The following is a 54,282-nucleotide window of genomic DNA, read 5'->3' as shown; positions in this document are numbered from 1 at the left end:
AGCCTGCGGCATTGATTGCTGCCTGGGCCATCGCCGTCTCATCCCCGACACCGCCTGCACCGTAGTCCTTCGGGTTCCGGATATCTCCTAGCTTGTCGCGCACTGTCCTACCGACGGCACCAGGATCCGGTGACAGGAAGCCGACTAACGCGGCGCCTTTCGCCGGATCGATATGATTCGCAAGGTCAGCTGCATCTGGATCCGGCGTGATCCACACCGTCCCTGTGTATCGGCGGGTGGCATTCGCTACCGTGTTGAAATACCCATCTCCGGCTTGGCAAGCTCCCCCACTAGGTCGAGCCGCCGGGTCGGCAGACAAAGCCCCATAGAACCGGTCGTTGATCGCCTGCTCCGTCGCCGAGGCGTCTGCAGCCGACTGACCGGATAGTGCCGCGCTTTGCGCTGCCTCGGCGGCAATGCTTGTGACAACTGCGGTGATGGGTACCCGCGGGACGACAAATTCTGCGAGCGCGTCGACCGTGCCCGCCATGGTCTTTCCATTCCGTGTGACGGGGAACAGCTCGGTACCAAGGAACGACGCAATTCTGTCTCGTAGAGAAAGCGGTTTGGAAGCCATGTCAGGAAAAATCCAGGTAGTCGTTGTCTTCGTCGAGAAGGAAGCCGTCGCCCTCCTCATCGATGAGGAGGGATGGGTCGCCGGCGTATGCAAACTGGAGAACGGTATGGGCAGGCGCCAGAGCCTTTAAAGCGGCCTCGAGCAGCTCGTTCCCCCACTTCATCAGGGGCTCACCGACCGCGCTGCGACCGACTCTGAATGGAACCAGAGTCGTCTCTGGAGCGTTGATGCGCCACGCGAAAACCCAATCATCGCCATACAGAGGTTGGCCCACCGCGGAGCCGACCTTAAACGGCGAAAACTCGGCAATGTTGATGCTGAATCCCAGGTTTAACGCCAAGAAGATGAAGTACTCTCGCGAGAGACCTCCATCCTCATTGATGCGCTGGAGGAGCGCCGCTAAGCGCTCTTGAATGGTGCGCTGTCGAGCCGCATCCGCCAGCCCATAGATGCGTTCCCAATCGACCAGCAAGTCGGCGCGCCCGTATGGCGTGATGCCGTCGATAACGGCGACCCCATCGAGCATCGCCTTGTCGAGCGAATTGCCATCGGCCTTGATGGAAGCAGTGAGACGCCCGCCCTCAGGCGAGTATCGGTAGCTCACCGGCGGAAGCAGCAGCGAGAGGAGCTCGGCGTGTGTCATGGCAGCGTGTACAGTGAAATGGTGCCGAGGCGCAGCCACTCGACCACGGTCGCGTTCACGGTGGCTATCACGTTCCCGGCTGGAGACGCCGCAATGGAATCCCCAACGCCCCGACTGTTGGACACAATGGCATCTGCTTTGGATTTAACCATCGCGGCGCCAGGTACAAGGGTGTCAAAGTAGGCACCAAAGTCCCGATATAGAGAAGCGAGAAGCGTGTCTCCATCTGTTCCTGAGAGCTTCACACCGTAGGTGAAATCGACTGGCTTAAGCGTCGGCGTGAAAACCGTCACGCCGCGGCAGGCCGCGGGACGCTCGGTGTCGATATTGAGCTGGGCGGCCGCGATCTCGTCGTCGTTGGCTTGGGCATTGCCGCTAATTACTGCCACGTCGACGCGGCCCACGCCGCCGCGATGGGGAAACACGTAGGCGTCCGTGATGCCCGGGATCTCCATCGCCCACGAGCGATAGTCCTGCGTATTCCCACCAGCAGGCGGATGCTGCATGCGATCCAGCAGGCGCGAGAGCAGCTCGGCATCGGTCTCCGCGTCGCGGCCGCCGACCATGGACACGACGGTGACCTGGCTGGAGATGCCTGACGGCGCCGCGGACAGCTGACCTGGTGTGTTGTCCGCCAGGTTACCGGCCGAACCGGCCGCCAGTGCCACAGCGGTGACCAGCGCGGTCCCGCCTGCGCCAATAGTCGCTGGCGTCGAGGTCTGGTAGCGCTGATTGCCCACGACAATCTGGAGCCCGATATCGGCAGTCGAGGGGACGGTGCCAGTCAGCAGTACGGTGCCCCCAGCGGGAGCCGCGGGCTTCGGGAAAATCCGTCGCAATGCCGCATGCCGGCGCAAGTTCTCGCTGTCGGCGGTGTCGGGGAAGATCTGCCGCGTCTGCCAGGCCTGGAACTGATACAGGCCCTCGACGGCGCCAGCCACGCCCGTGGCCCTCACAAAGTTGTCGCTGTCGGAGGTGATGTCGACCGAGTCATCCAGGTTCGCCTGGTCTCGCAGGATGTCGCCGCGGATCTGCTCCATGGAGCGCAGAGGGTAGGACATCAAGCCACCTTAACGGGATGGTTAAACGCGCGCTTGCGGCCCTGTGCGTCAACGACGGTAATCAGGAGAAGGCAGCGCCCGTCGTGTGGTTGTTCGGTTTCCACCGTGATGGAGGTGGCGCGGCCATCGTCCAGGATGGGCCGCAGGGCCTCCTCCGCATACTGCTTGGCGAGAATCTGGATTCGGGGGACATCCTTCTCGCGCTGCAGTTCATGCAGGCGCGAGCCCAGGGTCGGGTCTGCCCACCAGCTGCCCAGAGGCGTCTGCAGGCGCAGGTAGACCGCGTTACCCAGGTCGTCAATTACCTGGCCGCTATAGTCGCCGGTGAGAGGATCAAGGCCCATGTCCATACCCGCAATTCTGCGGATTGAAGCGGTCTCGGATGAGTGCGAACGGGTTCGGTCAGGTCAGCTGATTCGGTTTGCTGGTTGTGCCGCCGTCGTGCTCCTGGTGGTCATGGTCGTCGTGGACCTGGCGCATCTCGGCCATGGTCTTTGTGCCACCTTGGTCAGCCACGTCATGGGTCGCGGTGATTGAGCCGCCGCTCCCCACGTCGCCATCCGAATGGTGGGTGCCCGTGTTTTCGACCGCTGGCGTCTCGAAGCGGACCTTGGTGGTCGCCTTAACCAGCAGCGTATCGCAGACGATCTCGGTCACGCGGTTCTCGCGCATGAGCACATGGTCCCCGAAGGCGTTGAACACTACCGCTTCGCCGGGCTTGAGCGGCTTGAAGCGTAGCTCACCATTCTCAGTGGCGATGATGACGCCCTGCGAAGTCTTGCCCCCTATCGGAAGGATCACGCCGAGCGTGCCCGAGGGCGGATTGGACGAGAAGCCGAACTGCTGGAACAGCTCGTTGTCCTGCAAATCGTCGCCCGCGGCCATGCCCTTGAGCTGGACGAGCTGCACGTCCGGCGCATTGTTGATGTGCGTGATGACACCCCGGAAGGGTAACCGGATGCGGCCCAGTGCGCGCTCGATCAACCGCTTAACGTCTTGCACTTGCATTAGCCGTCCACCTCATAGATCTGGCCCTCGCCGCCGGCGATGCCATTGCGGCCGCGGCGATGGCGCTTGTTGTGCGGATGCGGCTTAATCACCCACATCCCGTCTTCCTTGAGCGTCAGCCGCGTGAGCGTCGGGCGATCGCGCCCGCCACTTAACCGGCGGCCGATCATGAAAAAGGTGGCATTGATGTCATGCGGCTCGGACAGTACGTCGACGCGCTGCCCTGGCGTCCAGAGCAAGCCGTTGCCAGGCGCACCAGGTGCATGGATGGTGTGGCCAGCCACTTCCGCTTCGAGGGTGAATCCGTTGAGCCGGCTGTCCGCCTGCAGCTTCTGCGCCCGATCCGCTGCGGCTTGCTGGCTGTTCGCCTCATGGTCGATCACGATCCGCGGCCGATACCAGGGCACGGATGGATCTCGATAGGTCGCCTTAACCACGGTCTTTGCCGCTTCCAGCTCGGTGGTGTGCGACTGGGACAGTACGGTGATCTCTGAATAGCAGCGCGCGATCGAGTCGACACGCTCGATAGACTCGACGTTGTTGCCTTTGCCCGAGAATCGCTTGACCAGCGTGGCCACCGGCGCGCGGGTGTAATCTGGCCCGCCAATGACGAGCGTTCCATCCGGATCGAACCAGGGCCAAAGGCCGTTCGCCTCGGCGGCATGGGCGAGGACTTCCCAGGCCGAGTCCCCCGGCTCGACGTTGACCTTCTCGAAGACACTCGTCGCCGACTCGATGCGAACCTTGGTGATCCCCAGCGGGGTGACCACCTTGCTGACGACCTCGGGCAGCGTCGCCTTGCGGCTGACGAAGATGGGCGCCGAGCAGTCCGCGAGAACAGCGGCCGCATCTCGCCCCGCGATGGTCAGCGTGTGGCTATCCTTCGCCACCTTGTCCCGGATGGTGTCGATGCGGCCGGTGAGCACCAGCTTATCGTTCACGCGCACCTCGACGGGCGCACCACGGGTCACTACGGGTGGCAGCCGGCCCGACTCTAGCGCAAGCCTGAGTTGCCAGCCGTCGGCAGGGATCAGCAGATTGCTGTCAATCTCGTAGTAGGACCAGCCAGAGTGCTGCCGGCCGCCCACGGTCAGCGAGACCCGATCATTGAAGGCGCTCATGAGGCGTAGGCGTTGATCAACTGGCCAGCCTTGATGAAGTTCGGCAGCTTGATCTGAGGATTCAGGCGCGCGAGCTCGTAACAGCGCGTGTAGTCGCCGTACAGCGAGAAGGCGATCAGGGCCAGGTTACCCGTGATCGGCGCCTGGCGGACCAACACCGGCGGCCGCAGGACCAGAACTGCCCTGGCGGCATCCTGGACTGCCAGGGCGGTCGTCTTCAGCGGCTCGGTGATATACCTGGCGTGCTCGGCATCGAAGACGGTGCGCATATCATCGAGCGACGCCTGGAGGGCGGCCCTGGCATCGTTGGTGATCTGCTCCACTTCGTCCGGGTTGAGCGTCGGCGTGTCGTCGATCTCCGCGCTGAAGATGGCGGCGGCGAGCTCGACCAGGGCCAGCGTCGAGGCTAGGCGCACCTGGGCGTCGGCAAGTGCGTTGGCCTGCTTCAGCGTTCCCTCGGTCGCCAGGCGCAAGGTGGTGAAGGAAGCCGTGCTGGTGGCTCCAGCGGTCACTGCCTCGGATGCCGCCGCCGTGCCCGAGTTCCACGCAGACAGACGCGCGGGGACCGAGCCGACATTCAGCGACGGCGCAGTGTTGCCGCTGCTCGAGCTCGACACCAGGCGCGTTAGCGCACTGTTGCGGAACGGATCGGCGATGGTCTGGAACAAGCCACGAATGTCGCCCATCCAGGCCGTGGGATAGTTGAGTGCGCTCAGGCCGGAGCTGACGTACCCGCTAACGAGGTTGCGGATCTGCACGACCTTGCTGTCGATCGCGTCCGCCAGCGCGAGCGCCTCGGCGACGCCTGGCACCAGGGACTTGAGCGATGGAAGCGCGAAGCGGAAGCTGTTGACGGCCGCCAGCCAGGACGTGTCCGCGCCGTTCGCAGCGGCGTCCGGCTTGGATGCCGCCAGGGTTGCATTGAAGAACGACTGGCCGATGCGGCTTTCGGTGAACTCAAGGGACAGCGTGGCCGCATCCGGCATTTCCGCGGTGTGGCCGATGCGCGCGCCGGTGAGCTGCATCCGCCGGCTGCCGAACACCGGGTGGATCAGCTCGCCCTCGCCTGGCGTTTCGAGGGCGGTTATGAAGTCACGGAGCCGTGTCTCATAGTCGTTGCCCCAGAAGATGGCTTGCACCGTGAGCCGCCGGCCCTTGCCGCCCAGATCTTCGGTGTCGGTGCCCTCGAGGTAGGCATACTCGTGCTCGGCGACGGAGCGCCGCAGGGTGTCCTCGATGCTTAGCACTTCGAAGGCAACGCCACGGAAGCTGGCCGGAAGGAGATTATCTTTCCAGGCCATGGCGGAGACGAGTGAGGAAGTGGGAGCAGCGGCGCATACCCGGAAGGTATGCCGCCGTCTCGAAGCAGGCCAGCCAGAAGGGGTTCGGTCTACGCTGCTACCTAGTGCCTGGAAGCGTCTCTGCCGTCGATATCGCTGATCGCTTCCGCCAGGACGCGGCCGTCGACCACCAGTTGACTCTTGAGCACCATCGGCCGGTCGGCGAGCTGTGTGAGTGCCTGGACGGTCTGCTGCATGGTCTGCTGCTGGGCACGGATCCCGTCGACCAGGGCGGTGTCTGGCACGCGCGCTGCGACACTGGTCAGGGTGGCGGGCATGCCGCGGCGCCGGGCCAGCTCCGCGTCCTCGCCTTCGCCGAGATCGCCACTATGGAGCAGCAGGGACAGGCCTGCCGCAGGTTTAGCCAACCACGGTAGCGTGCGGGCCATCCATCCGGCACTGGCCCCAGCGCCTGCCGCGCCCGCGGCGCCGGCAGCTGCACCACCGGCTCCGGCCGCGGCGGCACCCCCAGCGGCACCGCCCAGGAGCGGAGCGCCGCGGGTCAGAACGCCGACCAGTGCGGCCGTGCCAGCTGCCGCCGCAAGCGCCGTTAGCCCGCCCCAGCGTGGCGCCCTCGATCGCTGCGCTGTAGCCAGGGTATTTCTGGTACAGCTCGGTCGCCTTGTCAGCGAGCGTGCCCAGGGCCGGCGTCAGCTTGTCGAGGGCGGCTTGCTGGGCGAACTGGCGCTCATTCTCGAACTGCTGCATCTTGAACCCGGCAGTGTCCTGGATCAGCGCCATGTTGTCCCGGATGGGCAGGTCCGTCATGTTCTCCCGGAACTGTTTAACCATGTTCCGGTAGCCTTCAGGGTCCATGATGGCGCCAATGCCACCGAGCAGTGCCTGCTGGTTGTGGAAGATCTTTCCCACGCCAGCGCCTAGCAGAATGTCATAGGCTGCCTGGTAGTTCTCGGTCGCCCCCGACTTGTCGCCCGAGGCCTTGGACGCCAGGTACTTCTTCTTGATGGCCTGGAACTTCGGGTTGCTCTCGGCGATGTTGCGCACAAGCGAGATCATGGTGTCGTCTGCCGAGATGCCCTTTTCGGCGTTTGCCGCGAGCGTGGCGCCCAGATCGATATGGTCGCCGCCGCGACTGTGGCCCGATTTTTCGAGGATCCGGCCGCTCTTCTTGTCGATCGAGAAGCGCTTGAGGTGGTTTGCCGTGTTCGTGGCGTTGAGCTCGTGCAGAAAGTCGCGGACGTTGTTGCCGGCTGCATCGGTCGACCCGGCGGCATCGATCGAGAGTTCGTTGAGCGCGAGCATCTTGGCCATGCCGGACTTGTTGGTCAGGCCGGCCTTCTTTGCCATGGCCATCTGCTCCGGCAGCCACTTTGCCATGTCCTTGAGCTCGAAGCCGCCTTGCTGGCCGGCGTAGAGTGCGCCGCCCAGGACGTCCGGGATCTCGCCAACCTTGATGCCACCGGTTTTAACGGCGGTCGAGACGATCTTGCCGATCTCGATAGGGTCAGCCTTGCCGGCCGTGGCCGCCATCATGATGGTCGGCATCAGCGCGGCGACATCCTTCGGGCTGCCGATCGCGTTGCGCGCGATCAGCGAGTCCATGGTCTCGGCGGCGCCTTCTCGCGTGCCACCGCCGACGCGTACCGATTTCTCGATCGCTTCGTTCAGGAAGCGCATACCCGCCTTCCGCTCCTCCAAGGGGCGGCCGGCATAGGCGGTGTTCGCCATGTGTGCGAGGGTCACGCCGTAGTTGGCGGCACGCTGGATAGGGTCGGCCAGCACCATCTGGCCGGCCTTGAACGCACCGCCGATCTGGAAGCCGCGTCCGAGCGTGGTGCCTATCGCGCGGATGGAGCGCTCCGCCAAGTTCGCTTCGCGGACCACCTGGCGGAAGTACTGCGTGAGGGTCTGGGGGATCGGACGGCTTCCCAGGATCCGGCCGGCCTCGGCCACACCCTGGATGCTCCGGGAGACGCCGTCGAATCCCTTCTCCAGGGTGTCGGCCTGGGTGGCCAGCTTGCGTGCGCTATCGGCGACCTGGTTGAGGTTCTTGCTCAGCTGGCCGCTGGCGCTGTCCTTGAGGGCCAGGACCAGCGCCAGGTCGAGTTGCTTACTAGACATGCTGGCCTCGGTGATTTAACGCTATTGCGGCTTCTGTTTCTTGCGCAACAACCGCTGATTGACGAACCTGGTACCGTTGCCCTTGCCCTTCTCGGGGAAGTAGAGCCTGGCGCGCATATCCAGCTCGGCCAGGCTCATGGTCCGCAGCTGCGCCTCGGTGACACCGGCGCGCTGCCAGAATGCGGCGGAGACGATCAGAAAGTCGCGCCGGCCTTCGGCAGCGCGCGCCGCTTTTTTCGGGCTTCCTCCGACTTCTGGTAGAGGACGTCGAAGTCGTCGGGGGAGAGCCAGTGCCGCAACCAGGCGTAGGAGATCTTCTCGCGCGGGATGGTGCCCAGCGAAACGATCTGGCGCACAACCATGGCCAGGCGGATGCGGGCTTCGTGCACGCCCTTATCCACGTCCTCGTCGGTCGAATCGGCCGCTACGTCCTCGAGCGCAAGGAGCTGGTCCTCGACGCTCGCCGGCCGGATCTCGAACTCGACGTGCACCAGGTCGTCATAGGCAACGCCGTCGAGCAGTTGCCCCTTAACCGTGATCGTGGTCTCCATTACTCGTTCACCCTCTTGATGGCCGCCATGGTGATGTCACGCTTGGCCTCGTTGTCGACCTGGTACTTCTCGCTGACTTTCAGCGTGAAGCAGCCCAGGAAGCTGATCCGTTTGCCCGTGGTGGTGCTCGGGTAATGGGTCAGCTTGGCGCCCACGATCGAGGCCCAGTCGACCTCCTCCGACGCGTCGACGGGGATAGGCGCGGTCAGGGAGAGGCTGTACTCGCCCACACCCTGGGTGAAGCCCGACGGCCGCCCGGTGCGGTTCATGGTCTTCACCAGCTTGCGGCCGGTGTCATCGTCGACCTGGTAGCTCTCGATCTCGATCTCGCGACCATCGACCTCGAGGACGATCGCGCCCAGGTACTCCTTCGGAATTGCCATGATGGCTCCTTATGGCGTTAAATCGTTAGAGGATCAGATCCAGGCGGCCGGCGAAGATGTGGAAACCGTTGACCACGTCGGTCGGGATCTTGGCGTTCAGGCGGCTCACGTCCTGGCTGTCCCGCTCGACCAGGAGATAGTCCTTCCATTGGTCGACGTTCTCGATGATCTCCAGCTCTTCGGCCTTGTACGAGACGTCGAGCAGCTCGCTGCGGACCTTCGGCGCGGTTCGGCCAGAGAGCTTCTCCCGCGGGAAGCGCAGGGCGATACGCTGGCGGTAGGCCTTGCGCATATAGAAGAGCGTGCGCGGCGTCGTCACGTCCAGCATGGAGGGATCCTGCACCCCTTGGGGGTCAACCAGATAGGTGGTGATGGCGCGCACGATCTGCACCTTCTGGCCCGGGCCGATCTCGATGGGCGTGACGCCGTTGTAGAGCAGGTTCTCCTGCTCGGTGCGGCCCAGCCACTGGGAGGCGTCGGGGACATCAATGCCGACCAGCTCGAGGGTGTTGAGCGGCCGCGCTGGATCTTCTTCCGACGCGATCACTGCGGCATAAGCCGCGGCCAGCTCGCACGGTAGGCTGCGGGTGGCACGCAGGAATGCCGTGGTGGTGAAGCCGTCGTTGATCAGGCCGGCCAGCGTCGAGGCGGCGCCGAGCGTGCCGGTGGTGGCATAGACGCCCAGCGCATCACGCTGTTCCATCGGGCTGCCAACCGACGCCAGGTGCGTGCGCAGTGCGGTCAGGCTGACCTGGTCGTTCAGGCCGGAGCAGACGATGTTGTGGCCGGCCGGGAAAATGGCAGTCAGTGCCGACGAGAGCACCGGGTCGGTGGCACCCGCCGACATGGCCGTTACGGTCGGCACGATGCCGGCGACGTTCTGGAGGATGGTGACCGGGATGAGGTTGCCCTGGGAGCCCTTGTTCTTGGCGGTCAAGGTCACGGTGCCGGCATTGACGGCAGCGGCGACGGGGAGGTCGACCAGGCTGGCCAGCGCGGTGTTGATGGCGGTGGCCACCACGGCGGCCGTGTCGCCCACGGAGACGGCCACAGCGATGGGATCCGCGTTGCCGATCTTGATCGCAAACGACCCACCGGCGGTGGCAGTGCCTGCCAGTGCCAAGCTGCCAGATGCCGCAACGGAGCCGGCGGCATCGTCCAGGGCGATGGCGGAGAGCTGCAGGTACGGGTTCGCCTTGATGGCAGCGCGAGCCATCAGGTGCAGCTGGGATCCGTGGCCGAAGTAGTCGCCAGCCTGCTGATCACTGAAGACGTTGACCAGGGTAGTTGCCGACACGGAGCCGGCGGCCAGCCGCTGGCCGATCAGCACGACGAGCTGCGGATTGCCCGGCAGGGTCCGCACCGCCAGCTTGGTGTTGAACTCGAAGTACTTGCCCGGTTTGCGGATCGAGGACGGGATCTTGTCGAAGCTGATGTTAGGGCTCGTCATGGCGTCGGCTCCTGATGGTTAAGCCGTGGTGTTGGTGGAAGCGGCCGCTTTGGAAGCTGCCGGCTTGGCGGCGTCCAGGTCGACCAGGTCGCCGTCCACGATCGCCTTCAGGTAGTAGGCGGTGGCAGGTACCTCGGTCTCGTCCTGCTCGATATAGTTGCGAGGCTTGTCCTCGCGGGGAAACCGGATGCCCGGTGCAGCTTTAACGCGCACGATTCGCTCCTAAGTGTTAAGTATCACGGTGTCGGTGGAAACTACCCTCGACGGGTCGGCCGCGTCCGTGTACGTCATGCCGACCACCTTGAGCAGCGGGAGATCGCCGGTAGGCTTCTGCTCGATCCAGCAGGTCTCGTACTCCTGGGCGAACACCGACAGCGCCATATCGTTGAGCCTGGTGTTGTAGAGCGTCTTAACGTCGCGCGGCTCCAGCGCCTGGATGGGCAGATCGAAGTCAGTACCCCACAACACGCCGCGAATGTCTTCCAGCATGCGATAGGTGCCAGGCTCGATCACCGCACCATTGGGCCCGGTGGTGCCCTGGCGCGTCGCTTCCTCGCCCCGCACGTTCCTGGCGCCGACCACCACGGCAAAACGCGCAGTCACGAGCTGCTTGTCCTTCGAAACGCCATGGGGCTTGTTCAGACTGCCACCAAAGGTCACCCACACGCCGGGGAAGTTGCGCACGACCAGCCCGATGTCGTCATCGAACTCGCCGCCGTAGCTGCCGACGAACTTGAGCGGATACGCCAACTCGGCCGCCTTGATGGCGGCAACGATCTTGGATTCGACGAGGCCGATCATTCGCGGAACCGGTAGTCGGCCAGGCTACCGTCGCTGAACACGCGGCGGCCTGGCACGGATTTAACGCTGCCCATGCCGGACTTGCCCGGGTCGCCCAGGGCGCGACCGGTGGCATCGACTAGGAGCACGTCGCCATCGGCGACGCGCTCCAGCCAGCGCACGGCATCCCGGTACCGGTCCCGCACAGGCTGAGTCTCGGTGGCTTCCGAGCCTGTCAAGCGGTACCTGGCGATCGCACAGGCAACGGTCTTGAGCATCGGATCTGCGGCATCGAGCGGCAGCACATAGCGGCGCGCCAGGTAGCCGTTGATTTCGGACTCGGCGCCGGCCAGCGCATCGGTGGCCACGGCGGCGTCAATGACACCCTGCGTGTCCCGGTCGGTCAGCGCAAGCATCTCGCGCTGACCGAAGATCCGGGTCATATCGTCGACGGTGGCGTATGGCACGAGGCGTCCTTAACCTTCCGACTTCTGGGCGCCGGTGCCGTCGCCTTGACCGCCATCGGCCGCGGTCGAGGTCTGGGCGGCAGCCGGTTCAGCTGCCGGGGTGGAGTCGCAAGGCGTTGAGCCATGCCGGGTCAAACTGCGTCGCAGTGGCAGCAGAATCCGTCGTGACCGGCACAGCGACGGGCTTCTCTTTCGAGATTGCGCCGGCGGCCAGCAGCTCGCGGGCTTCCTTGGGCTTGAGGTCCACCTCTTCACCCGGCTCCAGACGTCCCTCTGCGGTCAGGAGAGGGGTCAGCACCCAAAATTTCGGCATGACGCTCCCCTTATGCGACGGTCTGGAACAGGAAGCCCGAGGTGATGCCGGACAGCACCGGAGCGCGTTCCCAGTTCAGGCCATACACCCAGCTGCGGGACGGATTGTCACGATACGGCTGCTCGACGTTCGGGTGACCGCGCATCGTGTAGGTGTAGCCATAGGACGGCTGCTGAATGGTGGCGCCAACCTTGGTTGCCTCGGACAGGTTGCCGGCACGGATCGGCACGTAGGCCAGGACTGCGTCCGCTCCCCACACGTCGGTGAAATTGCCCTTGTCGTCGGCCTTGACTGCGCCACCCACCACGACCCTGTCAACATTGAAGTACTTCGCCAGCATGTCTTCGGTAATCGAAGCGGAGCTGGTGTACTTGAACTTTTCGAGGATCTTGGGATGGAAGCGCAGCGCCGTGAAGGCCATGGCCGACAGCAGCAGCGTGTTCGGATAGCGGCCGGTACTCGCACGGATCGCCTCGCGCCCCGCGTTGACGTTTGCCGCGGGATCGCTGGACGGATCGCTCCACTTGGCCGTACCCGCCAGGGCGAGCTTGTGGTTCGCGTCGTACTTGGTGGCATCGCGCGCCATCGTGGCCTGGGCCACTTCCACTCCCAGACCCAGCGAATCCTGGACGGTCTTGATGTACACCTTCGCCAGGTCGATACCAGGCACGCGCTGCGCGTCGCGGGAAATTTCGTCCGGGACCTGCGCGTCCAGGCCGTGGTTTTCCAGGGCATACGGGACACCCTGGTAGCCGGCGTTGATGCGCGCTGCGCGGCCGCCCGGGGCGCGCTGCGTGTCATAGAGCTGGAAGGCTTCCTTGCCGAACTGGATCACCTTGCCACCGGAAACTTCGACCGGGACCACGGGAAACAGGAAGTTCCCGACCAGCTCGCCGTTGGTATAGCCCTGGACGATGGTGGTCAGGATCGGATCGACAACCCGCGCCTGGCCGAGATTGAGCAATTGCGTCATAGACGACTCCTATGTGTTAAGCGTGGATCAGTTCGGGATCAGGATCACCTCGACCAGGTCGCCGAGCGCACCGGCCGACTGGGAGGACTTGAGGCGGCCGACGGTCTTGCCGGCGTTCTGGGTGATGGCGCGGCCGGCGCCGTCCACCTCGATGGCGGCGCCGGCGGCGATGGCCGCACCCGCGATCACGACCGCCGTACCCAGGGTGTCGACGGCCACCATGTCACCGGCGGCGGCATCGGTTTTGGCCACGCCCAGCGCATTGCCGCCAGCGGCCGGGACGCCGCCCGTGGGCGACACGAAGGTTTGGGCCGCAATGGCTGCGGCGGCCTTCACCGACAGGGTGAAGATGGCATTGGCTTGCTGGCTCACGGTCAGGCTCCTTGCTGGGAAACGATGGAAGCGGCCGTGGCGTAGTCGACGCCCTTGGATTCGGCGTAGGCGACGGCCTTGTTGTGCAGCTCGAGGCGGACGGGGTCGACGTTCGCACCAGGCGGCAGCGATACGCCGGCGGCCGGAGCCGGAGCGCCGGTGTTGTCAGCGCGGGCGGCTTCGCCGAAGGTGACGCGGGCGGGCATCTTTTCGAGCAGGCCCTTGAGCAGCGCGGCGGGGTCACCCTTAACCGCGCGGTCGCCCTCGCCGAAGCTGGCTTCGGTGCCGGCGGGCACGGCGGTCAGCACGGCGATCACGGTGTTCCGCTCGGCCGGGAGGATCCGGCCTTCCTTAACCTGCTGGTCAGCGAAGCTGGTGGCGTCAGCCAGGCGGCCCTCGGCGACACGTTTCTTTTCGGCTTCCGCGAAGGCGGCCAACTGGTCGTTGGCGTGCTTGAGCTTGGCCTCGGCGGCCTCGCGGGCGGATTTCTCGGCGGCCAGGATGGCGGCCTGATCGGGTTGCATCACGGATCTCTCCTGCTGGTGGTGTTCGGTGAACGAGGGCGGGATGCCGATGCCGGTATCCATGTCTTCGCGGCGGGCTGCCTCCTCGAGGGAGGCGATCTGGTAGTCGGGGATGACCTTGTCAGCTTCGTCCAGGCCGAAGCGGCCGATGAACCAGTCGCGCATCCGGCGCCACAGGCCGGCATTGACCACATCGTCCCAATCGGCAAAATCGACAGTCACTACGCCCTGCTCGCCGTCGGCGAACTGCGGGTTGCGCAGCCCCTTAACGGCGGGTGGCTGGGCACCCAGGAAGGCGACGTGGCGCAGATACCAGACGCCGGGCTTGGGATTGCTGGCCGAGTCTGGGGCGTAGAAGGAAGCCGAGATCTTCTTGAAGCGACCGGCCTCGCGCATCTCCGCGAACGCCGGATCGAGCTGCTGCTCTTCCGCGAACAGGCCGTCAGGCTTGGCGGCGATGCTTTTGATCCAGCCGTAGGCAGGCAGATCGTGCTTGGGGTGGCCCACGCAGATGGGGGCCTCGTGCACCGCGGGGTCGTAGGCCGCCGCGGTGGCCGCCAGGTCGCTCTCCGAAAACGAGAGCGCCGCACCCTCCATGGAGGTGTGCGTACCGGTCTTGAAGATATGGAGGGCTTTGGTCATGCCGCCAGTATCGAGACTGGCGGCGCAGCGGATCAGCTAGAACGGGTTCGGTCACAGGCCAGGTGGCCGCGACCGGAACTAGCTAAGCAAAGTCATTAGGTGCCGCTGAAGCGCAGCCTTGCATGCAGTGAAACCTCTGGCAATCCTGTCGAGTTCTGTGAGGCGGAAGCACTGCTTGGGCGTTGGAATAGCGACGTTGTCCTTGAGCAATAGAAGATCCCACGGCTCGTTGCTGATGTCGATGCCCAGGTAAAGGGGGCCAGTGTGAGCAACATAGTTCCTCGCGCCAGCGAGGCGCACAACCCATTTTGGGTCAATGCCGTCGGCTGCCATCCAGCCGTTGATGATCTCTTTGCGTTTGAGGTCGTCTATCGGCTGGCCGACATAATCGTGGACGGTTTCCATGAATTGCTTCATATGGTCCATGCAGGCGTCCAGCTCAGAGACAAACGCGTGCAGGTTGCAGATCACCAGGTACTTAAGGTGGTCGTCAACTTGAAGAGCAATAGCATCTTGGTGCCTGGGCGTGAAAACATGCTCAGGCTGCATCGCTCCTCTCGCCTGCTCGAGAAGCAGCTCCATATCACTATTGAGGCGGCCAATCAGGCTCGGCAAGAGGTTAAGACGCATTGTTATCCGTAGTCCAAGCCTCGTTACCGTGTCAGGTAGTGGGTCGCGTCCCCGGTACTGCTGCGTCTGGTTTGCTCGAGTGTAGATGGGCAGAACCCAGGGATCGCTGCCCAGCTGCCTTAGATGGATCATGCGTGTAATCATCTGTTCGGCCCTGTCAGTTATCGAACTGGGACTTGATGTAGGCCGTAGCGGCGGCCTTGATGGCATCGAAGCCGAGCGCAAGGCCCTTTTCCGAGACGGTCTTCTTGAGCTTTGTCCAGACCGTATCGCTGCGTATGTTCGCCAGGAGTTCGTGGCCCTGCCACGTCAGTGCGATTGCCAAGCCAAACCAGTAACGCTCGTCCATATTCGAGTCAATCCGAGCGCTGATCAAGCCGGCCTGCTCCATGATGCTGTAGTGATATACGACCACAGAGGAGTCGTAGTCTGGGAAGCTATCGCCGTCGAGTGCATTGGCGTTGGGTGATTGCTCCTCCAGCTTGGTCAGGATTGCGCGAACAAGTTCCCAATCACGCTTCATCGTCACTTCCATGGTCCCTCCACATTGCGGCTCTCGGGGTGGCGATGCACGACCGTTTCGCGCATCGGGTTTAACCGTATGTTTAACCACCGCCAAGGCTACCACGCAACCCGGGACGTACCATCGCCTACCCAAGGAGGGATTTTTGCTCTGAGCGTGTTTTAACGCTTAGTCATAGCAGACCGAGCAGATAGCTATGCACGGCACTGAGGATCTTGTCCTCGTCGAGCGCCGTGAGCGTCAGGAAGGGGCGGGCCGGGATGTCGCTGCCAGGGTGCCGCACCGCCTTGCGCACAATTCCGTTGAAGGAGAGCGCCTTCTTGTACCGCGGCCGGATGACGTGAGGCTTGGTCTTGCCGCCGAAGTTGTGGATGGCTGCATAGACGACGTTGGTGCCGACCACCGCGGTGTTGGCATCGCTGTAGCTGGTGATGGACTTCACCAGCCGCCCGGTGTCCTGGAGCACCTGGTGACTATTCATGCTACCAGCGATACGGCCGGCAACCTTGATGCTCCAGGCACCACTGGCGAGAATGCCGCGACCCATCTTGAGGTGGCGGCGTACCCGCTCCGGCGTGGCCCGTGGCGCCTTGAGGCCAGCCCAGCGCGGGCGACCGCCTTGTTGGAAGTTCTCCTGGACGGCATGCAGCATGATGCCGGCGATCTGGCGGGTGATGGGCGAGTGGTCGGCGGCGACCTGCTGCAGGCGCTTGGCGGCGCCGTCGAGGGTGTCTGTGCGGACGGTGGTGCGGAGCATGGTCGATGGCCCTATTGACGCTTATATAGAAGGTAGCCGCGGCGCTGTGCCTCGGGCGAAGCCTCGCCAGCAGACTTGGCCGGAAACAGCACCGCGCCGGTCCAGCCCGTGGGGCCATACTCGAGCACGGCAAGACCGCGCTGGCCTTCGTCGGTATCCAGCTCGCGGACATACCGGCGCACCAGGCGGCCTGCCGCCGACCTGGTGTCCCAGTCTACCCAGATCTCATCCGGGTCCATGGCGGCCGTGGCGAGCAGCTCGCCGGCGCTGGCATTGTCGCCGGCGACCTTCCACTTGCCCGCGCCGGTCTGGAAGAGGCCGGCGTTGATCTGCAACTCGTTGCCGACGACGTCCCGATAGACCACCGCCTTGTCCTTGTCCGCACCGAACATGCGCAGGAACGCCTCGGCATACTGCTGGGGTGGCTGACCAGGTGGCAGGATCTTGGCGCCCTCGAGCGTCGCCGCCGGCGGCAGAGGCGGCAGCGGCATGCTGCGTGGGAAGGTGCTCGGCAGTGCGTCCAGCCGTTCCGGCGTGAACGGCCGTACCCAGCTCTTCCCAGGGTTGTAGCTCCAGCCCGGATCCGGTGCGATTGTCTTGCCCGACACCGGGTCGCGGTACCCCGTCACCTCCACCGGCTGCCGATCGCGCCGTGACCGCGGGATATCGACGGTGGTGAGCCGCCCTTCGCTACTGGACTCGACCAGGTTGCCGTCGACCAAGTCAGCGCGGTCGAGCGCGTCGACGCGGCAACGGCAGTTGAAGCCGTTGGGCGGGTAGAACGCATCCCAGAACGGATCGTCATAGCGGAACACCCGGCCATGCAGGAGCCGATGCGCCGGACGCGTGCGGCCGTCCAGGATCGCGACATACTTCCAGTGCGGTCTGTCAGCAACGTTCGCCATCATGGTGCGGTAGTGGCCGGCCATGTAGCTGGTCTGCACATTGGTCTGGAAGATCGTCTGCAGGCGCCGCGGTGTGAGCCCCTTGCCGGCCATCTCGCCTGTCTCAAGATCCGTCTGGGCCAGCTTTCCCCACCAGCCCTTACGCTCGAGCATCGGCTGCAGGTTCGCCCGGAAGTCGGCAAAGGTCGTGCCGCCCTTGATGGCCTTGTCCAGTTCCCCGCGGATGTCCTGCAGCACGTCAACCTGGGTCACGCCGGCGACGGTGAAGGCCTTGGCCTGGGCTTGCTGCCAGAGGTCGCGCCAGCCCCAGGTGATCGCGTAGCCCTTGCTCTCGAAGTATTTAACGGCCTCTTCGGGCTCCAGGCCGAAGGCATGCGCCAGGTCGACGGCGCCGCGCGTCACGACTTGCCCCCGTCGACCAGGCCGTTCTGATACCAGTGGCGGGCGAGGAAGTCGACCTCGCCGCCGCACCTGGTGCAACGCCAGCGGCCGCCGAGCCGCTGCGGCTCGGTGTTGACTGAAAAGTCGTGCGGGCCCGGGCAGCCTTTCAATGCCGCCTGGTTGGCCCGGACCTGCGCAAGGATCGCGTGGCTGTCGATCTTCATGCGCCCACCACCTGGCTCTGACGGGACAGCATGCCCCACAGGTCGCTTACGAAGAACGCCTTGGCCAGCACGGCTTCGAGCTGGGCGGTCGAAAGATTCGGGTACGCCTCGAGCAGCGCGTCCATGGCCTCGTCGGGCGTGGCTGCCTCCTGGATGGCCTTGAGCGCCGGGGCCAGGAGCGCCTTGAGTGCTTCGGTGGGTGCGCCGCCGAGCTCGGCGATGGCGTCATCCAGTGCCTTCTGGTCTGCGAAGGTCGTGCCTTCCGCAAATGCCAGGTCACCATCCAGGTTCCCCGGATCCGCAGGGGCAGCGGCGCGCGCTGCGGCCGGATCCACTTCCCAGCCCTCGCCGTAGACCTCCTGGATGTAATCCATCGTGGGCTTGAAGCCGAGCGATTTGATGCGCACGTCGCGCCCGGCGCGGACGGCCAGGTCTTCGGCGGGCCGCACATCGCGGCGCACCGCCGGCACGCCAGCGCCGGGGCAGTTGTACTCGACGAGCCAGCGGATCAGTGTGCAGGCCAGCGAGTCGGTCAGCAGGTCCGCGTCGGCCTGTACGAGCTCGAGCCGGACCTCGTTGTGCGTGCGACTGGCGGCCAGGCTGCCGCCTCCGCGCAGCTCGGTCGACAGGGTCTCCCCCAGGGTCGCCTTGGAGATCTCGCCGTCCATATAGCGGCAGAGCTGCTCGTAGGTGGTCACCGAGCCGCTCTTCGCGGCCTCGAGCAATTTAACCTCCATGCCCTGGGGCACGGCGATCGCCGAGTCGGTGGCGATCGACTGCAGCGACGCGATCAGGCGGTCCTGGTCCGGTTCGCTGGTGCCCTGGGGATACGTCCCGACGGCCGTGGGCGAGCCGAACTTGTCGCAGAAGGTGAGCCAAAACTGGATACCCTGGCGCTTGAAGAAGACCGGCCAGAACAGACGGGTTCCCAGGCCCAGGCCGTACGGGTTGCCGACCTTGCTGCCGAATCGGTGGATGATGAACTTGCGCTCAGGGAGCTCTTCGCCCTCCAGCATGTTCTCCAGCGTGATGAGGCGTGGCTTGTAGTCGACGTCGAAGACAAAGCGCTTCTGCTCGCGCGCCATCACATCCTGGGCCCGGATCTCGCTGCCCTGGACGTCCCAGATGATCTCGCCGACGGAGTACCCCTTGAGCACGGCATCAAGCAGGTCGACGCAGATCCGGTCGAACTGGATGGCGGTGATGTTTTCCTTAACGATGTCTGCCGCCTTCTTGTCGAGGCGGCTGCTGCTGGCCGGTTCGATAAACCATGGCCGGGAGACGACGGCCATCTTGCGCTTCTGGAGCACGCTGTAGGCATGGCAGTCGCGCTCGATCTCGTCGTAGATGCGCAACCCGGCGCCGCCGCCGCGGGTGGCGAGCGTCGAGTCGTCGGCCCGCATCAGGTTCAAGTAGAACGCCTGGAACGGGTCGCGCAGCACGTGCGCGACCTGGTGCATCACAGGCTGCTGCGATTTCGGGTTGTCCTGGTCGCTCATTTAACGCTCACGAGTTCATGTTGGTGTAGTCGGCCATGCGGCCGCCGCTGACGCGGCGACCGGCCGAAGTCACGGAAGTGCGGTAGATACCGCTCTGAGCCGCCATCCACAGCATCTGCACCATGTCCGGCCCGTCGTCGTGGTCCGCCTTCGGGAAGTGCTTGAACTGCTGGATCAAGGTGTGCTGGCTGATGTGCAACCGGATCACGCCGTTTGCCATGTGCGGCTGCAGCGATTCGATCCGCAGGATCTTGTCCGTATGCGGGGTAACTGCGCGTGCCGGTACCGCGATGCCGCGCGCGGCGCTGCGCTTAACCAGTTCCGTCCGCAGGAACTCTTGGAACTGGACCGCCTCGATCACCCACACCTGGCAGCGATACTCGTCGTGGAGCTTGATGATGTCCTCGATGATCCGGTCGGGCAGTCGCTTGCGGATCTGCGCCTCAACCACGTCAAGCACACCGGTCTCCCGATTCAGACCACCGATGCCAATGGCCGACGGATCCCGGCTACCACCCGACTTGCCGAGAGACGGATCGCAGGCGCCGTAAAAGATCCAGTGCGCCAGGCGATTGACCCAAAAGTGGACGCTGTTGGCGAACGGGGCATCGGCGCCAGTCGACGGGTCGTTCTGCTGCTCGCTGTCGAAGGCATCATGGCCGTCGCGCGCGCGCTTAACCATGAGTTTGTACAGCGGCTGACCGGCCGGCCAGAGCACCACAGCACCGGCATCCATGTCGACCTGGTGCAACTCGTAGAAGGCGCGGCCCATGGCTTCGCCTTCGTCCTTGGTGGGGGCGTTAAGGAGGATCTCCTCCCAGCGGTCCCACAACGCCATGTCGCTGGGCCATTCCAGAATCGACTTGAAGATCCGGTGGCTCCATAGCGGGTGCCGCAGCTTGCGCGCCAGCACCGAGTCGTAGTGCAGGATCGTGCCAATGAACACCACGTCCATGGTGTCGTCGGTGCTGCCCAGGGACAGCACCGACCGGTCGATCCAGCGCTCCAGCTTGTCGCGCTGCTGGGGACTCTCGACGTTCTCGTCGTTTTCCACGTCGTCGAGCACCACCCAGTCGGGACGGTGCGGGCCGTGCCGGCGGCCGCGGATCTTCTTGCCGGAGCCGAAGGCCTCCAGCTTGACGCCAGACGGCGTCACAGCGACGCCAGAGCGCCAGACCTTGCCCTGGCCACAGTGGGCCGGGAAGTCGTTCGCCAGGCGCGGGTTGAACTCGAGCTCGGCCTTGATGGCCTCCAGCATCTCGGCGGCCTGCTCGAAGGCGTCCATGACGATGCAGGGATACCAGGCGCGACCGGTCACCACACGCCAGACGGTGTAGATCTGGGTGACCACCGTCGACTTGGCATTGCCGCGGGGCGCGGCGATCGCCTCGCGCGCGCCGGTACCGGCGATCTGCGGCAGGCGCTTGTACAGGTAGTCGTGGAGCTTGCTGTTCTCGTGCTTAACGTAGTGCGGGAAGTACGTCCGGGCGAAGTACTCCAGGTCGCCGCCGTCGACGCGCTCGCGCCGCTCGGCCGCGGCCGCCTCGCCGGGCTCGAAGCCCATAACCTCGCTCTCGATCTTGCGGCGCAGGCTTTCCGCGAGGGCCGCGATCTGGGCCTTGAAGTCCTTGTCTTTCACTTCACTTCCGCCACAAGTTTCGGCAGCACGTCGCCGAACGGCTCCAGGATCTCCACGAAAGCGGCGCCATGCTGCGGGAATCGTTCCTGGATGAACTCAGCCAGGCCGCGCACGATGCGCATGCCCACCGCAAGACCGTTGACTTCCGGCATGAATCGACGCAGGGCAGCCAGGCTCTTGTGGATGTTGTCCATGAGACTGGTGAGCAGCTCGACGCGGGTCGTGGCGGGCATCTTTTCGTCGGCCTTAACCATCTCGAGTACCGCATTGAACTTTGAACTGGACCAGCATCTCGGTCAGGATCTGCTGCGAGAGCTGCTCGACGCTGCCGCCCGCCAGCACCGCCGCAGTGCGGACCTTGTCCCAGTCGTCACCGCCCTCGGCTGCACGTTCCTTCCAGCGCTTTGCCGTGGTGTACGAGACATCGGCGAGCCGGGCTGCCTGTTCCAGGGACAGACGATCAAACACATAGTGCTTGCGCAGCAGGGCACGGGTTTCTTCGGACTTTGCCATGCGTTACATCCCGAGCTTGCGCTTCAGGAGTTCGACGACGACGGCCATCCCCACACTGGCGCCCGCACCGGCAATAGCGCCTGTCATGGCGCTGCTGCGCTCCAGTGACGCAATACGGCGTCCGTGGTCCTCCTGCTCCTCCTGAAGCCGGCTCGGGTTGGCAATCTCAAGTTCGCGCAGGCGCCGATCGATATCGGCGATCTGGCCGCCCAGCTTGATTTCCAGATTGCTGATGGCCGTCGCCATCTGTTTGAAATTCTCTGCCTGCGCGTCGAGCTTGCCTTCGATGCGGCCCAGGATGCGGAGTTCTTCGGGTTCGAGTGGCATTTAACGGCGTCCGGGTTGATGTTGTTCGCGCCAGCGGGCGCAGTCGATGCAAAGGGTGCAGCCCTGCACGGCCAGGCGACGGGCCTCTGGGATCGGCTCGCCGCACTTGGCGCAGTCAGCGCGGCTTTCGTGAGTGGCATGGGCGCGGGCGCGCGCCTGGGCGATCGCGTCTTCGCGGTGCCGTTCTTCCGCCTCGGTCGCCCGGTCGAAGATGTCTGGGGTCAACGGGGTGCCCCAGTGCCGGACTTGCTGTTGAACGCAGCGGAGAAGGCCGTGGTCATTGCGTCGGTCTTGTGATCCGAGCCGCGCGAGCTGCCGAAGAAGAAGCTGACGACCTGCTGGGCGTTGGCTGCGACGTAGCCGATGATCGTGCCAATGAAGCCGGACACCATGCCGGCGATCGCGGCGTCCTTCACCGTGATATCGCCGATCAGCAGGAGGTAGGATCCCCACAGCGCGGCGAACATGATCACAGCAAAGGTCGTCATCACGACCATGCCGAACCAGAACACGCGCTCATTCTGGGCATTGGCCTTGCGTGCGTCCTGAGTATCGGTGAGGTAGGCCTGTTCGGTCTGGAATGCGAGAGCGGCCAGCGCCTCCTGATTCTTGAAGCCGGCCTCGGCCATGCGCGCCTGGTAGTCCTGGTCGGCCTTGCGCAGTGCGAGCAATTGGTCTGACGTGGCGCCGCCGATCGCAGTGGCCAGGGTCTGCTGGCGATCGTCCATGCTCTGGCCAGCGCTCGGCGAGAGGCCGAAGACGGCTTCCAGCGCGGCGACAGCGCCACCAATCAACGGTCCGCCGAGACCGGTAGCGATCATCGGCGCCAGCTTCGTCAAGACGGGCAGAACGTCTTTGAGTGCCATATCAGCATCCTCCGTGCGCGCGTTTGTTACGACGGCGATTGCGCACCTTCGTGGCCATACGCTTGCCTTGCGCCACGCTCCAGCCGGTCTTGCGGATCTGGTACGAGAGGACGTAGCGATTGACCAGGTCTTCGGCGGAGCTCTTGCGGCGCTTAACGCTGATGGTGTGGGTCGGGACGGCCTTGGACATCTCCGAGTGGGCGATCATGGCGCCGAGACCGCCGGCGCTGAGCAGCGCCGCGGACATGAGGATAGCGACGCGGTTCTTCATGCCGCCACCCCCGTGCGCATCATCTTCACCAGGCGCTCGGCACGAGCGCCGACCTGGCCGTACCACTTCGATGCCTTCATGCCATCGGCCGCGCCCTGGTAGTCGCCTGCCTTCACCTTGGCGAGGGTGTTCACGAAACCCAGCAAGCCCTTGCCCAGCGCCGCGTTGCCAATGCCCATGTTGAAACACATGTTGACGATGACGCGCTGGCGCACCTCGTCGAGCTGGCGCCACCAGGGCAGCTTCGCATCCAGGTCGGCCATGGCATGGTGCGGTCGATGTCGTTCTGCGCCAGGAAAATGGCTTCTTCCTGCGAGATACCGACGTCGTCGAGATTGCGGCCAATGCCGATGGAGGTCTTGCCTACCGTGTCAACGTAGGGCTTGAGCCGCAAATCCTCGTCGCGCTTGAGTTCGGCGAGGAGCTTCTGTCTGTCCATGGAGCGCTCCAGGGGCGCGCACCACGGTGGCCAGGAAGGTCGGGATGGGAGGTTTCAACCCGATGCGCGCATGCCGCAAAGGTAAGCAATACGACGCATTCGGCAGATCATGACGGGGTTCAGGAACAAACAGGGGCGGCCGAAGCCGCCCTGTGAGCAGTGATGCTTGCCAGTCCTATCGACGCTTGGCCGGTTCAGAAATAAAATCGTACTTGTCGCCATCGTCGGAAGATGCAGCGAAACTCACCCCCGCGTGATCCTCCTTTGCGATGGCGCCCGGCTTTCTTCTGGCCTCAAGAAGCAGGCGCTGAGCAATAGCAATGTGATCCCTGGCTTCGTCGTAGCGCGTCGTGCGCACGATATAAGCAGCGGCATGAAGCATAGATTGCCGGGAAGCGACGTCGGTTGCTTGGTAGACCATCCATGTGTCGTGAATCGTCTTGTCCGGATTCAGATTGCCAACGATTCCGAGGGGACCAGAGGATCTGCAGGTAAAGGGCTGCAGCGGCTTTCCGGGAACCGTTTCGGTTGCACACCTACCGATACGGAGCGACGGCTCCCTGTCTTCGCTTGCATATCCGTTAAATGTGTTTTGGAACTGTGTCAGCGTCAATGGCCGAAGTCCCGTGAACTGTGCATACGCTGATGTAGAGGCTGTGAAGGCCGCAAGAAGTACCAATCGTGCAAGCATCCTGATTTTCCCGTCAGAAGAGCTGTTGTTGAGCTGGACCAACATTGTCCGAACTGACAGGCTTCTTTAGGATTTTCCAGATTGCCCGCTCAGACAGCCGGTACTTTAACGCAAGCTCGGGAGCGCTTGCACCGCGGTCGAACTCGCCAATGATCCTCGACCACCGCTCCTCGGTCATGGAACGCTGGCACCGAGGAACGTACATACGATCGCCGCCATACCGCGCGATCAGCTTTTCTGCGGCCTCGGCGCCGACAACCTCAGCGATGGCCTCATACCTGGCGCTGCCTAGCTCTCTGCGCCCCTTCGGAATCCAGAGGTCCAGGCCTCCAAACGCGCGCACGAACGCGATGGTTTCCGCAAGACCGATCAACTCGGCTAGCTCTTTGGCAAAGGCCAACTGCTTCTTAGCGACGTGGATCTTGGCGAGGATGGCGCGATCAAGCATGGAGTCGATGGCCTATGGAAACGGGTTAGCAAGTGGACAGAAGAATCGATGATTCGTTCTGCGCCATGGCGATGATTTATTCATTTTTTTTCGCAGCGCTTCTCGAAGCGCTTGTGCCCGATGTATGCCACGCAGGCGATCACGAGCATGGAACCCAGCAGCGATGCTGCGAGCATCAGTTCACGCATTTTTAACGGTCCTCTTCTTGTTTGATTTGGCGGCTCTCAGCGGCCCAGCCTTTGCAGAAGGCAGCCACTAGGGCACCGAGGCAAGCGAAGCCGCTAGCGATGACGACCGCAGCGATCAACAGGGTCCAAATAGAGATTGTCACGTTGCCCATGGTTAAGTCCTCTTGGCTGCTCATCAGTACCACCACGCCTGGCAGACACCCGTTGTGGCGGGTGTTTCGCAGACCGCGCTACCCTCTTGAGGCATACAGCGCTGCCTTCGCGAAATTCCGGCTCTGCATCACGCGCCCCCTGCAATAGGCCTGCTGGGCCCACCGCGGCCACGACAGCATTGCGTTGCGCCGCAGGCCGTATGGCACGCCTCGATCCTTATCGCTTCGTCCCATAGCTTCGAAGGAACGCTTACCACTGAGGGGCTTGCTCATTCATGTCTCCTTTGGCTGCTCATCAGTACCAGGCCACCACACCTGGCAGACACCCGCCGCGGCGGGTGTTTCGCATCACTAGGTCAGGCCACAGCCGCCTTCAGGTTGCTGCCGGGCTTGAACTTCGGCGCCAGCGACTCGGGCACCTGGATGGCTTCGCCGTTCTGCGGGTTGCGCGACACACGCGCTGCCCGCTTGGTCACCGAGAAGGCGCCGAAGCCGGTCAGCGCAACAGTGCCGCCGGCGGCAAGCGTCGTGGTGACGCCGCTGATGACGGCATTCAGAGCACGCTCGGCCTCGGACTTGCTCAGCTTGGCTTCATCGGCGACGTGGGCGATCAGGTCTTGCTTGTTCATGGTGCGTTTCCTTCTATGGTTAAAGGTGTGTCCGGGTTGGACCGCCCCGGCGCGGGTTACTTAACGCAGTCTGAGCACGGGGCTCGGGTTGTTCTCCAGCGCGAGCTCGTCATCGCGACGTGGTGCACGCTGGCGGATGTGCTGTGGCTTAACCATCTCCAGCTTCACCTCCGGCTGCTCGCCAATGACGACCCGGACAGGCAGGTACCCGGACTTTTCACATTCGACTGCCGAGGTCATGATGTCCACGAGCTTCATGCCGCTCGCGGCCGGCAGGAGGTAGTCTTGGAAGCCAATGCTGACGATGCACATGGGGACGGCCTTCTTCGCGGTTGCCATGGGTGTCCCTCAGATCTTCGCGATGTCGAGCGAGATGGGCCGGTACTCTTCCGAGTCGCCGACACGCTCATAGAAGCGCACGTATGCCTTGGTGCCGATCACCTGGACGCTGTCGCTGATGGCGTACATGGCCTTCTTCCAGCGGGGATCCTGGATGTCGAGGCGGCGCAGCGAGAGGATGCGGCCGGTGTTCAGGTTGCCTTCCTTGTCCGTTTCGAAGGCGCCCTGGATGATGGCCTGCAGCTCTGGCCGTGCGCCCAGGGTCCACTCGGCGAGCAGCTCGTCGATCATCACCTTGGCCGCCTGCAGACGCTCGTCGAAGGTGATGTTCTCCGCGCGGGCGATCTGGACCTTGTAACGACCGTCGAACGAGAACAGTGTGACATTGCCCTTGGCGCCGCCGACCTTGGCACCGTACTCTTCGGCCGACATCGAGATGAACGCCTCGGCGTCGCCGAAGACGCGCTTCTTGAACTCGGCCAGCGCCTGGCTCTGGCGCTTGGCCAGCGCGACCAGCTCACCGACGATCTGGTCGCGAGTGCGGTCGATGGGTTTAACCATCTCTTCGCGGATAAGGCGGCCGCGGGCGTCCTGCATGTAGCCAGTCGGGATGGTGGTTGCTGCTTGGGTCATGGATGGCTCCGAGTTAAATCAGTGGCTGGTGGCAGGGGTGGCGGCGCTGCGGCCGAACGGAACAACCACGAATTGGCCGGCCCAGCGCGAGGAGATTTCCTGCCGAACTTCGCTAGCCTTGATCATCAGCGCCCGGTAACCGGCTTCGCTGATCCAACCGACGGCGTTCGCGAAGCCGATCAGGCCGACGGACATCGCAATGGCCTCGGCCACGGACAGGGGGTTGTCTGCGCCCATCGCGCACTGCTGGAAGGTGAAATAGCCTTCGGCGAGCTCCGAGAGCTCCGGCGTCCAGGAGTACTTCTCGCCGGCGAGGATCTCGAACATCGCCTGGGTGTCGGCGATCTGCTGTGCAGTCTTCATTTGCTATCTCCAAGGTTTTCGGCGCGCCGGCTTCCTACCGCGCGCAGCATGTCTTGACGGATGTGCTCGGGAACGATCGTGCGGGCGGGCGGTTCGCTGACCGTAACGGTCTGCAAGCGGGCCGGGGCTGTCCCTGTGCCGGCATGACCCGCGCGCTGCGCCTCGGTGTGACGCTCGGCGGACGCCGCGGCCTTGTTCGACATGCCGGCCACGATTGCGGTGAGGTAGCCATGGCTCTTCAGCGGCAGCTTCAGGCCGCCGGTATCGCGCCGGGCGATCATCTCGTCAAAGGCCAGACGCCAGTACTCCAGTGGGGCCGGCCATTCCTGGCCGTGGGCGTCGCGCACGGTGCCGGCGTGGATCAGCGCCACCATCTCGCCCAGGATGGCCGCGACGCGCTCATAACGCATCTCGGTCTTAACCGGGGCGAAGAGGCCCACATAGGCCAGGAGGGGCCGCAGCAGCCGGCCTGCCTCGGGGTGCGCGTTGACCAGGTGCAGGATGGACTCGCGCACGCCGTCGTGCGCGAACACGACATCGAGCGTGAGAGTGTTCCGGCAGACCGGGCAGCGGAAGGCTGGCAACGGCATCAGGCGGCACCCCCTGCAGCCTTCATGACCTGGTCGACGTTAATGCGGTCGAGGTAGGCAATCAGGCTGCCGGTCATGGCGGGCGTGAGCTGCACCGACTTGCGGCCGTCGCTGATGGTCAGGTCGCCGCGGGAGGACAGCGCCGCGCTGAAACCGTCGTCACCGGCCGGCGCTTCGGCCCGTGCCTTAACTACACGCTGGCGCGGGTTCAGCGTCTCGTCGGGCGGGTTGTCCGGGTTGAGGCGGTAGGCATTGACGGGACGCCCGCCGAGTTCGGATGCGATCTTCTCTACCAGGATCTCGCCTCGGTCGATCTCGCCCGTGATATAGGCGATTGGGTTCTCGATGCTCAGCTCGTCGGTAATCTCCGGCGTACGGATGCCAGGACGGCCCTTGATCAGCGCGATGATGTTCTGCTTGTTCGACATGATTCTTCCTTTCAGGTCGTGATGCGCGGGCGCTGGGTCTTTACACCCTGCGACGGGTTGGAGATCTGGCCCAGGTTGAAGGCCAGCAGGGCCACCAGCAGCGTCCAGACCAGGATGCCCAGGCGGGTGTGCAGGAACTCGCGAAGGCTCTTCATTGCGGATCTCCGGCAACGCTGTTCAAGCGGGTGTTAAGAGCGTCGCGACGCTGGCGGTACTCAATCTGGAGCCAGTTCCAGTTGTGCTCGGCCTGCTCCAGTTCGTTGCGCAGCCATGCCAGTTCGCGAGAGGCGCGGCGCTCTTCGCGATCGACGGCCCGAAGCGCGCGCAGTGCCGCCACCCTGGCGACCATGCGGCGGACTTCGCTGCCGACCCGCGCCAGGCCGACGCGCAGCTCGCGCGCCACCGGACCGTCGAAGCGCGGCCGGGCCGGGAGGTTAAGGGCGCCACGATGGCGCGATGCGTTGCTCGGGGTGCTCATGCGGGCTCCTCGTTGGTCAGTTGGATCTGGGGTGCGCCCACTTCGGGCAGGGGCAGCGTCTTCGTGTCCAAGACGGCCTGCGGTATCTCCGCCTTTGGCGCCCTTGCTCCCTTCGGCTCGAGCGGCGCAGGCTTGTACTGGCAGTCCTGGCATGCCTTCCAGTGGTTAAGCTGCAGTGGGTTGTGCGTCGGCGGATGCTGCAGAGCCTTCCCGCGGCAATGCTGGATGCCAACCGTCTCGCCGGTGTGGGGACACGGGATCTGCTCGAAGGCCTGGCGGTAGCGCATCTCGAAGCGGTCCGTCTTGGCGCCGCCGTTCCCGTACTCGCCGAGGCCGTTCACCAAGACGCTGAGGGTCGGACGGGAAACGCCCAGACGCTCGGCAACTGCGCGCTGCGTGCTGTTCTTGATTTCGTGCAGCAGGCCATGGAACCATGGCTCGCTCATGTATGCCGGACGGTGTTTAGTTGGCATCTTCAATCCCCTTTTGGTCGACCCAAACGATGCGGCCTTGATTCGGGTCGTAGATCGTCCGTGCGTGCTGCATGATTGGCGCGCGCGGCCCGGTGTACTTCGAGGCTTTCATCACGTACCGTGCGGGCTGCCCCTTCATTCCGAGAACTGCCTCTTGCGTGCGGTTGAGATATCCGGCGGCGTGAAGAGCGGCGATGTACCTCTCAGCCATGCATTTAGTGACGGTACGGTTCGCCGTACTTGCAAAGGCAGCGAGCTCCCGACAGTTGAAGTCCTTGCGTTCGAACATGCGGTGCATCGTTCCCCACATGGCTTCGGTAATGGCACCGTGGACGACCTGTGCCCCTGCACGCGTCACGCGCGGGGCTTCAACGCCGTTATCGCGGACGAGACGGTAGGTCTTGCGCACACTGAACCGATGTTCTCTTCCAGCCCACCGACGACTTCCGCGATCTCCGCCTGTGTGAACCGCTTACGGTTCGCTCGCACTGCCTCCCAGATCCGTTGGCGGGGCGTCTTCCCGCCCTTCATTTCCAGATGAATCGGCTTACGCGCCATCGCGATGCCCCTTTTGCGAGCGCAGCATGTCTCGCATCGCCTGCAGTTGATGAATCAGGCCGTCCAGGTCGGACGGGTTGAGCGGGATCGAAGCCATGACGCGCTGATGGCGGCGCGCGCCGGACAGAGCGATGTCGAGTTGCGCACCGCATTGATCGGCAGACAGAGTGGTCTGGATCACGCCTCTGGCCTTGATCTCGGGCGCATCAGTGCGGCCGATCTGGTAGTGGCAGTTATCGAAGCTGGAAAAGGTCAGCGTGCCGGCGTTCATCACAGCCTCCGTTCCGGCGAGCGGCCGGTATAGATTTCGACGCCTTCGAGCTCGGCCAGGCCGATGCTCTCGAGGCCATAGGTCATGCTGTGCTCGTGGAGTTGGGTCAGGTTGACCGAGACACGACGCACCGAGCCGTTGGACAGCTCAACCAGGCGCTGCAGGACGTCCTGCTCGATCGGCAGGCCGGGGGCATAGATCTCCGCCAGCTTGCCGGCGTCGTCAGCGGTCACGCGCTGTGCCGGCGCCCAGGTAAGCACACGCGAGTGGAACCGCTCCCAGCGCTCCAGCTTCTTGGGCAGCAGTTCCTCGCCAACCAGCAGCAGGGATCCCTGTGAGCCCTCGTAGATATCGCGCGCCAGCTCGATCAGGCTGTCGGACTTGGTCGCGTAGTCGAACTCGTCGAGGATCAGAGTGCGGCGGGACGCGCTCAGCTGCTCACAGACCAGGTCGAGCAGCACGGGCACGGTGGACCTAGTGTGTTTAACGCCCATCTCGAACAGCACCTTCTCCAGCAGCGTCTTCGAGCGCCATGCGCTGCGCATCTGGACGTAGTAGGCGCGGTTCTCGATGGCCAGGACGTTCGTCGCGAAGGTCTTGCCCCAGCCAGCCGGGCCATACAGCACGGCCATACCGGGCAGGCCGGTGCGGCGGCTGTCGAGCCGCTCGAGAGTGGCAGACACCAGGTCAAGTGTGCCGATCTGGGCGATGCCCCCAGCCGGACGGGGGTAGCCGGTTTGCTCGTCGTCGTGTTTTTGGTCATAATGGGATCTCGTTGTGATTACCGGAAGGCGTGCCGCACGGGTGCAGCCGTGCTGCTACCGCCACTAGACGCCGCCTGGAGTTGTCCCTCCAGGTGGCGTTTTTTCATTGCTCTGAACTCGGATCCCTGCGCGTAGCTGCCATACCAGCGCGCGAAGAACGGATCGTCGATGGAACCTCCATTGGTTACGGTTTGATCGAGCTCCAGCCACTTCCGGAAGCGCAACTGCGCGGTTTCGGGAAGGCGGTGGACGTTGGTGGCCGGGGGCGTAGCCTCGGCCGGGGTCGGATTGCTATCGGCCTGCTTGCGGGCGTCGAGGATGCGCTGCAGGTCAGCCGGTACCGGCGCGGCGGCCTTGCGGCCGGTCAGCGCGCGATGGGCAGCACCTGCTGCGGCAAGGGCCGGCGTGTCGTGCGCGACTGTCGGCTGGGGCAACGTGGCCAGCTTGCCGGCGGCCTCAGCGCGCTTCCGCAGGAGCGATTCGATTAGCTGGTCGGGATTGGTCTTGGTGGCCTTTGCGTTCCGACGTTGTTCCTGGATGTGGGCGCGTTGGGCTTCGCGTGCATGGGCGGCGATTTCCTTGCGGGATACGCCGGTGCGCTCCGGGCAGACAGCGACACACACGAACTCGCCCTCGTGGTAGACCACGAGCTCGCCCATGTCCGCCGTCTGACGCACGCTGACATCACGGCCGACGTAAAGGCCCAGCTCGGGCGCGATGTAGTTGCCGCTTTCGATGTTCAAGCCCTTCTTCGTCACCACGTAGGTGCCCTTGCCGGCCGGCTGCGCCAGCAGCAGGTCAAGTGCACGCTCGTCCTGGATACGCCGGATCTCGCCGCGATAGGATGCGGCCATGGCGAACGGTGTTTGCTCCAGGCCGCCATGCACGCGATGTTCGTACGTGCCGGCGAGCCAGTCATTGATAAGGGCCTGCAGCTTCGATGCCGGCAGGGCCAATTCGACGACCTGGTCCTTCTTGAAGAGGCGCTCAGCGAAGGTCTTGCGGGCCTCAATGGCCGACCGCTCGGCGACGTTATGGCCGACAAAGTTCGACAGCGCCTCCAGGTTGGAGTGCAGCAGGGTCTGGATCCCGCGTTCGACGTGCGGCTTCTCCCATGGCGAGAACGGATTGGTCGTGTGGTGCTTGATGCCGAGCTGGCGCAGCGTCTCCTGGAAATCGATTGACTGATAGTCCTTACCGTTGTCGGTCCAGACGTCTTCCGGCACGCCCCAAAGCAGGAGTGCCAAACGAAGCGCAAACTTGTGCGTCTCAGTCTTTGGCGTCGGCGACAGGACAACAAGAATGCGGCGGCTGAAGACGTCCACGACCACGGACGCGGAGTACCGGCGCTGCTTACCATCGGCATCGGTCAGCATCCAGTCGGCCGGGGTGGCATCCATTTCCCAGCGCTGGTTAAGGCGGATCACGTCGGCCGATGCGTCACCGAAGGCCGTCATGTAACTGTTCTTCCACTGGTCCGGATTGGTCGATGCGCTCAGCAGTTCAGCGTTCTTGGCCTTCCAGTTCCGCAGGAAGCGATACGCCTGGTGGTACGTCGGGACGTTAAACAGCGTGGCGTCGGTCTTCTCATCCGTCGCAGCGGCTTCGATCAGGTCCAGCAGGTTCTGCACGCCCAGGTGCGGCCGCTCGATCAGCAGCGCGATCGTCACCTTTTCCAGCATCGGCTGGGTGGTGAACACGTTGACATCCTTGCGGAGGTGTCCGTCGTTCTCGTCAATGAGGCCTGCCATGCCGGCTCGCTCAAAGTCGAGCACCCAGCGCTGTACAGAGCGCGCAGACACCTTCGGAAATACGACAATGACCTCGTGTGCCATCTGCAGTTCGTTGGCGTTGTAGGCTGCGGCATAAACCTCCCAGCTGACCGACCTCGCCATGGGCTGCTTGGCGGCGAACCACTGCTCCCAGTTGCGGACGATTGCGAATCGACCGTCCAGCCGCGCCTTAACACCCTCGGACATGTCGTCGAGCAGCTTCTTAAGGTTGGCTTCACCTTGGCGTGCCCGGAATGCTGCGCGTTCCGCGGCGGTCTGCCGGACGCGCGCTATCGCGGCGTCGACGGCCGCAGCTTCGTTCGCACGGGTTGTGAGCGTCGAGTGCCGTTCGACCTTTTTACGGACGTCAACCGGCAGGTGCGCAAGTTCGAAGACCTTTTGATGCCCACCGCGCACGGGGCGCAGATCAAATTTCCAGCCGCCACGCATCGAGAGGCGTTCTGCAGTGCTTTTGCTTACGTTAAGCGCGGCAGCGATCTGGTCGAAGACAACGTTCACGTCCGCCCTCCGTGACGCTTAGCTTCCTCTTCGACCAGCCGATCCAGTACGGACTTCGGCACGGTACGGCGCAGCTCGGCCAGTCTGTCCTTAACGGTGCGCTCCTGTAGCGTCAGCGCGCCGATCTCGGCCAGCATCGCCTCTTGGCCACGGTACACGCGGCAGCCACAGCGCTCCGCCAGGACCTCTAGCAGGCGATAGTCGCCAGTTGCCACCACCATGGCGGGGATAGCCTCAGCGGGGAAGCGCCAGCCATCGGCGCTCGGAGCGCAGTAGCGGTCGAGCATGTGCTTGCTGATGTCGTAGTTGGACAGGCGCGAGATCTGCGCGGCCACGTCGTGGCGGTCCATACCGCGGCTACCCGCAGCCGACAGCGTGTCCACTAATGCTTCGCGGACCGTCATCGCGATGTCGAGGCCGCCTGCCTCGTTCTTTGGTTGAGGGGCCACCTCGTAAAAGGACAGCTCTAGCTGGTTGGCCGCCTTTGCCTGATTTGCTCGCCGTTTCATATGTCAAATCCTCGGGAGTGGACGGGGTTAAGCCGACACCGCGCTTTCAACATTGCGGTGGTTAAGTGCACTGATAGACTTACGGGTAGACCAGCGGCCAATGCCACGTTGATTCCGGCCGCTCCTTGGGTTGCCTTGGGTGTCGTACCGGCTTGGCCAGATTTCGGAAGGCTTCATGCCGATGGCGGCAGCGATGATTTGCTCAGCGCCTGGCCACGGGGCATCTAGAGCGGCCTTGAGCGAGCCCGGGGCGTAGCCGTGCTGAAGGCTGAGTTGACGCAGGGAGAAGCCGGCCTTTTCTAGGGCGCCTTTGATGTCTGCGCGATGCCAGTCCTGCAGGACTTCGTAGTCCTGCAGGTCTGGTTTTTTTGGTTTGTTTAACTTGTCCATGGCTCGAAACATAGCATGTTTAAACATGCGCATGCAATATGTTTTCGCATGCCGCACTTAGCCTTGCGGCCTGTAATTGCATGCAGTCGGACTAAGCAATTGATTTCTATGGAAAAAATCCGAAGTGCGGCGCGCGGCAAAAAAGTGCAGCAGGTTGATGCGCTTGACGATGCCTCTCTTGAGGAAAGCGCCTCAGAGGAAGCCAAGGCAATAGGGCAGCGTATGCGCGAAGCTCGTCAGGCCCTCGGGCTCTCGCAGGTCGACCTGGCTGCAAAGCTGGGGGCATCGAAGCCGGGGTTGCAGCAGAACGAGGCAGGTAAAAACATGCCAGGCGGCCGCCTGCTATATGGTTTTTCAATGCTGGGGGTTAGTTCGGACTGGCTGCTATGCGGGCAGGGGGAGATGTTCCTGGAGGGGCACGGTGCGGGTACTTCGCATCCCCCTAGTCCGGTCGACTCGGAACTGCTCGCGGTGGTTTTGGAGCGATTGGAAGCCAAGATCGCGGCCGCCGGAGTTCGCGTGAGCGCGAAGAAGAAGGCTGAGTTGGCGGTGTTGCTTTACGACTACATTACCGAGACCGGAAATAAGGAAGGCCCCAGCATCGATCGCATTCTTCGCCTCGTCGCTTAAGCCCCCCTCGATATGCGGATTCCCTTCCAGCCTTTACCCTGCAAGGGCTGGCGCCAAATGGCATTGGCACCTATATGGTGCGATGTGCCTTGCAATCCCTCCGAGATGGGGGTTCAGGGGTATGCCACTCCACACGTTAAAACGTAGGCTGGCCCTTCCAGATTGCGGCCGATGGAGGGGCAATCCTGCGTATCGGCTGCGGTGGAGATTTGCGGGTGGCAGTTGAAGAAATGAAGAGGCGGTTCGCCGAGGCCTGGGCGGACATTGTCGGTACGGCAGGCGAGGGGCGCGCAGACGCCCAACCTTCTGCACCTTCCATCAATATCTCTGGGGGAAACGTCGTTTTCGGGGACAGTGTTGTCAACCGGAACGTCTTTAATGTCCGGCCACGCGTCACGGTTGTTCAAACCGGCGTCGGCGTGCTGGACGCTAGCCAGAAAGCGCGCTTGCTCGAGCTACGCGACCAGATCGCAGGCGTATCAAGGGCCATCGAGGGGCAAACGGTCTCTCCCGCGACCATCATGCGCAAGCTTAACGCGCACATGAACGTCAACTCCTATTCCGAGATTCCGGATGACATGTTCGACAGGGCGGAGAGCTACCTGGTGCGCTGGCGCGCCAGGCTAGACGGCATGCCTGGTGCCAACAGGTCAAAGGGCTGGAGGGATAGGCGCGTTAAGGCCATCCACGCTCGGTGCAAGGAACTCGGTATCGATCGGTGGCGGCTTAACTACATGCGCAAGGCGTGGGGCAAGGAATCGCTTATCGACCTGCCAGATGACGACCTTGAGCAGCTGTATCTGGCTGTGATGCGACGGAAGAAAGAGGAGGCGTGATGCAGACTGTGAGGGGATTCGTGCCAAAGTACGCACAAACTCGGCTCCAAAGTGGTCCGTTCTCTGTCAATTTGTGCCAAATCGGTTTTGCGGCCGTTTCGGCTGCAAAGCGTTGTCAGGACTGGCTTTTTTGCCTTTTTGGACTTCCGTTGCTCTGTGCCAAACCACGTACCCCCTCACACCATGGCTCATGCTATTGCGACGCCCCTGAAACCGGTAGGACACGCCAGCCAACACTCAGGGCCGTACGATGCAACCACCGTCCCCCATAAGCCTGATTGCTCTGCGCCGCAGGGTCGGCTTTCTTCTCGTTAGTCTTCTTTGCCGACGCAAAGAAGAGTGACCGGCAGCCCCCGCAGGGGGATGTCGTACGCACTTGGGTCCAATAACCATCGCCACTCAATCAAACAAGCGATCAACCCCGCAGGCCGATGTCGTACGGCACTTGGGTGCAAGACGCCATCACCGCTCAAAGAAACGCCGCCCCCCTACCCCCAAGGCATAGTGATCGACTTCAAGTTGGTAAAACTCTTGATCGCTTCCTGCACCCCTTCCTTATAGCCAAGCCCCGAATCCTTGATCCCGCCAAACGGCGTCAGCTCGATACGATATCCCGGCACTTCCCACAGGTTGACCGTCCCCACCTGCAACTCATCGGCAAAGCGCGCAAAGTCGTCCATCCGGTTGGTGCATACCCCCGAGGACAATCCAAAGGCGGTGCCGTTGGAAATCCGGATGGCGTCATCGATATCGCGGAAGGTGATGATGGGCGAAACCGGGCCGAAGGTTTCCTCCCGCACCACCGTCATGGCCGGATCAACGCGGTCGATCACCGTAGGTGAGTAGCGCGCCCCTTCGCGGTGGTTGCCGAGCACCAGCCGCGCGCCTTGCGCGACCGCCTCATTCACGCGGGACTCGAACAGCGCGGCGGCTTCGGCGTCGATCACGGTGCCCATATCCACGGTGCGGTCCATGGGGTCGCCGTATTTCCAGTTGCGGGTTTTCTCCACCACCAGCTCGGTGAAGCGCTCGGCCACGGCCTGGTGCACCAGCATGCGCTTGACCGCCGTGCACCGTTGGCCGGAATTCTTGTACGAGCCCTGCACCGCCAGGTCGGTGGCGCGTTCCAGGTCAGCGTCGTCCATCACGATCAGCGGGTCATTGCCGCCGAGTTCCAGCACCACGCGCTTGTAGCCGGCCTTGTTGGCGATGTACTTGCCGATGCCGACGCCGCCCGTGAAGGTGACCAAGTCCACGCTGGGATGGGTGATCAGCTCGTCGGCGATCTCGCGCGGGTCGCCCGTGACCACCTGCAGCATCTGCGGCGGCAGGCCGGCTTCATAGAGGATATCGGCCAGGTAGTAGGCGGACAGCGGTACCTTCTCCGAGGGCTTGAGCACCATGCGGTTGTTGGTGGCGATCGACGGCGCCACCTTGTGCGCGACCTGGTTCATCGGGTGGTTGAACGGCGTAATGGCGCAGATCACGCCGAGAAAGGGCGAGCGCTGGGTCATCACGCGGCGCTTCTTGCCATGCGGGGTCAGGTCGCACGAGAACAGCTGGCCGTCATCGCGCAAGGTTTCGTTGGCGGCAAAGCCAAGCACATCGGCCACGCGGCCAATCTCGTACAGCGAATCCTTCTTGCACAGCCCGGACTCCAGCGTGATCAGGTCGGACGCCTCCTCCACGCGCTCGCGCAGCAGCACGGCGGCGCGGTTGAGGATGGCGGCGCGCTCGAAGCGGGTCAGCGTGGAGCGGTAGGCACGCGCCACGGCAAAGGCTTGGCGCACGTCTTCCACGCTGGCCATCGGCACGGTGCCGACCAGCGAGCCGTCGTACGGGTTGCACACTTCGATCACGCGCTCGCGCATGACCTTCTTGCCATCGATGCGCAGCGCTTCGGCGCGGAAGTGCGGGCTGACTTGGCCGGTGGAAAACTTAGGGGCGTTCATGTCGGTTCTCGCGTCAAGAGTTCGGGGCGATGCGGATGCGGGCGGCGCTCAGTGCAGGTGATTGAGCGCGACGTCGAAGATGTCGAAGTTGCGCAGCTGCGCCTTGCCGGGAATGCCCGCCGTGGCGCGGTTGAACACCAGCGGCACGGTCTGCTCGGACACGCCGCCGTGCGAGCGCAGCGGCGCGTCCAGGCCGGACAGGTCATGGCGGCTCTGGCTGGTGCCCAGCACCACATGCTTGTCGCTGACAATCACCAGATCGCCCACGCGGTCCGGCGGCAGCTCGAAGCGCGCGCAGGCTTCGGCGTTGTCGAGCACGCTTTCGATGCCGGGCAGGGCCGCCAGCTTGCCCTTGAGCGCGGCGCGGTCGACATCCTCCGGCAGGTAGACGGTGGCGTAGGAGCCGAGCGCGCCGTGGTGCACCACATAGGGATCGGTGATCGGCAGGATCACGCGCGCGCCGCCGGCTTCCACGCCACGGCCGAGCCAGCTGTCGAACTGGTCCTGCAGGTAGATCACGTTGGGCGCCTTGGTGGCGTCGTCGTGCTTGGCGTTCATGCCGTGGTCGGCGGTGAGCGCCACCACGCAGCCCAGCGCATCGAGCTGCGCCAGGTACTTGTCCATCATGGCGTAGAACGCGTTGGCGCCGTCGGAGCCCGGGGCGAACTTGTGCTGGATGTAATCGGTGGTGGACAAGTACATCAGGTCCGGCCGGCGGGTTTCCATCAGCCGCACCCCAGCGGCAAAGACGAACTCGGACAGCTCGGCGCTGTACACGCTTGGCACCGGCATGCCCACGAGCTCCAGCACGTTGTCGATGCCGTTGTCCTCCAGCGTGGCCTGGTCGGCCTTCTCCGAGGAGAAACAGATGCCGCGCATGCCGTGGCCGAGCAGGCGGCGCAGCTTGTCCTTGGCGGTCACCACCGCCACGCTGGCGCCGGCATCGGCGAAGGCGGCCAGGATGGTGCCGGCGCGCAGGTACTTGGGGTCGTTCATCATCACTTCCTCGCCGCGGCCGCCGTTGGCGCTGCGATCGAAGAAGTAGTTGCCGCAGATGCCGTGCACCGCCGGCGGCGCGCCGCATACGATGGACAGGTTGTTCGGGTTGGTGAAGGTGGGCACCACGCACGCTCCCCGAAAGCTCGCGCCCTCGGCCAGCAGGCGCTGCAGGTATGGCGCGCGGCCGCTGGCGGCGGCGGCTTCCAGGTAATCGAATTCGCAACCGTCCACGCAGACCACTACCACGGGCTGCTTCATCCATTGGTAGGTGCGCTGATTGACAGTGATGCTCGGGGCGGCGACGCTGGATAGATTCGGGTTCGACATGTCGGGGTTCCTGTGCGGGTAATGAAAGGCTTCAGGGGGTATGGGTCTCGGCGCCGCCTTCGGCGACGTCAACAGCGGTTACGGCGGCATGCATGCGGGCGCGGCCGCGTTCCACGTGCTCTCGCATCAGCCTGCCCGCCAGCTCGACATCGCGCGCGGCAATGGCCGACACGATCTCGCGGTGCTCGCGGGTAGAGGTGGGGATAGCGTTGCTGTCGGCCGAAAGCGCCTCGCGCCGGAACAAGGTGAGCTCCTTGACCAGGCGCCGGTAGGTGTCCACCAGCTTGCGGTTGCCGGCGAGTTCCACCATGCGGTCATGCAGGGTGAGATTGAGCCGCGTGTATTCGTCGAGGTTGCGCGCAGTGCTGGCCGCGCCCATGGCCTCGATCAGCGCGCGCAGCTCGCGCACGCCCTCTGCCGCGATGTTGGCGGCAAGCTGCCGGCCCACGTATTCGTCCAACACCGCGCGCAGCGCATAGATCTCGTCGGCTTCTTCCAGGGAGATGGCGCGCACGAACACGCCGCGGTTTTTCTCGGTGCGCAGCAGGCCGGCCTGCTCCAACGCCCGGAAGGCTTCGCGCAGCGGGCCGCGCGACACATTGAACTCGCCGGCGAGTTCGATTTCATTGAGCCTGGCGCCTGGCAGCAGGCCGCCGGACACGATGCGCATTTCAAGCTCGCGCTGCACCAGGGTGGTCAGCGACTGGCTCTGCAGGATCGCGATATCGCTCGACTGAGCGGCTGGCCGTGACATGAAGACTCCTGATTCGGGTACATCGAAAATCCTGGTTGTCATTAAAGCAAGCAGTTTGTATATTGTCAACAAACTGGGAAACGTCGATGGGCACGAAACGCCTCAAACGTTCCTGTAAAAACCGGGCATACGTCTTGCAAGTGTTGTAGAACAAGGGTTTAACGGTGATATGAAGCGATGCGGCGAATCTGGTGCAACATGCCCCAAAGTACCGCAACAAATTCACCAAATTGACACACAATACCACTTAGAATGCCACAAGGAGCCCCACATGAAAGCGACGTTCAAGTTCGTTCCGCACCTGGCCGCCGGTGCACTAGCCCTGTGTTGCGCCAGTGCCGCGCTGGCGCAAAAGACCACCCTCACCGTCTACACGGCGTGGGAAATCGAGACCTTGAAGCCATACGCCGAAGGCTTTGCCAAGGTGGCGCCGGATATTGAACTCAAGTACGTGCGGGACTCCACGGGGGTGATCACCGCCAAGGCGCTCGCGGAAAAAGCCAATCCGCAGGCCGACGTGATCGCCGGGCTGGCTGCTTCCAGCCTGGAGCTGCTGAAACAGGAAAACATGCTGACCCCCTACTCGCCCAAGGGTTTCGACCGCCTCACGCGCGACTACAGCGACAAGGCCACGCCGCCGAACTGGGTGGGGCTGGACGTATGGGGCGCCACCCTCTGCTTCAACACCGTGGAAGCCAAGAAGCGCAACCTGCCCAAGCCCGAAACCTGGCGCGACCTGGCCAAGCCCATCTACAAAGGCATGATCGTGATGCCCAACCCGGCCTCCTCGGGCACCGGCTTTCTTGACGTGACCGCGTGGCTGCAGCTGTTCGGCGAGCAGGAGGGCTGGAAGTACATGGACGCGCTGCACGAGAACATTGCCCAGTACACGCACTCCGGCTCCAAGCCGTGCAAGCAGGCGGGCGCCGGCGAATTCCCGATCGGCATTTCGTTCGAGCTGCGCGCGCACAAGACCAAGGCCTCGGGCGCGCCCATCGACATGATCTTCCCGACCGAAGGGCTGGGCTATGACATCGAGGCCGCTGGCATTGTCAAGGGCACCAAGAAGCTCGAGGCCGCGCAGCGCTACCTGGACTGGCTGGCGAGCAAGGACGCCAACGAGCTGTTCGCGCGCGACTGGGCCATCGTGGCCTACCCCGGCGTGGCCAAGAAGGTGGACAGCATCCCCGTGAACTACGAAAAGATGCTGGTCAAGAACGACTTTGGCTACATCGCCAAGAACCGCGAACGCGTGCTCAACGAATGGCAGAAGCGCTATAGCGGCAAGTCGGAAAAACAATAAGGCCCGCAGAGCCAGCCGAGCCGGGCCCGCGCGGGCCTGACGCCATGCCCGCGCGCAGCAGCCACCAAGCCAGTCCTCACCCCCACAAGAGGCGACACGCCATGCAAACCACCACCGCCAGGCACGATAGCTATCTCAGCCTGCAAGGCATCCAGAAGCGCTTCGGCGGCTTTACCGCCCTGCAACATATCGACCTGGAGGTGCGCCAGGGCGAGCTGCTGTGTTTCCTCGGGCCGTCGGGCTGCGGCAAGACCACCCTGCTGCGCATCATCGCCGGGCTGGAATCGCAAAGCGCCGGCACCATCGTGCAGGCCGGGCGCGACATCTCCACGCTGCCGCCGATGGAGCGCGACTACGGCATCGTGTTCCAATCCTATGCGCTGTTCCCCAACCTGACGGTCGCGGACAACGTGGCCTATGGCCTGGTCAACCGCCGCATGCCGCGCGCGCAGCGCCAGGAGCGCGTGGCCGAGCTGCTGACCATGGTCGGCCTGCCCGAGCGCGGCGGGCAATATCCCGCCCAGCTCTCCGGCGGGCAGCAGCAGCGCGTGGCCATTGCCCGCGCGCTGGCGACTTCGCCTGGCCTGCTGCTCCTGGACGAACCGCTCTCCGCGTTGGACGCGCGCGTGCGCGGGCGGCTGCGCGGCGAAATCCGCGCGCTGCAGCAGCGCCTGAACATCACCACTATCCTGGTCACGCACGACCAGGAAGAGGCGCTGTCCATGGCCGACCGCATCGTGGTGATGAACCAGGGCGCGATCGAGCAGATCGGCACGCCGGCGCAGATCTACCAGCGCCCCGCCACCCCCTTCGCCGCCGATTTTGTCGGCCGCACCAACATGCTGGCGGCGCGCGTGAGCGGCGACGGCGAACTGCACCTGGGCGGCACGCGCATGCGCTGCGCCACGCCGCCGGGATGCTGCGCGGAGGAGTCGGTGCAGGTGTTCTTCCGCCCGGAAGATGTGTGCGTGCGCGGCATCGAGCAGCACGGCGGCAATGTGCTCGACGCCACCGTGGACAAGATCGAGTTCCTGGGCGCGTTCTCCCGGCTTACGCTCAAGCTGCCGGCGGCCGGGGAGGCAGGACAGGGCGGCCGCTGCGAAACGCTCTACGCGGATCTCTCGCTGAACGACCTGCATGACTTGCGCCCCAGCGCCGGCGACCTGCTGCGCCTGGCCATTCCCGCCGACCGCATCCGCATCTTCCGTCAACCATGAGCCTCAGCCTATCCACCGCCCCGGTGGCCGAAGCCACCCCCGCCGCCAGCCGCGTGCGCGCGCACTGGACCGACCGCCTGGCGCTCGCCCTGCTCGGCGTGGCCGCGCTGGCCCTGCTGTGCTTTGTGCTGGCGCCCATCGTGATGATCCTGGCCAAGAGCGTGCAAAACCGCGACGGCAGCCTCGCGGGCCTCGCGCACTTTCGGGCTTACCTGGCGTCTCCCGCGCTGCTGCGCTCGGTATGGAACAGCCTGTGGGTCTCGGCGCTGGCCACCGTGCTGACGGTGCCGCTGGCCTTCACCTTGCTGGCCTTCACCTTTGCCTATGCGCTCACGCGCAGCCGCATCGCCTTCAAGGGCATGCTGCGCAACCTGGCGATGATCCCGCTGCTGGCGCCTTCGTTGCTGGCGGCCATCTCGTTCATCTACTGGTTCGGCAACCAGGGCCTGTTCAAGCCGTTGATGGGCGAGACGCAGATCTACGGGCCGCTGGGCATCGTCGCGTCGATGGTGTTCGCCACCTTCCCGCACGCGCTGATGATCCTGATCACCGCGCTGTCGCTGACGGACGCGCGGCTGTACGAGGCCGCCGACGCGCTCGGCACCTCCACGCTGCGCAAGTTCCTCACCATCACGGTGCCAGGCGCACGCTATGGGCTGGTCAGCGCGGCCATGGTGGTGTTCACCTATGCCATCTCCGACTTCGGCATTCCCAAGGTGATCGGCGGCAACTTTCATATGCTGGCGACCGACATCTACAAGCTGGTGATCGGCATGCAGGATTTCTCGCAGGGCGCGGTGGTGTCGCTGATGCTGCTGGTGCCGGTAGCGGCGACTTACTACATCGATGCGCGCGTGCAGCGCCGCCAGATGGCGCTGATGTCCGCGCGCTCGGTGCCTTACGTGCCGCGCCGCAGCCGCCGCTTCGATCTCTCCATGGCCACTTTCTGCTGGGTCATGGCGGCGCTGATGGCGGCGGTGATGGGCATGGCGATCTACGCGTCGTTCGTCAAGCTGTGGCCGTACAACTTCTCGCTCTCGCTGGACCACTACCGCGTAGGCCTGATTGAAGGCGGCGTGGTCGATTCGTACTTCAACAGCCTGCGCCTGGCCATTGCCTGCGCGCTGCTGGGCCCCATCTTCATCTTCAGCACGGCCTACCTGCTGGAGAAGACACGCGGGCTGGACTGGCTGCGCGGCTTCGTGCGGCTGATGGCCGTGCTGCCGATGGGCGTGCCGGGGCTGGTGCTCGGGTTGGGCTACATCTTCTTCTTCGTGCCCGCCGCCAACCCGCTCAACGTCATCTACCAGACGCTGGGCATCCTCGTACTGGTGACCATCGTGCACTACTACGCCTCCTGCCACCTGACCGCGGTGACCGCGCTCAAGCAACTCGACAGCGAGTTCGAGGCGGTATCGGCCTCGCTCAAGGTGCCCTTCTACACCACCTTCCTCAAGGTGACCGTGCCGGCGTGCCTGCCCGCCATCCTGGAAATCTCGCGCTACCTGTTCATCAACGCCATGACGACCGTCTCGGCCGTGGTCTTCCTGTACGGCGCGGATACCAAGCTGGCGTCCGTGGAAATCGTCAACCTTGACGAGAGCGGCGACATCGGCCCGGCGGCCGCCATGGCCACGCTGGTGGTGCTGACCTCGGCCTTTGCCTGCCTGCTGTACTACCTGCTGCAGCGCGTGCTTGACGCCAAGACCCAGGCATGGCGTCAATCCGGGCGCAACGACTAACCGGCACATCGGCACATCGGCACATTGGCACATCGACCCATCGACTAACCGGCATCCGGCTGGAGACACCGGCCGGAGCCAACCACTCCCCTGACCCCAATCCAGGAGCACTCCATGATCCGCGGCAACGACCCCATCCTGCTGACCCCCGGCCCTCTCACCACCTCGCTCGCCACCAAGCAAGCCATGCTGCGCGACTGGGGATCGTGGGACGCCGGCTTCAATGCCATCACGCGCAGCCTGTGCGACGACCTGATCGCCATCGTGCGCGGGCAAGATACGCACGTCTGCGTGCCCATGCAGGGCAGCGGCACCTTCTCGGTCGAAGCCGCCATCGCCAACGTGGTGCCGCGCGGCGGCAAGGTGCTGGTGCCGCAAAACGGCGCCTACTGCCAGCGCATTCTCAAGATCTGCAAGGTGCTGGGACGGGCCAGCGTGGAACTGCCGATCCCCGAAGACCAGCCCGCCACCGCCGCGCTGATCGAAGCCGCGCTCCTGCGCGATCCGTCGATCACGCACGTAGCGCAGGTGCATTGCGAAACCGGCGCCGGCGTGCTCAACCCGCTGCCCGAGATCGCCGCGCTGTGCGCGCGCCTGGGCAAGGGCCTGATCGTCGACGCCATGAGCTCCTTCGGCGCGCTGGAGATCGACGCGCGCACCATGCCGTTCGACGCGCTGGTGGCCGCCACCGGCAAGTGCATCGAAGGCGTGCCGGGCATGGGCTTCGTGCTGATGAAAAAAAGCGTGCTGGAGGCTAGCCAGGGCAACAGCCATTCACTGGCGCTGGACCTGTACGACCAGTACACCTATATGCAGAAGACCACCCAGTGGCGCTTCACCCCGCCCACCCATGTGGTGGCCGCCTTCCGCGCCGCGCTCGACCAGTTCCTGGAAGAAGGCGGCCAGCAGGTGCGCGGCGCGCGCTATCGCGCCAACTATGAAACGCTGGTGAGCGGCATGGCGGTACTGGGTTTCCGCCCTTTCCTCTCGCCCGACGTGCAAGCCCCCATCATCGTCACCTTCCACGCGCCGGACGACGCCCGCTATGACTTCAAGACCTTCTACGCCAAGGTGCGCGAGCGCGGCTACATCCTCTATCCGGGCAAGCTGACGCAGGTGGAAACCTTCCGCGTGGGCTGCATTGGCGCGATCGATGCCAACGAGATGCGCAATGTGGTGGGCGCCATTGGCGAGACGCTCGCGGAAATGGGGATCGAGATGAAAGCACCGTTGGCCCGCGCGGCTTGAGGCATTTGCAGAGCCATCGTCCCAGCGACCAGCGGCAAGATCAACAAATTGGCAGCTGTGTGAAACGCCCAAAGGGCGGGAAACACAGCCAAACCAGTGGGGATCAAAACCAGTGGGGATCAAAACACCATTCGGCGTAGCCGTGATTTGCGCCCCCAGGCGCAAATCACCCAAGCGCGATGCGCAGCGAGCCGTCAGGGTTTTCCTCTCCCGTTATGGGGCGCCTCGTCGCCCCATCCGGGTCGCTTCTTTGCCTACTTTCTTGGCGAGACAAGAAAGTAGGTCGCCTCCCCGCAGTGGAGGTGAAACTGCAGTTGCAGTTGCAGTTGCAGTTGCAGTTGCTGCTGATTTCGCAGTTGCAGTTGCTCCCAATCCCCCACCACCCCAATGACCCTCCCCGCCGACTTCCACGCCACCGCCCTGCTCGCCGTCATGCTCTCCGCCGTGATGCACGCATCATGGAATGCCATCGTCAAGATCGGCGGCGACCGGCTGTCGTCGATGGCGCTGATCGATACCTTCTGCTTTCTCGTGGCGCTGCCGATGGTATTCCTGGTGCCGTTGCCGGCGCCGCAGGTCTGGCCCTTCCTGCTAGCCACGGTCACGCTGGAAGTCGGCTACAAGCTAGCGCTGGTGGCCGCCTACAACCGCGGCGACTTCAGTCAGGCCTATCCGCTGATGCGGGGCTCGGCCCCGCTGATGGTCGCCGTGGTCCTGCTGCTGACCGGGGCCGAGCGGCTCGGGGTCGGCGGCTACGCCGGCATTGCCATGATCTGCCTCGGCCTGGTCAGCCTGGTGCGCTGGCGCAACCAGTCCCCCGACCTGATGGCCTTCGCCCTGATGGCTGGCGCGTGCCTGGCCGGCGGCACGGTGATCGACGGCACGGCCGTCAAACGCTATGGCGAAGTGTTCTCCTATATCGCCTGGCTGCAACTGCTGTCGCATATCTTCATGCCGAGCTTTGCGTTCAGCCAGCGCGGGCGCACGCTCGTGACGCTGTTCCGCCGGGAATGGAAGCGCGCCTGGATCGGCGGCATCAACCGCGTAGGCTCCTACGCGCTGATGCTGTGGGCCATGACCATGGCGCCGGTGACCAAGCTGGCGGCGCTGCGCGAATCCAGCGTGATCTTTGCCGCGCTGCTGGGGCACTTCCTGCTGCGCGAGCCGTTCGACAAGCGCCGGCTGGTGGCAACCGCGCTGGTGGTGGCAGGGATCGTCACGCTGCAACTGGCGCGCTGACTGAGTGGCGCGCTGACTGAGATGGGCGCGCTGGACACAGTCCGGGGGATGCCAACTACCCTGCGACGCACGCCTGCCTCATGCCTGCTCCCGTCCGAGCCCATGGAACGCCACAATCGAGGGTCGGAAGTGGAATACAATCATTCTGTCTCGTTTTCCGGAACGGAGTCCGAATTGAAATCGGCAACAGTAGCGGCATCAAGAAAAGCGCCCTCCGAGGCATCCAAGAACAAGCCCGCCAAGGCCACGCGCGCGGCGGCGTCGCTGCGCCTGGAAGAACCGGCCGCCGAAGCGCCGGTCCCGAACACCGCCGCCGATGCAGCGGCGGCGGACCGCGATACGCCCACGCTGCGCGCCTTCGCCCTGCTCGAATTCCTGGTGGCGGCCGACCGCCCCTTGTCGCTGGCGGAAATCATGCAGGGCTTCGAAGCGCCCAAGGCTTCGCTGCACCGCATGCTTGGCGCACTGGAAGCCGGCGGGCTGGTGATCCGCGAGCCGGGCGCGCGCAATGCCTATGCCGTGGGGCCGCGCCTGTCGCGCCTCGGCGTGGCCATCGTCACGCATTCGGGCACGCGGCAGTTGCGCCATGCCATCCTGGCGCGGCTGGTGGCGGACATCGGCGAAACGGTCAACCTGACCATGCTGCACGAAACCTCGGTGCTGTACCTGGACCGCATGGAAGCGCCGTGGCCGCTGCGGCTGGACCTGAAGCCGGGCTCGCGCGTGCCGCTGCACTGCTCGGCCAGCGGCAAGCTGCTGCTATCGCTGCTGCCGCGCGAGCAGCGCGCTGCGCTGGTGCGGCAGTTGCCGCTGGAGCGCTTCACACCCAACACGGTCACCAATGTGGAACTGCTCGAGGCCGAGCTGGACCGCAGCGCGCACAAGCAGCTCGGCGTGGATAACGAGGAATTCGTGGCGGGGATCTCCTGCGTGGCCGTGCCGGTGCGCGACGAGCGCGGGCAAGTGGTGGCGGCGCTGGCGGTGCATGCGCCCACGGCACGCTCGCCGCTATCGCGCTCGCTGGAGTTCGTGCCGCGTTTGCAGGAAACGGCCAGGGAGCTGGCCACCACGTTCTAAGAGCCGGCCTGGCGCCCAGCCCGTCAGACTCAATGCTATTCAGGCTGGATGCCTGCCGCCTTGATGATCTTGCCCCAGCGCTCCAGCTCGGCAAGCTGGAACCTGGCGAGTTCCTCCGGCGAGGACACCTTGACTTCCATGCCGTTCTCCATCACGAAGTGACGGATCGATTCGGTCCCCATCGCCTTGCGCATCAGCGCGTTGAGACGGTTGATGATCGGCGCTGGCGTGCCTGCCGGCGCGTATAGGCCGTTCCAGTAGCCGGACTCATAACCCGCCACGCCTTGCTCCGCGATGGTCGGCACGCTGGGCAGCAGCGGCGAGCGCTGCGGGCTGCTGACGCCGAGCGCGCGCAGTTTGCCGGCCTTGACCTGCGGCAGGCTGGTGGTCAGGTCCACGATCATCACGTCGGTCTGCCCCGCGACAAGGTCGATCACGGCGGGCGGATTGGCCTTGTAGGGAACGTAGGTCAGTTTGGTCCCGGTCATGTGCTGGAATTGCTCGGTGGCAACCCGCGCCGACGATGAACCGGAGCCGAACGTCAGCTTGCCCGGCTCCTTCTTCGCCAGGGCGATGAACTCGGGCACATTCGTGGCCTTCACGTTGGGGTTCACGACCATCAGCATGTAGCCCTGGACCACCTGGCCGATCGGCGCGAAGTCCTTGATGGGGTTGTAGGGCAGGTTCTTCACCAGATGCGGATTGGCCGCCTGCGTAGTGTTGGTGGTCATGAACAGCGTATAGCCATCGGGGGCCGAGCGCGCGACGAGCTGCGCCGCGATGCCGCCAAATGCGCCGGGACGGCTGTCGACGATGACCGGCTGGCCCGTCTCCTTGGTAATCTGGGCTCCCATTGCGCGGGCCAGGCCATCTGTCGTGCTGCCAGGGCTGGAGCCGATCACGATGGTGATCGGTTTGCTCGGATAGGATTGCGCGCCGGCCATGCCGGAGCCCAGCACAGTCATGGCGATTGCCGCCAGAAATTGAATCCGCATCTTGTCTCCTGTGATTCTGGTGCTATTCGGTTTCACTCTTTCGGGCTTGGCACGGGCGCTCTTGGGCTGCTCTTGGGCTGCTCTTGTGCGGCTCCTGTGCTGCTCTCAGCGATCAGGTGGTTAGGCTGAACGCCGGCCGTTGCCCGGCCAGTGCCTGGGCGATGCTTGCCAGGACCATCTCCCCCATGGCGGCCCGCGTCTGGTGCGTGGCGCTGGCGCGGTGCGCCTGCAGCGTGACGTTGTCCAGCGCGAACAGCGCTTGCGGCACGTTCGGCTCGTCGACGAAGACATCCAGCCCCGCGCCGGCGATACGCCCGGCAGTCAGTGCCGCAACCAGGTCGTCTTCCTTGACCAGCCGGCCGCGCGCGATGTTGATCAGGTAGCCATCCTTGCCTAGCGCGTCGAGCACCTCGGCATCGACGATGCCCTCTGCCTTGTCCGCGGCGGCGGCAAGAATCAACGCATCGCTCTGGCGGGCCAGTTGCACGAGGCCGGCCACGAATGTGTGGGGGACATCATCCATCGGCTTGAGGTCGGTGTAGGCAATGGGGCAGCCGAACGCCGCCATGCGGGCCGCGATGGCACGGCCCACGCGGCCCATGCCGACGATGCCCACGCGCATGCCGCTGACGCGGCGGGCCAGCGGGATCGCGCTCGGCTGCGGATGGCGGACCCAGTCGCCGGCGCGGATAAACCGGTCGCCCGAACACATGCCCCGGCAAGTGGCGATCAGCAGGCCCACGGCGAGATCCGCGACGTCCTCGGTCAGCGCCCCAAACGTCCCGGTCACCGGCAAGCCGCGCGCGCGCGCATATTCGAGGTCGACCGCATCGGTGCCGACACCGTTGACCGCCACCACCTGAAGTGCGGGCAACTGCGCCATCATCGCCCTGGTGATGCCGGTGTGGCCGCCGGTGATGACCGCGCGGATCGTGGGCCCGTGCTCGCGCAGATAGGCATCCTTGTCGGCCTGCTCGAACAACCGGTGCACTGTGTAGAGCGAATTCAGCTTGTCGTTGATCGCAGGGACGAGGATCGGGTTCAGCTGCAGGATGTTGGCTTTCATGCGATGAGTCCTTCCTATCTGATGTTATACGTCATCCTATGACTTTGGCATTTTTGAAGCAAGAAAGAAATCACGAGACTAGGGTTAACACCGCGAATATATTGGCAAATCAAGCAAAGCCTCTCATTCTTAGTCTCGTGGGTCGGTATATTTTGTTGTACGACAACGCATCACAAAGAGCAGAATGAGGCTGACACTTGAAAACCCTTGTGCCTGCGGCGCATCCGCCGTGGCAACGATTGGGGCGCGGCCAACCCGCATTGCCGCTGCGGCCATGATGTCCAAGCGGATAGACCATGATCGCTGACACGTCCATCCTGATTGCTGATGCCCGCAATGCGGTCGGAGAAAGCCCGTTTTGGGATACGCAGACCCAATGCCTGTATTGGGTGGACATCCCCGCCAGGACGCTCTTTGCATGGCGCGCTGGTAACGCGGCAATCCGCACGTGGCAGTTGCCGGAAATGGGGGCATGCATCGCCCCCGCCAGCGGCTTTATCGCCGGCATGCAAAGCGGCCTGCTCCACCTGCGACCGCAGTCCGACGCAGCATTGCCAGCCTCTGCCTGGCCAGCGCCGATCACCCTGAACACCGGGTTCGGCTTTCCCGGTCGATCGCGTCATAGGCGGAAAACCGGGCGACCCATACGGCCGCCCGGCGATGAACACCTTTTACATCCTCCCCTTCCAGGGCACCAGCCACTTCTCCGTCTTCCTCATCAGCAAATCGAACGTGTAGGCGATCAGCCCGATCAGCCCGATGCCCATGATCACCACATCCGTGCGCAGGAAGTTCGACGCGTTGAGCACCATCTGCCCCAGGCCCGACGTGGCGGCCACCATCTCCGCCGCAACCAGCGTGGTCCAGCCAAAGCCGATGGCAATCCGCATGCCGGTCAGGATGTCCGGCAACGCGGCGGGGATCACCACGTGGCGGATCACCTGCCAGCGGTTGGCGCCCATCGAGTATGCGGCGTTGATCTGCTCGATGGTGACCGAGCGCACCCCGGCCTGTGCCGACATTGCCAGCGGCGCGAAGCAGGCCAGGAAGATCAGCAGGATCTTGGACGTTTCATCGATGCCGAACCAGATCACGATCAGCGGCAGGTAGGCCAGCGGCGGCAGCGGGCGGTAGAACTCGATGGGCGGATCGAACACGCCGCGCGCGATGCGCGACACGCCCATCATCACGCCGATCGGCACTGCCGTGACGGTGGCCAGCGCGAACGCGCCGAACACGCGCACCATGCTGGCGCGGAAGTGCTCGGTCAACGGCAGGCCGCCTTGCACATTGCCGTTCCAGGCATCGATGAACGCGTTGACGATGGCTTCGGGCGTGGGCAGGAACAACGGCGGCAGCCAGCGCAGGTGGCTGGCGATCCACCACAGCGCCAGCAGCGAGACCACGGTGATGGTGGAGATGCGCGAGCTGGAGCCCTCGCCCGGCAGGCGGTAGCCGGAGACGGCTTTCATGCGGCGCGCCGGCGGCTTGGCGGCCACGGCGGCCGTGCCCTGCGCGGGTTCGAGTCGTTGAGCGGAAGCGGACATGTCGGGCTCCTCAGGGCGTGGCATGGATCAGGTCGACGATTTCTTCGCGGTACCGGATGAATTCGGGATCGGACTTGACCTCGCGGGCGTCGCCGCAGGCAATGAAACGTCGCGCGAAGGGCAGCTCGTAGGTATGCGCGATGCGGCCCGGCGAGGGCGTCATCACGATCAACCGCGTCGCCAGGAACAGCGCTTCCTCCACGCTGTGGGTGATGAAGAACACGATCTTCTGCTCCGCCGCCCATAGCTTGAGGATCAGTGCCTGGATCGTCTCGCGCGTGAGCGCGTCGAGCGCGCCAAGCGGCTCGTCCATCAGCATCACCGCCGGATCGTTGGCGAGCGTGCGGGCAATGCCCACGCGCTGCTGCATGCCGCCCGAGAGCTGGTAGACCGGCTTGGCCGCCACCTTCTCCAGGCCGACCAGCGCCAGCTTTTCCTGGGCGATGCGCAGGCGCTCGGCCCGCGGCACGCCACGCAGCCGCAGCCCCAGCGCCACGTTGTCCAGCACGTTGAGCCAGGGCATCAATGCATGCTTTTGGAACACGACGCCGCGCTCGGCACCAGGGCCGTGCACGGATTTGCCATCGAGGCGGATCTCGCCTTCCGAGGGTTGCATGAATCCGGCGATGCAAGACAGCAAGGTCGTCTTGCCGCAACCGGAGGCACCGAGTGCGACCACAAAATCGCCGCGCTCCATGGTGAGATTGACTTGCGACAGGGCCAGCGTATCGGCGCCACCGCGGCCGCCGTAGTTAACGCTAAGGTTGTCGATTTCGAGTTTGGCCATAGCTGCAAACTTCCTGAAAAGGGGATTCAAGGCCGCGCGGCAAGCATCGCCCGCCGCGCGGCGCTGGCAAATCAGGCCGGCGTCTTGGTGGCGATAGCTCGCTTCACCCACTCCGCATTGACACCCGCGCCGTAGTCCGGCAACACGGTCTGGATCGTGCCCTGCTCCTTCAGGAATTGCGCCGCCGATTGCAGCGCCTTGGCCGCGCCGCCACCCAGCCAGCGGGGCGAGGCTTGCTCTTCCAGCGTGGGGAACCCGTACAGCGCCATGCTGGCCGGCACCGCCTCGGGCTTGGCGCCCGAGACCTTGGCCACCGCCTTCACCATCGGCGAATCCGGGGTCCATGCGGCCTTGTCCTGGCGATACTTGTCATCCGCGGCGGCCAGGATCTTGACGAACTTGACCATGAACTCGGGGTTCTCGCGCGCGAACTTCTTGTTGGCGATCATGCCGTCGAAGGTCGCCTTGCCGGTCTCGGCGGCGATCTTGCCGGAGGTCACCAGTACCTTGCCCGATTGCTTGAGCTTGGCCAGCACCGGGTCCCAGATAAAGGTGGCGTCGATGTCGCCACGCTCCCAGGCAGCGGCCACTTCGGGCGGCCGCATGTTCATGATCTTGACGTCCTTGGGATTGATCTTGGCCTGCTCCAGCGCCACCAGCGTGTGATAGTGCGTGGTGGAGACAAAGGGCACGCCCACCCGCTTGCCCTTGAGGTCCGCCACGCTGTTGATATTGCTGCCGTTGCGCGCCACCATGGCCTCGGCCGCGTTGATGTCGTCAAGAATCCAGAACAGCTCCACCTCCAGCCCCTGCGACAACGCCGAGGCAATCGGCGAGGTGCCGGCTTCGCCGATCGCGATCTGGCCCGAAGCCATGGCGCGGATCACGTCGCCGCCGCCGCCGAACTGCCGGAACGAGACCTTATAGCCGGTCTGCTTCTCGACTTCCTTCATGTCCTGCGCGTAGCGCCACGGCACCACCATGTCCTGGTAGGCGATGACAACTTCCTTGGTCTGCGCGTAGGCGCCCGGGGCGACGACGGCCGCCAGTACTACGCTTGCTGCAAGCTGCTTGAACCAACGCATGATGAACCTCCTCAAGATTAACGGTGTGGTGTGCTGTGGCACGGAGCGCCGGCACGGGAAGCCTGGCACCAGGGCGGTGCCTGCTCGAGGAGGAAGAGGTGATAAGCATGAGGCATGCCAGTGTCTCCGGTTGGGACGTCTTTGCGTCCTCTCTTTTTAGCGGCGCCCTGCTTTGTGGCGGGTCGTCGCGGCGTGCACCAGGCGCTTTGGAAACCAGCGCTGGGCAGGGTGTAGTCGTATGGTAGAAAGCGGCCCGCCGCCGGGTTAGAGCCAGCGGGGACCAACTGTGGGTCCACGCGGGCGCGCAGGTTGCCTTTGCGGCACTTTAAAGGGTATTTACTACCATTTTTAGGTACATGGCATTCCGTTTATCGAATTTTCATATTGACCATCGCTTGGTCTCGTCCTACATTTCGATCCACAAACACTTTTCGGAACATTTGGTTCCGTTTTGATCGAAGACCGGAGACAAGACACCATGAGCGAACATCTTCCCGAATCCCTCGCCGCAGGCACCCAAGCTGGCGCCGCCACCACTGGCCCGCAGGAGATGACCCCATCGGAAGCCTTTGTCGAGACCCTGGCCGCCAACGGCGTCACCGACATGTTCGGCATCATGGGTTCGGCCTTCATGGACGCCATGGACATCTTCGCCCCCGCCGGCATCCGCCTCATCCCCGTGGTCCACGAGCAAGGCGCTGGCCACATGGCCGACGGCTATGCCCGCGTCTCCGGCCGCCACGGCGTCGTCATCGGCCAGAACGGCCCCGGCATCAGCAACTGCGTCACCGCCATCGCCGCCGCTTACTGGGCACATAGCCCGGTCGTCATCGTCACCCCCGAGGCCGGCACCATGGGCATTGGCCTGGGCGGCTTCCAGGAAGCCAAGCAGTTGCCGATGTTCCAGGAATTCACCAAGTACCAGGGCCACGTCACCCACCCGGCCCGCATGGCCGAGTTCACCGGCCGCTGCTTTGACCGCGCCATGGCCGAGATGGGCCCGACCCAGCTCAATATCCCGCGCGACTACTTCTACGGACAGATCAAGGCCGAGATCCCCCTGCCCCAGCGCCTGGACCGTGGCCCCGGCGGCGACCAGCGCCTGAACGAAGCCGCCGAACTGATCGCCAAGGCCAAGTTCCCCGTCATCATCTCCGGCGGCGGCGTGGTCATGGCCGATGCCATCGCCGAGTGCCAGGCGCTGGCCGAGCGCCTGGGCGCCCCGGTGGTCAACAGCTACCTGCATAACGACTCCTTCCCCGCCAGCCATCCGCTGTGGTGCGGCCCGCTCGGCTACCAGGGCTCCAAGGCCGCCATGAAGCTGCTCGCCCGCGCCGACGTCGTCATCGCCCTCGGCTCGCGCCTCGGACCCTTCGGCACCCTGCCCCAGCACGGCATGGACTACTGGCCCAAGCACGCCAAGATCATCCAGATCGATGCCGACCACAAGATGCTCGGCCTGGTGAAGAAGATCTCGGTGGGCATCTGCGGCGATGCCAAGGCCGCCGCCGTGGCGCTGACCGAGCGCCTGGCCGGCCGCACGCTGGCCTGCGACGCCTCCCGCGAAGACCGCGCCGGCCAGATCGCCGCCGAGAAGGCCGCCTGGGAGAAGGAGCTCGACGAGTGGACCCACGAGCGCGACCCATACAGCCTGGACATGATCGAGGAACAGAAGCAGGAGCGCACGCCCACTGGCGGCCACTACCTGCATCCGCGCCAGGTCCTGCGCGAGCTGGAAAAGGCCATGCCCGAAGACGTGATGGTGTCCACCGACATCGGCAACATCAACTCGGTCGCCAACAGCTACCTGCGCTTCAACAAGCCGCGCAGCTTCTTCGCCGCCATGAGCTGGGGCAACTGCGGCTATGCCTTCCCCACCATCATGGGCGCCAAGGTCGCCGCGCCCCATCGCCCCGCCGTGTCCTACGCCGGTGACGGCGCCTGGGGCATGAGCCTGATGGAGACCATGACCGCCGTGCGCCACAATATCCCGGTCACCGCCGTGGTGTTCCACAACCGCCA

General features: G+C 64.2%; 67 protein-coding genes, 2 other RNA genes and 1 pseudogene (1 of these 70 only partly in view). 10 read left to right on the top strand and 60 right to left on the bottom strand.

Going from position 1 to position 54,282, the window contains the following annotated elements:
• From OR16_RS44960 to OR16_RS28970, 52 genes are all read right to left on the bottom strand, one after another.
• Positions 1-577, bottom strand: partial view of a hypothetical protein gene (locus OR16_RS44960; RefSeq protein ID WP_202801112.1) — the beginning only. 1,298 nt of this gene lie to the left of the window's left edge; only the first 577 of its 1,875 coding nucleotides appear in the window; it begins with the start codon at positions 575-577; its stop codon lies off the left edge, out of view.
• 1 nt (position 578) lies between these two features.
• A complete protein-coding gene (locus OR16_RS29200) occupies positions 579-1,220 on the bottom strand; it encodes a YmfQ family protein (protein ID WP_006162208.1) in 642 nt (213 codons plus the stop codon).
• Positions 1,217-2,281, bottom strand: coding sequence for a baseplate J/gp47 family protein (locus tag OR16_RS29195; protein WP_006162206.1), 1,065 nt, complete (start codon positions 2,279-2,281; stop codon positions 1,217-1,219). The genes OR16_RS29200 and OR16_RS29195 overlap by 4 nt, the downstream gene beginning before the upstream one ends.
• Positions 2,281-2,625, bottom strand: a complete 345-nt coding sequence (locus OR16_RS29190) for a phage GP46 family protein (protein WP_237717267.1) — start codon at positions 2,623-2,625, stop codon at positions 2,281-2,283. Before OR16_RS29190 ends, OR16_RS29195 begins: the two co-directional genes overlap by 1 nt.
• Before the next feature lie 58 nt (positions 2,626-2,683).
• Complete coding sequence (locus tag OR16_RS29185) at positions 2,684-3,289, bottom strand: phage baseplate assembly protein V (RefSeq protein WP_006162203.1); 606 nt, start codon at positions 3,287-3,289, stop codon at positions 2,684-2,686.
• Positions 3,289-4,410, bottom strand: coding sequence for a phage baseplate assembly protein (locus OR16_RS29180; RefSeq protein WP_006162201.1), 1,122 nt, complete (start codon positions 4,408-4,410; stop codon positions 3,289-3,291). Before OR16_RS29180 ends, OR16_RS29185 begins: the two co-directional genes overlap by 1 nt.
• Positions 4,407-5,711: a DNA circularization protein gene (locus OR16_RS29175; protein ID WP_006162200.1), complete on the bottom strand. Its 1,305-nt coding sequence runs from the start codon at positions 5,709-5,711 to the stop codon at positions 4,407-4,409. The genes OR16_RS29180 and OR16_RS29175 overlap by 4 nt, the downstream gene beginning before the upstream one ends.
• Before the next feature lie 101 nt (positions 5,712-5,812).
• Positions 5,813-6,118 (bottom strand): hypothetical protein, encoded by a 306-nt coding sequence (locus OR16_RS29170; protein ID WP_141639936.1) that lies wholly within the window; start codon positions 6,116-6,118, stop codon positions 5,813-5,815.
• A complete protein-coding gene (locus OR16_RS29165) occupies positions 6,111-7,832 on the bottom strand; it encodes a phage tail tape measure protein (protein ID WP_006162196.1) in 1,722 nt (573 codons plus the stop codon). The genes OR16_RS29170 and OR16_RS29165 overlap by 8 nt, the downstream gene beginning before the upstream one ends.
• A 194-nt stretch (positions 7,833-8,026) precedes the next feature.
• Positions 8,027-8,383: a hypothetical protein gene (locus OR16_RS29160; protein WP_006162194.1), complete on the bottom strand. Its 357-nt coding sequence runs from the start codon at positions 8,381-8,383 to the stop codon at positions 8,027-8,029.
• On the bottom strand, positions 8,383-8,766 hold the full coding sequence (locus OR16_RS29155; protein ID WP_006162193.1) for a hypothetical protein: 384 nt from the start codon (positions 8,764-8,766) through the stop codon (positions 8,383-8,385). Before OR16_RS29155 ends, OR16_RS29160 begins: the two co-directional genes overlap by 1 nt.
• 25 nt (positions 8,767-8,791) lie before the next feature.
• On the bottom strand, positions 8,792-10,216 hold the full coding sequence (locus OR16_RS29150; protein ID WP_006162192.1) for a phage tail sheath subtilisin-like domain-containing protein: 1,425 nt from the start codon (positions 10,214-10,216) through the stop codon (positions 8,792-8,794).
• Positions 10,217-10,234: 18 nt separating this feature from the next.
• The gene (locus OR16_RS29145) at positions 10,235-10,429 is read right to left on the bottom strand and encodes a hypothetical protein (RefSeq protein ID WP_006162190.1); all 195 of its coding nucleotides are present in this window, start codon (positions 10,427-10,429) and stop codon (positions 10,235-10,237) included.
• 9 nt (positions 10,430-10,438) lie between these two features.
• Entirely contained in the window at positions 10,439-11,017 is a 579-nt protein-coding gene (locus OR16_RS29140) for a DUF1834 family protein (RefSeq protein WP_006162189.1), read from the bottom strand.
• The gene (locus OR16_RS29135; RefSeq protein WP_006162187.1) at positions 11,014-11,463 is read right to left on the bottom strand and encodes a gp436 family protein; all 450 of its coding nucleotides are present in this window, start codon (positions 11,461-11,463) and stop codon (positions 11,014-11,016) included. Before OR16_RS29135 ends, OR16_RS29140 begins: the two co-directional genes overlap by 4 nt.
• 88 nt (positions 11,464-11,551) lie before the next feature.
• Positions 11,552-11,776: a hypothetical protein gene (locus OR16_RS29130; protein WP_006162185.1), complete on the bottom strand. Its 225-nt coding sequence runs from the start codon at positions 11,774-11,776 to the stop codon at positions 11,552-11,554.
• A gap of 10 nt (positions 11,777-11,786) precedes the next feature.
• A complete protein-coding gene (locus OR16_RS29125; RefSeq protein ID WP_006162184.1) occupies positions 11,787-12,749 on the bottom strand; it encodes a major capsid protein in 963 nt (320 codons plus the stop codon).
• A 27-nt stretch (positions 12,750-12,776) separates the two neighbouring features.
• Complete coding sequence (locus OR16_RS29120) at positions 12,777-13,121, bottom strand: capsid cement protein (RefSeq protein WP_006162182.1); 345 nt, start codon at positions 13,119-13,121, stop codon at positions 12,777-12,779.
• 2 nt (positions 13,122-13,123) lie between these two features.
• Positions 13,124-14,287 carry a hypothetical protein gene (locus OR16_RS29115; RefSeq protein WP_006162180.1) on the bottom strand — a complete coding sequence of 388 codons (1,164 nt, stop codon included), beginning with the start codon at positions 14,285-14,287 and terminating at the stop codon, positions 13,124-13,126.
• Between the two features lie 78 nt (positions 14,288-14,365).
• The gene (locus OR16_RS29110; RefSeq protein WP_006162179.1) at positions 14,366-14,917 is read right to left on the bottom strand and encodes a hypothetical protein; all 552 of its coding nucleotides are present in this window, start codon (positions 14,915-14,917) and stop codon (positions 14,366-14,368) included.
• Positions 14,918-15,074: 157 nt separating this feature from the next.
• On the bottom strand, positions 15,075-15,452 hold the full coding sequence (locus OR16_RS29105) for a DUF2513 domain-containing protein (RefSeq protein WP_006162172.1): 378 nt from the start codon (positions 15,450-15,452) through the stop codon (positions 15,075-15,077).
• Between the two features lie 160 nt (positions 15,453-15,612).
• Positions 15,613-16,197: a phage virion morphogenesis protein gene (locus OR16_RS29100; RefSeq protein ID WP_006162170.1), complete on the bottom strand. Its 585-nt coding sequence runs from the start codon at positions 16,195-16,197 to the stop codon at positions 15,613-15,615.
• Positions 16,198-16,208: 11 nt separating this feature from the next.
• Positions 16,209-17,504, bottom strand: a complete 1,296-nt coding sequence (locus OR16_RS29095) for a phage minor head protein (protein WP_006162168.1) — start codon at positions 17,502-17,504, stop codon at positions 16,209-16,211.
• Positions 17,501-17,707 (bottom strand): hypothetical protein, encoded by a 207-nt coding sequence (locus tag OR16_RS29090; protein WP_006162167.1) that lies wholly within the window; start codon positions 17,705-17,707, stop codon positions 17,501-17,503. Before OR16_RS29090 ends, OR16_RS29095 begins: the two co-directional genes overlap by 4 nt.
• Positions 17,704-19,206, bottom strand: coding sequence for a DUF935 domain-containing protein (locus OR16_RS29085; protein WP_006162165.1), 1,503 nt, complete (start codon positions 19,204-19,206; stop codon positions 17,704-17,706). Before OR16_RS29085 ends, OR16_RS29090 begins: the two co-directional genes overlap by 4 nt.
• Before the next feature lie 7 nt (positions 19,207-19,213).
• Positions 19,214-20,845 carry a phage terminase large subunit gene (gene terL, locus OR16_RS29080; RefSeq protein ID WP_006162163.1) on the bottom strand — a complete coding sequence of 544 codons (1,632 nt, stop codon included), beginning with the start codon at positions 20,843-20,845 and terminating at the stop codon, positions 19,214-19,216.
• The gene (locus tag OR16_RS47455; protein WP_272942881.1) at positions 20,842-21,078 is read right to left on the bottom strand and encodes a DUF1804 family protein; all 237 of its coding nucleotides are present in this window, start codon (positions 21,076-21,078) and stop codon (positions 20,842-20,844) included. The genes terL and OR16_RS47455 overlap by 4 nt, the downstream gene beginning before the upstream one ends.
• A 13-nt stretch (positions 21,079-21,091) precedes the next feature.
• On the bottom strand, positions 21,092-21,358 hold the full coding sequence (locus OR16_RS47450; protein WP_050983142.1) for a DUF1804 family protein: 267 nt from the start codon (positions 21,356-21,358) through the stop codon (positions 21,092-21,094).
• A gap of 3 nt (positions 21,359-21,361) precedes the next feature.
• Complete coding sequence (locus OR16_RS29070; protein ID WP_006162162.1) at positions 21,362-21,685, bottom strand: hypothetical protein; 324 nt, start codon at positions 21,683-21,685, stop codon at positions 21,362-21,364.
• Positions 21,686-21,910 carry a TraR/DksA C4-type zinc finger protein gene (locus OR16_RS29065; RefSeq protein ID WP_006162160.1) on the bottom strand — a complete coding sequence of 75 codons (225 nt, stop codon included), beginning with the start codon at positions 21,908-21,910 and terminating at the stop codon, positions 21,686-21,688.
• Positions 21,907-22,551 (bottom strand): hypothetical protein, encoded by a 645-nt coding sequence (locus tag OR16_RS29060; RefSeq protein ID WP_006162159.1) that lies wholly within the window; start codon positions 22,549-22,551, stop codon positions 21,907-21,909. The genes OR16_RS29065 and OR16_RS29060 overlap by 4 nt, the downstream gene beginning before the upstream one ends.
• A 1-nt stretch (position 22,552) precedes the next feature.
• A complete protein-coding gene (locus tag OR16_RS43745) occupies positions 22,553-22,822 on the bottom strand; it encodes a hypothetical protein (RefSeq protein WP_006162158.1) in 270 nt (89 codons plus the stop codon).
• Positions 22,819-23,085, bottom strand: a complete 267-nt coding sequence (locus tag OR16_RS47860; protein ID WP_337459879.1) for a glycoside hydrolase family protein — start codon at positions 23,083-23,085, stop codon at positions 22,819-22,821. The genes OR16_RS43745 and OR16_RS47860 overlap by 4 nt, the downstream gene beginning before the upstream one ends.
• 351 nt (positions 23,086-23,436) lie before the next feature.
• The gene (locus OR16_RS29045; RefSeq protein WP_006162155.1) at positions 23,437-23,682 is read right to left on the bottom strand and encodes a hypothetical protein; all 246 of its coding nucleotides are present in this window, start codon (positions 23,680-23,682) and stop codon (positions 23,437-23,439) included.
• A 283-nt stretch (positions 23,683-23,965) separates the two neighbouring features.
• Positions 23,966-24,400, bottom strand: a complete 435-nt coding sequence (locus tag OR16_RS29040) for a Mor transcription activator family protein (protein WP_006162153.1) — start codon at positions 24,398-24,400, stop codon at positions 23,966-23,968.
• A 350-nt stretch (positions 24,401-24,750) separates the two neighbouring features.
• Positions 24,751-24,812: hammerhead ribozyme type II (locus OR16_RS40560), an RNA gene on the bottom strand.
• Positions 24,813-25,022: 210 nt separating this feature from the next.
• Positions 25,023-25,089: hammerhead ribozyme type II (locus tag OR16_RS40555), an RNA gene on the bottom strand.
• 7 nt (positions 25,090-25,096) lie between these two features.
• On the bottom strand, positions 25,097-25,369 hold the full coding sequence (locus OR16_RS29035; RefSeq protein ID WP_006162151.1) for an HU family DNA-binding protein: 273 nt from the start codon (positions 25,367-25,369) through the stop codon (positions 25,097-25,099).
• A 60-nt stretch (positions 25,370-25,429) separates the two neighbouring features.
• On the bottom strand, positions 25,430-25,708 hold the full coding sequence (locus OR16_RS29030; protein WP_006162149.1) for a hypothetical protein: 279 nt from the start codon (positions 25,706-25,708) through the stop codon (positions 25,430-25,432).
• A 9-nt stretch (positions 25,709-25,717) separates the two neighbouring features.
• Positions 25,718-26,341: a DUF3164 family protein gene (locus OR16_RS29025; protein ID WP_006162148.1), complete on the bottom strand. Its 624-nt coding sequence runs from the start codon at positions 26,339-26,341 to the stop codon at positions 25,718-25,720.
• 18 nt (positions 26,342-26,359) lie between these two features.
• Positions 26,360-26,704, bottom strand: coding sequence for a hypothetical protein (locus tag OR16_RS29020; RefSeq protein ID WP_006162146.1), 345 nt, complete (start codon positions 26,702-26,704; stop codon positions 26,360-26,362).
• On the bottom strand, positions 26,701-27,294 hold the full coding sequence (locus OR16_RS29015) for a hypothetical protein (RefSeq protein ID WP_043421589.1): 594 nt from the start codon (positions 27,292-27,294) through the stop codon (positions 26,701-26,703). The genes OR16_RS29020 and OR16_RS29015 overlap by 4 nt, the downstream gene beginning before the upstream one ends.
• Positions 27,294-27,722 (bottom strand): hypothetical protein, encoded by a 429-nt coding sequence (locus tag OR16_RS29010; RefSeq protein WP_006162140.1) that lies wholly within the window; start codon positions 27,720-27,722, stop codon positions 27,294-27,296. Before OR16_RS29010 ends, OR16_RS29015 begins: the two co-directional genes overlap by 1 nt.
• A gap of 11 nt (positions 27,723-27,733) precedes the next feature.
• A complete protein-coding gene (locus OR16_RS44180; RefSeq protein WP_158001395.1) occupies positions 27,734-27,877 on the bottom strand; it encodes a hypothetical protein in 144 nt (47 codons plus the stop codon).
• The gene (locus OR16_RS29005) at positions 27,874-28,200 is read right to left on the bottom strand and encodes a hypothetical protein (RefSeq protein ID WP_006162138.1); all 327 of its coding nucleotides are present in this window, start codon (positions 28,198-28,200) and stop codon (positions 27,874-27,876) included. The genes OR16_RS44180 and OR16_RS29005 overlap by 4 nt, the downstream gene beginning before the upstream one ends.
• On the bottom strand, positions 28,197-28,646 hold the full coding sequence (locus OR16_RS29000; protein ID WP_006162136.1) for a MarR family transcriptional regulator: 450 nt from the start codon (positions 28,644-28,646) through the stop codon (positions 28,197-28,199). The genes OR16_RS29005 and OR16_RS29000 overlap by 4 nt, the downstream gene beginning before the upstream one ends.
• A 16-nt stretch (positions 28,647-28,662) precedes the next feature.
• Positions 28,663-29,082, bottom strand: a complete 420-nt coding sequence (locus OR16_RS40550) for a hypothetical protein (protein ID WP_237717266.1) — start codon at positions 29,080-29,082, stop codon at positions 28,663-28,665.
• Between the two features lie 138 nt (positions 29,083-29,220).
• Positions 29,221-29,502 (bottom strand): hypothetical protein, encoded by a 282-nt coding sequence (locus OR16_RS28990; protein ID WP_006162133.1) that lies wholly within the window; start codon positions 29,500-29,502, stop codon positions 29,221-29,223.
• Entirely contained in the window at positions 29,502-30,185 is a 684-nt protein-coding gene (locus OR16_RS28985; RefSeq protein ID WP_050983141.1) for an AAA family ATPase, read from the bottom strand. Before OR16_RS28985 ends, OR16_RS28990 begins: the two co-directional genes overlap by 1 nt.
• Positions 30,186-30,283: 98 nt before the next feature.
• The gene (locus OR16_RS28980; RefSeq protein WP_006162130.1) at positions 30,284-32,557 is read right to left on the bottom strand and encodes a DDE-type integrase/transposase/recombinase; all 2,274 of its coding nucleotides are present in this window, start codon (positions 32,555-32,557) and stop codon (positions 30,284-30,286) included.
• Positions 32,554-33,066: a hypothetical protein gene (locus OR16_RS28975; protein ID WP_006162129.1), complete on the bottom strand. Its 513-nt coding sequence runs from the start codon at positions 33,064-33,066 to the stop codon at positions 32,554-32,556. The genes OR16_RS28980 and OR16_RS28975 overlap by 4 nt, the downstream gene beginning before the upstream one ends.
• 27 nt (positions 33,067-33,093) lie before the next feature.
• The gene (locus OR16_RS28970; protein ID WP_050983144.1) at positions 33,094-33,456 is read right to left on the bottom strand and encodes a helix-turn-helix domain-containing protein; all 363 of its coding nucleotides are present in this window, start codon (positions 33,454-33,456) and stop codon (positions 33,094-33,096) included.
• Between the two features lie 108 nt (positions 33,457-33,564).
• Between OR16_RS28970 and OR16_RS40120 the strand changes: the two genes are divergently transcribed.
• Entirely contained in the window at positions 33,565-34,086 is a 522-nt protein-coding gene (locus OR16_RS40120; protein WP_006162126.1) for a helix-turn-helix domain-containing protein, read from the top strand.
• A gap of 215 nt (positions 34,087-34,301) precedes the next feature.
• Positions 34,302-34,922 (top strand): ORF6C domain-containing protein, encoded by a 621-nt coding sequence (locus OR16_RS28960; protein ID WP_141639934.1) that lies wholly within the window; start codon positions 34,302-34,304, stop codon positions 34,920-34,922.
• A 488-nt stretch (positions 34,923-35,410) separates the two neighbouring features.
• Here the strand turns inward: OR16_RS28960 and phnY are convergent, their stop codons facing one another.
• The 3 genes from phnY to OR16_RS28945 are packed head-to-tail and all read right to left on the bottom strand — an operon-like array spanning position 35,411 to position 38,954.
• Positions 35,411-36,874 (bottom strand): phosphonoacetaldehyde dehydrogenase, encoded by a 1,464-nt coding sequence (gene phnY / locus OR16_RS28955; protein WP_006162122.1) that lies wholly within the window; start codon positions 36,872-36,874, stop codon positions 35,411-35,413.
• A gap of 48 nt (positions 36,875-36,922) precedes the next feature.
• A complete protein-coding gene (phnA, locus tag OR16_RS28950; RefSeq protein WP_006162120.1) occupies positions 36,923-38,200 on the bottom strand; it encodes a phosphonoacetate hydrolase in 1,278 nt (425 codons plus the stop codon).
• A gap of 31 nt (positions 38,201-38,231) precedes the next feature.
• The gene (locus tag OR16_RS28945) at positions 38,232-38,954 is read right to left on the bottom strand and encodes a phosphonate utilization associated transcriptional regulator (protein ID WP_006162119.1); all 723 of its coding nucleotides are present in this window, start codon (positions 38,952-38,954) and stop codon (positions 38,232-38,234) included.
• 271 nt (positions 38,955-39,225) lie between these two features.
• On the opposite strand from OR16_RS28945, the gene OR16_RS28940 reads away from it, so the two are divergent.
• The 6 genes from OR16_RS28940 (at position 39,226) to OR16_RS28915 (ending at position 46,780) form a co-directional block, all read left to right on the top strand.
• Complete coding sequence (locus tag OR16_RS28940; RefSeq protein WP_006162117.1) at positions 39,226-40,257, top strand: putative 2-aminoethylphosphonate ABC transporter substrate-binding protein; 1,032 nt, start codon at positions 39,226-39,228, stop codon at positions 40,255-40,257.
• Between the two features lie 101 nt (positions 40,258-40,358).
• Positions 40,359-41,474 (top strand): putative 2-aminoethylphosphonate ABC transporter ATP-binding protein, encoded by a 1,116-nt coding sequence (locus tag OR16_RS28935; protein WP_006162115.1) that lies wholly within the window; start codon positions 40,359-40,361, stop codon positions 41,472-41,474.
• Positions 41,471-43,216: a putative 2-aminoethylphosphonate ABC transporter permease subunit gene (locus OR16_RS28930; protein ID WP_006162114.1), complete on the top strand. Its 1,746-nt coding sequence runs from the start codon at positions 41,471-41,473 to the stop codon at positions 43,214-43,216. The genes OR16_RS28935 and OR16_RS28930 overlap by 4 nt, the downstream gene beginning before the upstream one ends.
• A 114-nt stretch (positions 43,217-43,330) precedes the next feature.
• Complete coding sequence (locus tag OR16_RS28925; RefSeq protein ID WP_006162113.1) at positions 43,331-44,464, top strand: 2-aminoethylphosphonate--pyruvate transaminase; 1,134 nt, start codon at positions 43,331-43,333, stop codon at positions 44,462-44,464.
• A 387-nt stretch (positions 44,465-44,851) separates the two neighbouring features.
• Positions 44,852-45,703 carry an EamA family transporter gene (locus tag OR16_RS28920; protein ID WP_006162111.1) on the top strand — a complete coding sequence of 284 codons (852 nt, stop codon included), beginning with the start codon at positions 44,852-44,854 and terminating at the stop codon, positions 45,701-45,703.
• A 348-nt stretch (positions 45,704-46,051) separates the two neighbouring features.
• Positions 46,052-46,780, top strand: a complete 729-nt coding sequence (locus OR16_RS28915) for an IclR family transcriptional regulator (protein WP_043421601.1) — start codon at positions 46,052-46,054, stop codon at positions 46,778-46,780.
• A 35-nt stretch (positions 46,781-46,815) separates the two neighbouring features.
• On the opposite strand, the gene OR16_RS28910 is transcribed toward OR16_RS28915, so the two are convergent.
• A complete protein-coding gene (locus tag OR16_RS28910; RefSeq protein ID WP_006162109.1) occupies positions 46,816-47,775 on the bottom strand; it encodes a Bug family tripartite tricarboxylate transporter substrate binding protein in 960 nt (319 codons plus the stop codon).
• Between the two features lie 112 nt (positions 47,776-47,887).
• Positions 47,888-48,841: a 2-hydroxyacid dehydrogenase gene (locus OR16_RS28905; protein ID WP_006162107.1), complete on the bottom strand. Its 954-nt coding sequence runs from the start codon at positions 48,839-48,841 to the stop codon at positions 47,888-47,890.
• 296 nt (positions 48,842-49,137) lie between these two features.
• Here OR16_RS28905 and OR16_RS48490 point away from each other — a divergent pair.
• Positions 49,138-49,374, top strand: a pseudogene (locus OR16_RS48490) (SMP-30/gluconolactonase/LRE family protein); the annotation flags it as partial.
• Between the two features lie 138 nt (positions 49,375-49,512).
• Here the strand turns inward: OR16_RS48490 and OR16_RS28900 are convergent.
• The 3 genes from OR16_RS28900 to tauA all read right to left on the bottom strand — a co-directional run bounded on the left by OR16_RS28900 (position 49,513) and on the right by tauA (position 52,260).
• Positions 49,513-50,388, bottom strand: a complete 876-nt coding sequence (locus OR16_RS28900; protein ID WP_006162105.1) for an ABC transporter permease subunit — start codon at positions 50,386-50,388, stop codon at positions 49,513-49,515.
• 10 nt (positions 50,389-50,398) lie between these two features.
• Positions 50,399-51,175, bottom strand: a complete 777-nt coding sequence (locus tag OR16_RS28895) for a taurine ABC transporter ATP-binding protein (RefSeq protein ID WP_006162103.1) — start codon at positions 51,173-51,175, stop codon at positions 50,399-50,401.
• A gap of 71 nt (positions 51,176-51,246) precedes the next feature.
• On the bottom strand, positions 51,247-52,260 hold the full coding sequence (gene tauA, locus OR16_RS28890) for a taurine ABC transporter substrate-binding protein (protein ID WP_006162102.1): 1,014 nt from the start codon (positions 52,258-52,260) through the stop codon (positions 51,247-51,249).
• Positions 52,261-52,738: 478 nt separating this feature from the next.
• On the opposite strand from tauA, the gene xsc reads away from it, so the two are divergent.
• A partial coding sequence (gene xsc, locus OR16_RS28885; protein WP_006162101.1) for a sulfoacetaldehyde acetyltransferase occupies positions 52,739-54,282 on the top strand: 1,544 nt, incomplete at its 3' end.

This window comes from Cupriavidus basilensis OR16 (assembly GCF_000243095.1).
In the GTDB taxonomy this organism is placed as follows: domain Bacteria; phylum Pseudomonadota; class Gammaproteobacteria; order Burkholderiales; family Burkholderiaceae; genus Cupriavidus; species Cupriavidus basilensis_D.
Note: the sequence above shows the minus strand (reverse complement) of the source record. Positions and strands in the feature narration are given on the sequence as shown.

Coding starts and splice junctions, on each gene's coding strand:
- tauA (WP_006162102.1), bottom strand. CDS start 52,260: ATGCGTTGGTTCAAGCAGCTTGCAGCAAGCGTAGTACTGGCGGCCGTC.
- OR16_RS29010 (WP_006162140.1), bottom strand. CDS start 27,722: ATGTCGAACAAGCAGAACATCATCGCGCTGATCAAGGGCCGTCCTGGC.
- OR16_RS47450 (WP_050983142.1), bottom strand. CDS start 21,358: ATGGCAAAGTCCGAAGAAACCCGTGCCCTGCTGCGCAAGCACTATGTG.
- OR16_RS28990 (WP_006162133.1), bottom strand. CDS start 29,502: ATGAACGCCGGCACGCTGACCTTTTCCAGCTTCGATAACTGCCACTAC.
- OR16_RS29125 (WP_006162184.1), bottom strand. CDS start 12,749: ATGACGCAATTGCTCAATCTCGGCCAGGCGCGGGTTGTCGATCCGATC.
- OR16_RS28975 (WP_006162129.1), bottom strand. CDS start 33,066: ATGAAACGGCGAGCAAATCAGGCAAAGGCGGCCAACCAGCTAGAGCTG.
- OR16_RS29000 (WP_006162136.1), bottom strand. CDS start 28,646: ATGAGCGAGCCATGGTTCCATGGCCTGCTGCACGAAATCAAGAACAGC.
- OR16_RS29160 (WP_006162194.1), bottom strand. CDS start 8,383: ATGGAGACCACGATCACGGTTAAGGGGCAACTGCTCGACGGCGTTGCC.
- OR16_RS28930 (WP_006162114.1), top strand. CDS start 41,471: ATGAGCCTCAGCCTATCCACCGCCCCGGTGGCCGAAGCCACCCCCGCC.
- OR16_RS29195 (WP_006162206.1), bottom strand. CDS start 2,281: ATGTCCTACCCTCTGCGCTCCATGGAGCAGATCCGCGGCGACATCCTG.
- OR16_RS29040 (WP_006162153.1), bottom strand. CDS start 24,400: ATGCTTGATCGCGCCATCCTCGCCAAGATCCACGTCGCTAAGAAGCAG.
- OR16_RS28920 (WP_006162111.1), top strand. CDS start 44,852: ATGACCCTCCCCGCCGACTTCCACGCCACCGCCCTGCTCGCCGTCATG.
- OR16_RS29030 (WP_006162149.1), bottom strand. CDS start 25,708: ATGGCAACCGCGAAGAAGGCCGTCCCCATGTGCATCGTCAGCATTGGC.
- OR16_RS28910 (WP_006162109.1), bottom strand. CDS start 47,775: ATGCGGATTCAATTTCTGGCGGCAATCGCCATGACTGTGCTGGGCTCC.
- OR16_RS28935 (WP_006162115.1), top strand. CDS start 40,359: ATGCAAACCACCACCGCCAGGCACGATAGCTATCTCAGCCTGCAAGGC.
- OR16_RS29175 (WP_006162200.1), bottom strand. CDS start 5,711: ATGGCCTGGAAAGATAATCTCCTTCCGGCCAGCTTCCGTGGCGTTGCC.
- OR16_RS29130 (WP_006162185.1), bottom strand. CDS start 11,776: ATGCCGAAATTTTGGGTGCTGACCCCTCTCCTGACCGCAGAGGGACGT.
- OR16_RS29085 (WP_006162165.1), bottom strand. CDS start 19,206: ATGAGCGACCAGGACAACCCGAAATCGCAGCAGCCTGTGATGCACCAG.
- OR16_RS29110 (WP_006162179.1), bottom strand. CDS start 14,917: ATGCGTCTTAACCTCTTGCCGAGCCTGATTGGCCGCCTCAATAGTGAT.
- OR16_RS29115 (WP_006162180.1), bottom strand. CDS start 14,287: ATGACCAAAGCCCTCCATATCTTCAAGACCGGTACGCACACCTCCATG.
- OR16_RS43745 (WP_006162158.1), bottom strand. CDS start 22,822: ATGAAGAACCGCGTCGCTATCCTCATGTCCGCGGCGCTGCTCAGCGCC.
- OR16_RS29190 (WP_237717267.1), bottom strand. CDS start 2,625: ATGGGCCTTGATCCTCTCACCGGCGACTATAGCGGCCAGGTAATTGAC.
- phnY (WP_006162122.1), bottom strand. CDS start 36,874: ATGAACGCCCCTAAGTTTTCCACCGGCCAAGTCAGCCCGCACTTCCGC.
- OR16_RS28905 (WP_006162107.1), bottom strand. CDS start 48,841: ATGAAAGCCAACATCCTGCAGCTGAACCCGATCCTCGTCCCTGCGATC.
- OR16_RS28895 (WP_006162103.1), bottom strand. CDS start 51,175: ATGGCCAAACTCGAAATCGACAACCTTAGCGTTAACTACGGCGGCCGC.
- OR16_RS47860 (WP_337459879.1), bottom strand. CDS start 23,085: ATGGCCGACCTGGATGCGAAGCTGCCCTGGTGGCGCCAGCTCGACGAG.
- OR16_RS29100 (WP_006162170.1), bottom strand. CDS start 16,197: ATGCTCCGCACCACCGTCCGCACAGACACCCTCGACGGCGCCGCCAAG.
- OR16_RS29035 (WP_006162151.1), bottom strand. CDS start 25,369: ATGAACAAGCAAGACCTGATCGCCCACGTCGCCGATGAAGCCAAGCTG.
- OR16_RS29165 (WP_006162196.1), bottom strand. CDS start 7,832: ATGTCTAGTAAGCAACTCGACCTGGCGCTGGTCCTGGCCCTCAAGGAC.
- OR16_RS29090 (WP_006162167.1), bottom strand. CDS start 17,707: ATGAAGATCGACAGCCACGCGATCCTTGCGCAGGTCCGGGCCAACCAG.
- OR16_RS29005 (WP_006162138.1), bottom strand. CDS start 28,200: ATGAGCACCCCGAGCAACGCATCGCGCCATCGTGGCGCCCTTAACCTC.
- OR16_RS29140 (WP_006162189.1), bottom strand. CDS start 11,017: ATGATCGGCCTCGTCGAATCCAAGATCGTTGCCGCCATCAAGGCGGCC.
- OR16_RS29045 (WP_006162155.1), bottom strand. CDS start 23,682: ATGGTCTACCAAGCAACCGACGTCGCTTCCCGGCAATCTATGCTTCAT.
- OR16_RS28945 (WP_006162119.1), bottom strand. CDS start 38,954: ATGTCACGGCCAGCCGCTCAGTCGAGCGATATCGCGATCCTGCAGAGC.
- OR16_RS29025 (WP_006162148.1), bottom strand. CDS start 26,341: ATGACCCAAGCAGCAACCACCATCCCGACTGGCTACATGCAGGACGCC.
- OR16_RS29105 (WP_006162172.1), bottom strand. CDS start 15,452: ATGGAAGTGACGATGAAGCGTGATTGGGAACTTGTTCGCGCAATCCTG.
- OR16_RS29020 (WP_006162146.1), bottom strand. CDS start 26,704: ATGAAGACTGCACAGCAGATCGCCGACACCCAGGCGATGTTCGAGATC.
- OR16_RS29150 (WP_006162192.1), bottom strand. CDS start 10,216: ATGACGAGCCCTAACATCAGCTTCGACAAGATCCCGTCCTCGATCCGC.
- phnA (WP_006162120.1), bottom strand. CDS start 38,200: ATGTCGAACCCGAATCTATCCAGCGTCGCCGCCCCGAGCATCACTGTC.
- OR16_RS29185 (WP_006162203.1), bottom strand. CDS start 3,289: ATGCAAGTGCAAGACGTTAAGCGGTTGATCGAGCGCGCACTGGGCCGC.
- OR16_RS28925 (WP_006162113.1), top strand. CDS start 43,331: ATGATCCGCGGCAACGACCCCATCCTGCTGACCCCCGGCCCTCTCACC.
- OR16_RS28900 (WP_006162105.1), bottom strand. CDS start 50,388: ATGTCCGCTTCCGCTCAACGACTCGAACCCGCGCAGGGCACGGCCGCC.
- OR16_RS28940 (WP_006162117.1), top strand. CDS start 39,226: ATGAAAGCGACGTTCAAGTTCGTTCCGCACCTGGCCGCCGGTGCACTA.
- OR16_RS29060 (WP_006162159.1), bottom strand. CDS start 22,551: ATGGCACTCAAAGACGTTCTGCCCGTCTTGACGAAGCTGGCGCCGATG.
- OR16_RS29015 (WP_043421589.1), bottom strand. CDS start 27,294: ATGCCGTTGCCAGCCTTCCGCTGCCCGGTCTGCCGGAACACTCTCACG.
- OR16_RS40120 (WP_006162126.1), top strand. CDS start 33,565: ATGGAAAAAATCCGAAGTGCGGCGCGCGGCAAAAAAGTGCAGCAGGTT.
- OR16_RS29180 (WP_006162201.1), bottom strand. CDS start 4,410: ATGAGCGCCTTCAATGATCGGGTCTCGCTGACCGTGGGCGGCCGGCAG.
- OR16_RS28970 (WP_050983144.1), bottom strand. CDS start 33,456: ATGGACAAGTTAAACAAACCAAAAAAACCAGACCTGCAGGACTACGAA.
- OR16_RS29155 (WP_006162193.1), bottom strand. CDS start 8,766: ATGGCAATTCCGAAGGAGTACCTGGGCGCGATCGTCCTCGAGGTCGAT.
- OR16_RS29070 (WP_006162162.1), bottom strand. CDS start 21,685: ATGCCACTCGAACCCGAAGAACTCCGCATCCTGGGCCGCATCGAAGGC.
- OR16_RS47455 (WP_272942881.1), bottom strand. CDS start 21,078: ATGCCCGCCACGACCCGCGTCGAGCTGCTCACCAGTCTCATGGACAAC.
- OR16_RS44180 (WP_158001395.1), bottom strand. CDS start 27,877: ATGAAGAGCCTTCGCGAGTTCCTGCACACCCGCCTGGGCATCCTGGTC.
- OR16_RS29200 (WP_006162208.1), bottom strand. CDS start 1,220: ATGACACACGCCGAGCTCCTCTCGCTGCTGCTTCCGCCGGTGAGCTAC.